The following is a 56,542-nucleotide window of genomic DNA, read 5'->3' as shown; positions in this document are numbered from 1 at the left end:
AGAGTGCATCGTAGAGCGGCAGGATTGCACCGCCCGGAATTCCGGCGATGGTACGCACGCCCTGACGTTCGAGCAGACGCACGATCAACTCGGCGCCGGTCATCTGATTCATCTTTTTCTCCTTGAGATCGTGGTGCGGCGTCTCGACCGGCGGCACAAAAAAACAAACCCCCGCCGGCCTTGCGCGCCGGCGGGGGTTCTGGATTTGGTTCGTCTGTTCCTGACCCGCTACGGCGCGCGCTCACCTACGCTTACTACTACGCGTACGGCTACGACAGCGGCGGACAGGAAACGACGGTTCATGGTCAGGCCAAATGATTTACGATCGAGATGGAATCATGATTCTGGACCAAATACAAGACATTTCTTGCGCTGACCATCGTTCGACAGCGCGGCTCCGGGATCGGGCCACTGCGCGCGCATCGCGGTGAACGCGGTGCGCGCGCAGGGCCACCAATTTGCCACTAGCGGTCAGGAGGCTCCCGGCGCAGCCCCGTCACGCAGCATCCGGCGCAAAATCTTGCCGACATTGGTCTTCGGCAGCTCGTCCCGGAACTCGACCCGGTGCGGCACCTTGTAGCCGGTCAGATTTTCCCGGCAGAAGGCAATCAACTCCGCCTCCGTGAGTGAAGGGTCCTTGCGCACCACGAACACTTTGACCACCTCGCCGCTGTGCTCGCTCGGAACACCGACCGCCGCCACCTCCATCACGCCGGGATGGCTGGCAATCACATCCTCGACCTCGTTCGGATAGACATTGAAGCCGGACACAAGAATCATGTCCTTCTTGCGGTCGACGATACGTATGAACCCCTGCTCGTCCATCACCGCGATGTCGCCAGTGCGGAAAAAACCATCCGAAGTGAATGCGCGTGCGGTCTCCTCCGGGCGATTCCAGTAGCCACGAGTCACTTGCGGTCCGCGCACGCAAAGTTCGCCGCGTTGTCCCACCGCCAGTTCAACCCCGTCGTCATCGCGGATGCTGACCTCGGTCGACGAAACGGGCAGCCCGATCGCATGATTGAAATCGGGCAGGTCCAGCGGATTGATCGTCACCGCCGGCGAGGTCTCGGTCAGGCCATAGGCTTCGATCAACGGCAGACCGGTTACCTTTTTCCACTTTTCCGCGACCGCCTGTTGCACCGACATGCCGCCGCCCAGCGAGATTCTCAAAGCCGAAAAATCGAGCTTCGCAAAATCTGGGTTGTTCAACAAGGCGTTGAACAGCGTATTCACGCCGGTAATCGCAGTGAACCGGTACTTCGCCAGCTCCTTGACGAAACCGGGGATGTCGCGCGGATTGGTAATCAGCACGTTGGTCGCACCGATCTTCAGGAAGGTGAGGCAATTCGCCGTGAGCGAAAAGATGTGATAAAGCGGCAAGGCGGTAATGATGACCTCCTCGCCCTCATGCAGGAAAGGCTTGATCCACGCATGAGCCTGCTGGAGATTGGCCACGACGTTGCCGTGGGTGAGCACCGCCCCCTTGGCCACGCCGGTGGTGCCGCCGGTGTATTGCAGATAGGCAATATCATCGCGCCCGACCTCGACCGGCTTCAACGTGTGGCGCGCGCCCTGCCGGAGTACGGTGCCGAAATCGACGCTTCCGGGCAGATGCCAGGCCGGAACCATCTTCTTGACCCGGCGCACGACGAAATTGACGATCGCCGACTTCGGAAAACCGAGCATCTCACCCAGGCTGGTCACCACCACATGCTTGAGCGGCAAGTGCTGCATGACCTGCTGCAACGTATGCGCGAAGTTCTCGAGTATGACGATGACCTCGGCACCGGCATCCCGCAACTGATGCTCCAGCTCGCGGGCGGTGTACAGCGGATTGACATTCACCACCGTATAGCCGGCGCGCAGGGCCCCGAACATGGCCACCGGGTACTGCAGCAGATTGGGCATCATCAGCGCAACCCGCGTACCCCGCGGCAGGCCGAGCTCGGCCTGCAGATAGGCGGCAAACTGTGCCGACAACCGGTCCAGTTCTGCATAGGTCAGGCCCTTACCCATGCAGACATAGGCCGTCCTTCCGCCGAATTTGCGCACGCTCTGCTCGAACAGGTCGCCGAGCGAGCTGAACTCGTGCACATTCACTTCGGCCGGTACGCCCGCCGGATAACTCTTCAGCCAGATTTTTTCCACGTTGTCTCCTCGTGTTGTTGGAAAAAGCTTCAGCGCGACAATGTCGCGCGAACCCGCCCTCCCGAGGCGCCGGGCAGCTGGTGCCACCCGTTTCCAACCTTGGCTCGCCCGTCTTTCAGCGGGCGTCGCCATTCATCACGTAGACCGCGGCTCCGACGGACCGCACACACTCCGGAATCGTATCAGCGCTCTGCTTCTTCAGCCGGCCAGTTGCGAATATAGTTCTTGAGCATCCGGTTCTCGAAGCTCTGCTCTTCGAGCACGGCCTTGGCCACATCGTGAAAACTGACCACCCCGAGCAAGGTGGTGCCGTCCATCACCGGCAGATAGCGCTGGTGATGGTCGACCATCAGCCGCCGCAATTCATCCATTTCCATGTTCGGCGCCGCAAGCATCGGCCCCGCAAGCATCGCCTGCTCCACGGCGAGGTCGCCCCATCCGGCACCGCCCTTGTGGACGGCCTGAAGCACCTCACGGAAGGTCAGCATGCCGGCGACCCGTCCCTTGTCGAAAACAACCAGCGATCCGACATCCTGCTCGGTCATGATCGTCACTGCTTCGGCCAGACTCCTGTTCGGTGCAATGGTGTACAGCACCTTGCCCTTGATCGCCAGAATCTCGCTCACCAACATGATATTTCCCCGGATATTTGATGTGGTTTGAGGCCGTGCGCCATCTTAGTGCATTGTAGGACACGCTGAAAGCACACCCGCCCCCCGACGGGGGTCAGCGCTGCAGTTGGTCGAGCTTGTCCTTGATCTTGGCCCATTCGTCCGCGTCGGGCAAAGCGGCCTTGCTCTCGACGATCGGCTTCCACTGTTGCGACAATTCGGCGTTCAGCGCGATGAACGACTCCTGCCCGGCGGGGACGTCGTCCTCGGCAAAGATCGCCTCGACGGGACATTCGGCTACACACAGCGTACAGTCGATGCATTCGTCGGGATCGATAACGAGGAAGTTCGGGCCCTCACGAAAACAATCGACCGGACACACATCGACACAATCAGTATATTTGCAACGCACGCAGGCTTCGGTCACAACATAGGTCATTGCTTCAGTCTCACGGAAAAGGGTTCTGCCCCGCAACGGGGGCGCTGGTGTCAACAGCCCGCAATATAGTCCAGCAATTTGCTTTTTTGCCACGTTAACCCGGAATTTTGCCGGCAGCACCGAGATAACATGTTGACGTGGCCGACTGCATCGCATAAGTTTCAGGCAGATTTCCTCCGGACGCGTCTCCAGCGTCCGGCAGAACGGGTCCAGCCGACCGTTCTTCTCTCAAGCAGTACGCAAGACCTCTCCCCCCTGATGCGAGGAATCATGAGCGAGCATATTCATTACGTGACCGATGGCAACTTCGAGTCCGAAGTGCTGCAGTCCCAGACGCCGGTACTCGTCGACTACTGGGCTGAATGGTGCGGTCCCTGCAAGATGATCGCGCCGATCCTGGATGAAGTCGCCAAGGACTACGCCGGAAAACTCAAGGTGGCGAAGCTCAACATCGACGAAAACCAGGAAACACCGGCCAAGTACGGTATTCGTGGCATTCCCACCCTGATGCTGTTCAAGGGTGGCAATATCGAGGCGACCAAAGTCGGCGCCCTTTCAAAATCTCAACTGACCGCCTTCATTGACAGCAACATCTAAGCCGGAAACCGCTCCGGCCCGTTCTCGCGGTGCAACGCGCGCCCGCCGCCGGGGCCCCCGGCATCGCGACGGTAATCCTCCCAATGCCACTCCGCCCGACGACGACCTGTTCGAAACAGAATCGTCCGACGAGGCGGGTTCGTCCACCACGTCGACCGTACCGGCGCTCCACCTGTCCGAGCTCAAGGCGCTGCACGTCAGTGAGTTGCTCGAGATGGCGGTCGCAAACGACATCGACGGCGCCAACCGCTTGCGCAAGCAGGAACTGGTCTTTGCGCTGCTGAAGAACCGCGCCCGCAAGGGTGAGCCGATCTGCGGCGACGGCGCACTCGAAGTCCTGCCCGACGGCTTTGGCTTCCTGCGCTCGCCGGACACCTCTTACCTTGCAGGCACCGACGACATCTACGTTTCGCCGTCGCAGATCCGGCGCTTCAACCTGCGCACCGGGGACACCATCGAGGGCGAGATCCGCACCCCGAAGGACGGTGAGCGCTACTTCGCGCTGGTCAAGTTCGACAAGATCAACGGCCGCCCGCCGGAAGAGTGCAAGAGCAAGATCCTGTTCGAGAACCTGACCCCGCTGCATCCGCAGGAGGTGTTCAAGCTCGAGCGCGAGATTCGCGGCGAGGAGAACATCACCAGCCGGATCATCGACATGATCGCGCCGATCGGCAAGGGTCAGCGCGGCCTGCTGGTGGCCCCGCCCAAGACCGGCAAGACGGTAATGCTGCAGCACATCGCGCATGCCATCACGACCAACCACCCCGACGTGGAACTGATCGTGCTGCTGATCGACGAGCGCCCGGAGGAAGTCACCGAAATGCAGCGCTCGGTGAAGGGTGAAGTGGTCGCCTCCACCTTTGACGAGCCGGCCTCCCGTCACGTCCAGGTCGCCGAGATGGTGATCGAGAAAGCCAAACGCCTGACCGAGCACAAAAAGGATGTGGTCATCCTGCTCGACTCGCTGACCCGCCTCGCACGCGCCTACAACACCGTGGTACCCGCCTCGGGCAAGGTGCTCACCGGCGGGGTGGATGCCAACGCCTTGCAGAAGCCCAAACGCTTCTTCGGCGCCGCGCGCAACATCGAGGAAGGCGGTTCGCTGACGATCATTGCCACCGCGCTGATCGACACCGGCAGCCGGATGGACGACGTCATCTATGAGGAGTTCAAGGGCACCGGCAACATGGAACTGCACCTTGACCGCCGCATGGCGGAAAAACGGGTGTATCCGGCGATCAACGTGAACCGCTCCGGTACCCGGCGTGAAGAACTCCTGATGAAACCGGAAATCCTGCAGAAGGTATGGGTCCTGCGCAAGCTGCTATACGGCATGGACGATATCGACGCAATGGAATTTCTGCTCGACAAAGTCAAGGCGACGAAGAGCAACGCGGAATTTTTCGACGCGATGCGGTCGAACCGCTGACGCCAGCGCCCGGACCTACACAGAAAAGCCACCCTTGCAGGTGGCTTTTCTTTTTCCGGCTACTCACTCACTTATCGTAGTCGAAGAACCCCTTGCCGGTCTTGCGCCCGAGGTATCCCGCCTCGACCATTTCCACCAGCAACGGCGCCGGACGATACTTGGGATCCTTGAAGCCCTCGAACAACACCTGCATCACGGCCAACTCCACATCCAGGCCGATCATGTCGCACAGCGCCAGCGGCCCGATTGGATGGTTGCAACCGAGCCTCATTGCCTCATCGATCTCGGCCGCCGTCGCCAGCCCCTCGCCGAGGGCAAACACCGCTTCGTTGATCATGGGACAGAGCAAGCGGTTGACCACGAAACCCGGGCTGTTGCGTACCTGGACGGGCGTCTTGCCGATCGCCCGCGCCACGGCCTCGACCGCACCGTAGGTCTCGTCGGACGTCTGCAGGCCGCGTATCAGCTCCACCAGCGCCATCAGCGGCACCGGATTGAAGAAGTGCATGCCGATCATGCGGTCCGCGCGGGACGTGGACGCTGCCAGCCTGGTGATCGAAATCGAGGACGTATTGCTCGCCAATAGCGCGGCGGGCTTAGCCACCGCATCGATCTGGGCAAAGATCTTCAGCTTGAGTTCGAGACTCTCGGTCGCCGCCTCGATGATCAGGTCACAATCGGACAGGGCCGCAAGATCGGTTGCCACCGAGATTCTTGCCATCGCCTCGCTCTTCTGCCCGGGGGAGAGTTTATCCTTCTTGATCAAACGGTCCAGGCTCGCGGACACCGTTCCCAACCCGCGCTGCAGTGCGGCCTCGGCAACGTCCGTCATCACCACGGTAAAACCCGAAACCGCGAACGCCTGAACAATGCCATTTCCCATCGTGCCAGCGCCGACGACGCCGATCTTGCTGATACTCATGTGTCACTATCTCCTTTGATTTACGACTACGCCTCGCCGGAACGATTCCATACTTATGCGTATGGACGGAATGTAGCGTATCGAGCCGCGCGGCGCCAGTCGGCGCAGGACAAACGATGAAAAGCAAAAAGGGAACCCGAAGGTTCCCTTTCTACTCTTGCTGTTGGCGGAGTGGACGGGGCTCGAACCCGCGACCCCCGGCGTGACAGGCCGGTATTCTAACCAACTGAACTACCACTCCGCGCTGAACTGTGCCGGCACGACTTCTGCCGACCCAGGTTGATCGCGCTGATCAACCTGCCTTGTCCTGGCGTCCCCACGGGGATTCGAACCCCGGTACTTACCGTGAAAGGGTAATGTCCTAGGCCTCTAGACGATGGGGACATCGGTACTGCAAAAATTCCATTTGGTGGAGGTAAGCGGGATCGAACCGCTGACCTCTTGCATGCCATGCAAGCGCTCTCCCAGCTGAGCTATACCCCCACAACAAGCCGGCGATTATAGCGTCTGAACAAGCTCACCGCAATCATTCCTGAACTTCTGGAATCCGCAGGGGACGTACCCTGCAGCAAAACTGGCGGAGTGGACGGGGCTCGAACCCGCGACCCCCGGCGTGACAGGCCGGTATTCTAACCAACTGAACTACCACTCCGCAAACCCGTCCGGCATTACTGCCGACTATCTACTGCCAGCCCACACAGGCTGAAATTCTTGGCGTCCCCACGGGGATTCGAACCCCGGTACTTACCGTGAAAGGGTAATGTCCTAGGCCTCTAGACGATGGGGACCCTGATACTGCCTCTGCAACTTTCGATGGTGGAGGTAAGCGGGATCGAACCGCTGACCTCTTGCATGCCATGCAAGCGCTCTCCCAGCTGAGCTATACCCCCGTCGAAAGAGCGCGCATTATAGGGGGCGTTCCGGCCCTTGTAAAGCACCCGTATCCAATCTCCTGCCCGCCTCCACACAATCGCGATATCGCCCCGGTCGCAGGTGACACACCCTCACCTCAGATCACTTTGCCCGGATTCATCAAACCGGCAGGATCGAGCGTGCGCTTGATTGCAAGCATCAGATCGAGCTCGAGCGGACTCTTGTAGCGACGGATCTCCTCACGCTTGAGCTGCCCCAGCCCGTGTTCGGCAGAAATCGACCCCTCGAGCTCATCGACCAGATCATGGACGATCAGGTTGACCGCTGCGGTGCTCGCAATGAACGGCCCGTTATCCTCGGTCTGCGGCTTCGACAGGTTGTAGTGGAGATTGCCGTCACCGATATGCCCGAAGGCAACAATCCTGACGTCGGGCCACACCGCCTTCAACCGTTGACCCGCGAGATCAAGAAACGCCGGAATCCGGCTGACCGGCACCGCGATGTCGTGTTTGATGCTGAGTCCTTCGATGCGCTGCGCCTCCGAAATATTCTCGCGCAGCGCCCAGAGTGCGGCGGTTTGCGCCAGATTTCCGGCCACTGCCGCATCCAGCACCAGTCCGTCGTCCATCGCTGCCTCGAGTTCGCGCTGCAGCATCTCGTCCAGCGGGGCATCCTTGAGGGTATCCGACAGCTCCGCCAGCACGCACCAGGGAGCCCGCGCGGATAACGGATCGCGTGCCCCCTCGATGTGTTCGAGCACCAGTTCGAGCGCGGAACGGCCGACGATCTCGAATGCTGTGATGCGGTCGCCACACGCGGCCCGCATGCGGGCAAGGAGGCTCACCGCCGCCAGCGGATCCGGTACGGCGATCCACGCGGTGGAACGCGCGCGTGGCGCGGGGAACAGCTTGAGCACCGCCGCGGTGATGATGCCCAGGGTTCCCTCCGCCCCCACGAAGAGGTGCTTGAGATCGTAACCGGTGTTGTCCTTGCGCAGACCTCTCAGACCGTTCCAGATCTGCCCGTCGGGAAGCACCACCTCGAGCCCGAGCACCAGATCGCGCATATTGCCGTAGCGCAGCACTTGCACACCACCCGCATTGGTCGACAGATTGCCGCCGATTTCGCAGCTGCCTTCGGATGCGAGTGACAGCGGAAAGAGTCGATCCGCAGCCTGTGCGGCGTCCTGCACTGCCGCCAGCGTGCAGCCGGCTTCGACGCATAGCGTGTTGTTGTCGACATCAAGGCCACGGACGCGCCGGAGACGAGACAGGCTGAGCACCACGGCCAGGCCATCGACGAGCGGCGTGGCACCCCCACACAGACCGGTATTGCCGCCCTGCGGCACCATCGGCACGCCTGCCCGGCAACACGCCGCCACGATTGCGGCCACTTGCTCGGTATCCGCGGGCCGGACGACCGCCCGCGCAGCGCCGTGGTAGCGGCCACGCCAGTCGTTCAGGTAGGGCGCCATATCGGCCGCATCGGTGAGCAGGTGGTCACACCCGACGATATCGGCGAGTCTGTCGAGGAATGCTTCCATTGATGGCTCCTTCAGGCGCCGGAGTCGTCCGCACGCCCCAGTGCATAGTTCAACAAAGGTCGAATGCGGGCGACGGCGGCCTCGCCTTCGGCTATCGCCTCGGCCGCGCGATGGTAGTCCATCAGCCCGAGCTGACCGACCCGTGGAGAGATGAGTACATCCGCGGGTTCCCCGGCAAGCCGACTGCGGGCGATGCGAACCTGCATGATGTTGATGCTGGAGCTGAGCACGCTCACCAGCGAAGGCAGAGCCTCTCCGGGCGCAAGTTCCGCGGATCCGCTTCCGCCGATCCCCAGGCGCGCCAACAAGCGGTCACTCCAGTTCGCTTCGGTCTCTTCTGCCGGCACGGGTATGGCGGCAGTGTGCTTCCATGCCCGCCCGACCATGTCCGACCCCAGATCCACCGCAATCACGATATCCGCGCCCATGGCCCGGCACAACGAGACCGGCACCGGATTCACCAGACCGCCATCGACCAGCAAGCGACCGTCCCGCACCACCGGCGTCATCAATCCGGGTAGCGCAATCGATGCGCGCACCGCCGCAGAAACGCTGCCCGTATGCAGCCAGACCTCGCGCCCGGATGACAGTTCAGTGGCCACGCAGGCAAAACGGACGGGAAGTTCGGTGAAGTCGCGGTCGGTAAAGCTGCGGGTAAAGAACTGGATGAGCTTTTCACCCTTGATCAACCCGCTGCGCAGGCTGACATCGAGCAGCGAAACCACATCCTGCCATTTGAGTGCTTCGGCCCAGTTGCAGAGCTTGTCGAGATCGCCTCCCGCCGCCGCGGCGCCGACAAAGGCGCCGATGGAACAGCCGCAAATAATGTCGGGCACCACGCCGTCGGCGGCAAGCGCGCGCAGCACGCCAAGATGCGCCCACCCACGCGCGGCGCCGCTCCCCAGCACCAACCCGATCACAGGCTGCTGCGAAGCCGGGCGGGATGCAAGGGCGATATCGAGCATGCCTACACCTTCAGGATTGACCGGAGACGGTCACTTCGCTGCACTCAGTCCGGGATGCGCTCGGCGTAGAGGTCATGAACGTCGCAATCGGTGATTCTTACCCGGACAAGATCGCCGGGGGCCAGATCATCGCCGTCGGGGATCACGACCAGCCCGTCGATCTCCGGGGCATCCCCTGCCGAGCGTGCCAAAGCGCCCTCCTCGTCGATCTCGTCCACCAGGACGGTCATCTCGCGACCGATCTTGGCCTCCAGACGCTGGGTGGATATATCTTCCTGGAAGTCCATCAGCCGCGCACGTCGCTCCTCGCGCACCTCGTCCGGCACCGGATCGGCGAGTGCATTGGCGGTCGCCCCCTCCACCGGCGAATAGGCAAACGCCCCGACACGATCGAGCTGAGCCTCTTCCAGGAAATGCAGCAACTGCTCGAAGTCCTCGTCGGTCTCGCCGGGGAAACCGGTGATGAACGTTGAGCGGATGGTCAGATCGGGGCAGATGCTGCGCCATTTCCGCACGCGCTCGAGCACATTCTCGGCGTTGGCAGGGCGCTTCATCGCCTTCAGGATCTTCGGGCTCGCGTGCTGGAAGGGCACATCCAGATAAGGCAGGATCTTGCCCTCGGCCATCAGCGGGATCAGGTCATCCACACTCGGATACGGATACACGTAGTGCATCCGTATCCAGATGCCGAGCTCACCAAGGGCACTGGCAAGATCGTAAAGCCGCGTCTTGACCGGCTTTCCGCCCCAGAAACCGGTGCGGTACTTGACGTCCACCCCATAGGCCGAGGTGTCCTGCGAGATCACCAGGATTTCCTTGACCCCGGACTCGGCCAGCGCCTCGGCCTCGCGCATGACCTCATGGATCGGCCGGCTGACCAGATCGCCGCGCATCGACGGAATGATGCAGAAAGTGCAGCGGTGGTTGCAGCCCTCGGAAATCTTCAGATAGGCGTAGTGCTGCGGGGTCAGACGAATCCCCTGCGGCGGAACCAGGTCGATGAAGGGGTCGTGCGGCTTGGGCAGATGTTCATGCACTGCATGCATCACCTCTTCCGTCGCATGCGGCCCGGTCACTGCCAGCACCTGCGGATGTGCCGCCAGCACCACATTGCCCTTGGCGCCAAGACAGCCGGTGACAATCACCTTGCCGTTCTCGGCTAGCGCCTCGCCGATCGCGTCGAGCGACTCCTCGACTGCGGCGTCGATGAAGCCACAGGTGTTGACCACCACCAGGTCGGCGTCTTCGTAGCTGCCGGAGATCTGGTAACCCTCGGCCCGCAGACGGGTAAGGATATGTTCGGAGTCGACCGTCGCTTTCGGGCAGCCGAGACTGACGAAGCCGACGCGCGGCACGTCCTGGATTTTTGGGGAGGTCATGCTCGGTGCGGCCTGTGGGGTAAGACGCCTCCAACAGGAGGCGTGGGACCTTATTTTACGGTGCGGGTCTTGGCGGCAGGCGCAGCGGTTTCCGCCTTCTCGTCCGTGCTCGTCGGCTGGGTGTACGCGGGAAACTGGAATCCGGTGAACATGTTGCGCGTCTGGCTCTCGACCTGCTCCTGCATCTGCTGGAACATCTTCTTCGACTGCTCGACGTAGGTGCCCATCATGCTCTGCAACGCCGGCCCCTGGAAGTTCAGGAACTGGGCCCACAGATCCTGGCTCACCGGACTGTTTTCGCCGTAGAGGCCACGAGCCTGCTCCTGGAGCTTGCCCTGCATGTCGGTAAAGGCCTTGATGTTGCTTTCGAGGTACTTACCCATCATGCCCTGCATCGCATTGCCGTAGAAACGAATCATGTGCGACAGCAGGTCGCTGGTGAACATCGGTGCGCCGCCGGCCTCTTCCTCGAGGATGATCTGCAGCAGGATGCTGCGTGTCAGATCCTCGCCGCTCTTGGCATCCACCACCTGAAAGTCTTCGCTGGCCAGCACCAGTTCCTTGACATCTGCCAGGGTGATGTACGAACTGGTACGAGTGTCGTATAGACGACGGTTCGGGTACTTCTTGATCAGGCGCGATTGATCGGCCATGGTGACGTTCCTCCTCGGCGGCGGTGGATCCGCTCTCGCTTGTGCACAAATTATACCGCGCTGCGAAAAGAAAAACCCCGCCATGAGACGGGGTTACGCAAATCCGCAGCTTTCACGGATACTGCATCAGCACATATGCAGGCCGCCGTTGATGTTGATCGTGGCACCGGTGATGTAGCCGGCCAGATCGGACGCCAGATAGGCGCACAGACCGCCGATTTCTTCCGGCTTGCCCAAGCGCTTCATCGGCACGGTGTCGATGATGCCCTGCCGGATGTCGTCGCGGATCGCCATCACCATGTCGGTGCCGATGTAGCCCGGTGCGATCGCGTTGACGGTCACGCCCTTGGTCGCCAGTTCGGCAGCCAGCGCCTTGGTGAAACCGAGCACGCCCGCCTTGGCGGTCGAATAGTTCGCCTGGCCAGCCTGACCCTTGACCCCATTGACCGAGGAGATGTTGATGATGCGCCCCCAGCCACGCTCCGCCATCTTCGGGGAAATGTGGTGAGTGACGTTGAACAGGCTGTTGAGGTTGGTGTTGATGACCGCATCCCACTGCCCCTTCTCCATCTTGGGGAAGAACTTGTCGCGGGTGATGCCGGCATTATTGATCAGCACGTCGATCGGACCGACTTCGGCCTCGATCTTGGCAACCATTGCCTTGCAGGATTCGTAATCGGACACATCGCCTTCGGCTGCAACAAAGTCGAAGTCCAGAGCCTTCTGCTGCGCCAGCCACTCATCCTTTTGCGGGAATGCGGGCAGACAGTTAGCAACGACCTTGTAGCCATCCTTGGCGAGGGACTGGCAGATTGCAGTGCCAAGGCCGCCCATGGCGCCGGTAACGAGTGCGACTTTCTTAGACATCGTTGAATCCTTCTGCAGCGAGTTATCGTTTTCGGACAGCGCAGCCGGGAGCCGCCTTTGTCCATACCTGTCTTGCGGCAGCGCATCAGCCACGTAACGGCTGCATTATAAACGTAGTTCGAGGCATGTGCTGCATTGCAATAAGTCAACGAAAAAGCGGCTTGCCTCTCGCGAGACAAGCCGCCTGCGTTGCGCCGCAGCTGAATCAGAACATGTGCTGGCCACCGTTGATGGAAATGTTGGCCCCGGTCACGAAGGCCGCCTCCTCGGAAGAAAGATAGGCCACCAGCCCGGCGATCTCTTCCGGCTTGCCCAGACGCGCAACCGGAATCTGCGGCAGGATCTTGGAGTCCAGGATCTCCTGCGGAATCGCCATGACCATCTTGGTGCCGATATAGCCCGGCGAAATGGTATTGACGGTCACGCCACTACGCGCGACTTCCAGCGCCAACGCCTTGGTGAAGCCATGCATGCCGGCTTTGGCCGCCGAGTAGTTGGTCTGTCCGAACGCACCCTTCTGGCCGTTGACCGACGACACGTTGATCACCCGCCCCCACTTGCGCTCGAGCATGCCGTCCATGACCTGCTTGGTCATGTTGAACACCGAGTCGAGGTTGGTGCTGATCACCGCATCCCAATCGGCCTTGGTCATCTTCTTGAAGGTCATGTCACGGGTGATGCCGGCGTTGTTGACGAGCACATCCACCGGACCGACATCCTTGGTGACCTGCTCGACGCAAGCCTTGCACGACTCGAAATCGGACACGTCGCAAGGGTAGCCCTTGAAGCCGTAGCCCATGTTGTTCATCGACTGCAGCCACTCGGCCGCCTTCGCATTGCCCGGCGAGTGGGTCGTCACCACCTTGTAGCCCAATGCTGCGAGCTTGATGCAGATCGCTTCGCCAAGGCCGCCCATGCCCCCGGTAACCAGTGCAACTCTAGACATAGTGTTCCTCCTCTCCCAATCGGGTGGATCCGGGGGGGCTTCGGTTATTGCTGTCGACGGCCCCGCCCGCCCCGCCGACAGCCTTTGATTCAAACAATGCCCGGATCAGGCCTTGTCCTTTACGTAACGTCCGGGGGCGGGCTCGATCGGCGCGTACTTGGCGCTGCCGAGTCGGCCACGTGCGGCCACCTCCTTGCCGCCGTATGCCTTGAGCCATTCGGCCCAATGCACCCACCAGCTACCCTTCTGTTCCACCGCGTGCTCCAGCCACTCGTCGGGGTCAGCTGCCTTCGAAGTGCTGGTCCAGTAGCTGCGACGGTTCTTGGATGCGGGATTGATCGCTCCGGCAATGTGGCCGCTGGCGCCCAGTACGAAAGTCGTCTCGCCGCCCAGCAGGTTGCGCGCCAGATAGGCACTTGCCCATGGAACGATGTGATCCTCGCGCGCGGCCAGCAGGTAGGCCGGAACGTCCACCTTGCCGAGGTCGACCTTCTGCCCGAGCATCTTCAGTTTGCCCGGCACGCGCAGATTGTTCTCGAGATACATGTTGCGCAGATACCAGGTCAGGAACGGCCCCGGCAGATTGGTCGAATCCGAATTCCAGTACAGCAGGTCGAACGCCTGCGGCTTCTTGCCCTTGAGGTAGTTGCCGACCACGTACTGCCACACCAGGTCGTTGGCGCGCAAGAACGAAAATACGTTGGCAAGCTCCTGGCCCTTCAACAGCCCGCCCTTGCCAATCGCCGCTTCGCGAGCGGTCACGCTCGCCTCGTCCACCAGACAGCCGAGCTCGCCGGCATCGGCAAAATCGAGCAGCGTGGTCATCAGGGTAAGACTGGAAACCGGGTCCTCGCCGCGCGCCTTCGCCACTGCAAGCGCAGAACTCAGGATCGTTCCGCCCACGCAGAACCCGAGCACATTGGGTTTCTTGACCCGGGTAACCGAGCGCACCACCTCGAGCGCGATGAGCGGCCCCTTTTCGAGGTAGTCGTCCCAGCCGAACTTCGCCTCGTTCGGGCCGGCGTTCTTCCACGACAGCAGAAACACGGTGATCCCCTGCTCCACGGCAAAGCGCACCAGGGAGTTTTCCGGCTGGAGATCAAGGATGTAGAACTTGTTGATGCACGGCGGCACGATCAGCAACGGTACCTGCGCCACCTTGTCGGTGAGCGGCGAGTACTGGATCAGCTGCATCAATTCGTTCTCGAATATCACCGCCCCGGGCGAAACACCCAGATTGCGGCCGACCTCGAAGGCGGAATCGTCGGTCATCGAGATCCGTCCCTTGTCGAGGTCGGACATCAGATTGCGGATACCCTGGGCGATGCTCTCACCCTTCGTTTCGACCGCGGTCTTGATGAATTCGGGATTGGTTGCGGCAAAGTTGGTCGGCGCCAGCGCATCGACGTACTGCCTGGTCAGGAACTGGATGCGTGACTTGGCGCGTCCGTCGGCAATCGGCATCTCGTCGGCGACCTGCTTCAGGAAGCCGGCGTTGAGCAGGTAGGCCTGGCGAACGTAGTCGAACACCGGGCTCTCCTCCCACTCTGGCGAATTGAAGCGGCGATCGCCCGCTTCGGGCTGTACCACCCGCTCGGCGGGCTCGCCGGCTTTGCGCCCCAGCATCGCCGACCACAGCGTCACATGCTTGGCAGCGAAATCCTGCTGCATCTGCTCGAACGCTTCGGCCTCGGGCAGGGGCAGGCTCGGCGCGGCCACCCCGGAAGAGTCCAGCATCGCCGCGTGCTGCTTTGCCACCATGTCAAAAAAATTCTTCGCCATGTTCTGCCCGGTGAGCAGCATTGCCTGCACGGCAGCGGGTGGCAGTGTGTCATTCGAATCGGACATCAGCCCCTCCTAAGGCTTTGGCGGGCGCTGCCGGCAGCAGCCCCACCGATCAAATCCAGGACTGGCGCAGTCTGCCCTGCGGCAAAGGTAGAATCTCGCCATGTACCTGATCGCAATTGCCTGGCTCTACGTTGCACTGCTCGCGGCGGTGTCGGATGACACCGTTGTCGGAGGTGTGCTCACCTTCATATTCTACGGACTTGCTCCAATGGCCCTGTTCTTGTGGCTGTTCGGCACATCCGCCCGGCGACGTCGCCAACGGGCCCGCGAGGCGGCTGAGGGCCTCAACGATAGAGCCGATTCGGGCGCCGATCAATAGCGAATGGCGCCGGAGACGACCGCATGCGCCGACTCATCGACTCGGCATACGCCAAGCCATTGACGCAAAACGCCCTGTGATCCCGTCACGACGATAGGAATAGAAGCGCTTGTCGTCGCCCACGGTACACACGCCTCCGCCATAGATCCGCGCCACGCCCGCCCGCACCAGCCGGCGGCGCGCCAGCATGAACAGGTCGGCAAGCCATTTGTCGGGATGCTGGTTACCGACAAAGGCCACGGCAGCACCCGGGTCGGCGGCAATGAAGGCGTCCCGCACCTCGGCGCCGACCTCGAAAGCCGTCGGCCCGATCGCCGGACCCAGCCATGCGAGCACGCACTCCGGCGGCACGGCCATCGTCGCCACGGTGGCCTCCAGCACCCCGGCGGCGAGCCCCCGCCAGCCTGCATGTGCAGCCGCGACCACGGTGCCGGAGTCGTCGCAGAACAATACCGGGAGACAGTCTGCCGTCATCACCGAACACACTACGCCCGCCCTGCGCGCGACCGACGCATCGGCCTGATCGACGCCGACTGCGCGATCCGCATCGAGCACTGCCGTACCATGCACCTGGTCGAGCCACACCGGCTCGGCCGGCAGCATGCGGCGGAGTCGTTCGCGGTTGCGGGCCACGGCCTCGGGCACATCGCCCACGTGCATGCCGAGGTTGAAGCTGTCGTACGGGCCCGTGCTGACGCCTCCGCGTCGCGTGGTCACCAGCGCGCGCACATTCGAGGGCGCCGGCCAGTCGGGCACAATCATGTTGGGCATGGTCTGAAGCTCCCGCCAAGGGATTGCAGAAGTGCGCAAAAGTCATCCGGCAAGGGCGCAAACCACTCCATCGGCTGGCCACTCACCGGATGCACCAGACCGAGGCGAAAGGCATGCAGGGCCTGGCGGGGAAAGGCATCGACCGCGGGTGAAACCGGCCGCCGGCCACCGTAGACCGGGTCGCCCACCAGCGGATGCCCGGCGTGTGCCATATGCACCCGGATCTGGTGGGTACGACCGGTCTCCAGCCGGCACTCCACCAGTGTGACCTTGCCCAGCTGTTCGCGCACCACATACCGGGTCAGTGCCGGCCGACCACCGCCAACCACGGCCATCTTCGTACGCTGCGCCGGATGGCGCGCAATCGGTGCATCCACCTCACCCGGCCGCAGCACCTCACCGTGCACCAGCGCGAGATAGTGGCGCTTGACCGTACGTGCCTGCAGCTGGCGGATCAGGTCGGTCTGCGCCGCCAGCGTCTTTGCCACCACCAGCAGGCCACTGGTGTCCTTGTCCAGCCGATGCACGATACCGGCGCGGGGCACTCCGGCCAGCTCCGGCGCATGGTGCAGCAGCGCGTTGAGCAGCGTGCCACTCCAGTTGCCGCTTCCCGGATGCACCACCAGCCCGGCCGGTTTGTCGATGACCAGCAGCGTCGCGTCCTCGAACACGATCGTCAGCGGAATGTCTTCGGCCTGCTCGGCACGCTCCTGCGGCAGCGGCACGGTCTCGATCAGCAGCCGCTCGCCCCCCCAGATCTTGTGCTTGGCATCGGGCGAGCGCCCATCCACCAGAATCAATCCGTCGCGCAACCAGCCCTGGAGGCGGCTGCGCGAGTGCTCCGGAAACAAGCGGGCGAGCGCCTGATCGATGCGCAGGCCGGCGAGTTCCCGCGGAATCGTCAATTCGCTACGCGAGTCCGTGGCTTCCGCTGGGCTATAATCCGTCAGTTCATTCACGCGAGTCTTATCGATGTCCAGGTTCACCTTCGGAAGTTTAGCGGGAAATATCGCCCTGCTCGGCGCCCTTCTGCTTGGCGGCTGCGGCTTGCTGCCCGAACAGATCGACGAAACCGCGGGCTGGAATGCCCAGAAACTCTATTCCGAGGCCAAGGCCTCGATGAGCGAGGGCGGCTACGATCAGGCGATCAAGATGTTCGAGAAGCTCGAGGCGCGCTACCCTTACGGCCGCTTCGCCCAGCAGGCTCAGATCGAAGTCGCCTACGCCTACTACAAGTCGAACGAGCCCGCCCTGGCAATCGCCGCTGCCGATCGCTTCATCAAGCTCCACCCCAACCACCCGCATGTCGACTATGCCTACTATCTGAAGGGTCTGGTCAATTTCAACGAGGATCTCGGCCTGCTCGCCGGCCTGTCCAACCAGGATCTGTCCGAGCGCGACCCGCGTGGCGCGCGTGAAGCCTTCGACACCTTCCGCGAACTGGTCACCCGTTTCCCCGAGAGCCGCTACGCCAACGACGCCAGCCAGCGCATGCAATACCTGGTGAACTCGCTGGCCCAGCACGAGGTCCACGTCGCCCGTTACTACTATCGCCGCGGGGCCTATATTGCCGCCGCCAACCGGGCGCAAACCGCCATCACCACCTATCCGCGCACACCGGCCAACGAAGAGGCACTGTTCCTGCTGGTCAAGAGCTACGATGCCCTCGGCATGACCGATCTGCGCGACGACGCCGACCGCGTGTTGCGCAAGAACTTTCCCGACAGCGTGTATTTTGCCGGCGGACCGAAGGACAGCCGGCCGTGGTGGCAGTTGTGGTGAGCCTCATCGGCTGATCGACGAACAGAGGGCGCCGCTGACCGGGCGCCCTTTTTTCTTGATCGAGGTCGCGGCCCGGATGCTGGCGCCGACACGCCGATCGATGCCAGCGTCCTAGCCCGCCAGCGGATGCGTGCCTGGCACCAGGATGTCGCGCCCCACCTGGCGAATGTCGGTATGCCCGCAGAACGCCATGGTCAGATCCATCTCGCGGCCAATGATCTCGAGGCACTTGCTGACGCCCGCCTCGCCCATGGCACCCAGGCCATAGAGAAAGGGGCGACCGATCAGCGTTCCCTTCGCCCCCAGTGCGACCGCCTTGAGTACATCCTGGCCACTGCGGATACCGCCGTCCATCCACACTTCGATGCGCTCGCCCACCGCGTCGACAATCGCCGGCAAGGCATTGATCGACGACGGCGCCCCATCGAGCTGACGGCCGCCATGGTTGGACACGATCAGCGCATCGGCACCGCTGTCGGCGGCGAGTCGTGCATCCTCCGCGTCCATGATCCCTTTCAGGATCAGCTTGCCGCCCCACAGCCGCTTTACCCACTCCACGTCCGCCCAGCTCAGCGCCGGATCGAACTGCTCGGCGGTCCAGCTCGCCAGCGAGGACATGTCGCCAACGCCTTTCGCATGGCCGACGATGTTGCCGAAGCTGCGCCGCCTGGTGCCCAGCATGCCGAGGCACCAGCGCGGCTTGGTGGCGAGGTTGATCAGGTTGGCTATGGTCGGCCGCGGCGGCGCCGAAAGCCCGTTCTTGAGGTCCTTGTGGCGCTGGCCGAGGATCTGCAGGTCGAGGGTGAGCATCAGCGCCGAGCAGCGCGCGACACGGGCGCGCTCGATCAGGCGTTCGATGAAGCCGCGGTCGCGCATCATATACACCTGAAACCAGAACGGCGCGCCGGTGTGCGCGGCGACGTCCTCGATCGAGCAGATGCTCATCGTCGACAGCGTGAACGGAATGCCGAATTTCTCGGCGGCGCGCGCGGCGAGGATCTCGCCGTCGGCATGCTGCATGCCGGTGAGGCCGGTCGGTGCGATCGCCACCGGCATCGTCACGGCCTGCCCCGCCATTGTGGTGCGCAGGCTGCGCCCTTCCATATTCACCGCCACCCGCTGACGCAGCTTGATCGCATTGAAGTCGCTTTCATTGGCGCGGTAAGTGGTTTCGGTCCACGAGCCGGAATCGGCGTAGTCGTAGAACATCCGCGGTACGCGCTTCTCGGCCAGCTGGCGCAGGTCCTCGATGCAGGTGATGACGCCCATTGCTTGTCTCCGTGTCTTTTCCGGGGGTATCGGGCCTTTGCAGGCAGGCTTCGATAGTCAGCGAAAAGCGGCCGCCCCAGGCGGAGGAATTTTCAACTCCGACCCGAAAGAAGCTCCGCCGCCTCGCGCTCGGCGGCGCGGCTCGTCGCCCGCAGCCAGTCGGCGAAGATCGCGGCCGGCCCTTGCGGCGTGGCGGTGGCAATGTAGTACTGGGTGCGCGCCGGCGCACTGATGCCGAACAGCGGCACGAGCGTACCGGCCTGCAACCACGCACGGGCCAGCGACGGCCGCCCGGGAACCACTCCTTGCCCGCTCGCGGCGGCCTCGAGCAGCAGGCCGAGGTCGACCAGCCGCGGCCCGCTCGCCGGTTCGTCCCGGCGATCGAGCCCGGCAGCCTCGAACAGCGGCAGCCACGACTCGAGCGGAGTGCGCAGCAGCGGCAGCCGGTCGAGATCGGCGCTCCCCTGGAGCGGCCCGAAGGCAGCGAGCAGACCGGGGGCGGCCATCGGCACCACACGGTCGTTCATCAGCACGTCGCCACCGTGCGCGGCGGCATCGCCGTGACGGACTTCGAGCTGGGCGTCGCCGCTGCCCTGATCGAGGTAGGGTACGCTGAGCACAATCTCGAGCTCGATCTGCGGCTGCGCGCGCGTGAACGAGGCAAGCGCGGGGACCAGGATCTGGCGGGCGAAGGTCGGTGGCGCACACACCCGCAGCCGCTCCACCCGTTGCGCCGCCCGCCGGTGCAGCGGCACCGCCGCGAGCAGGGCGAGCGCGGCTCGGACCTGCTCGAGGTACTCCTTGCCCACCGCAGTCAGCCCGAGCGTCTTGCCACCACGGCTCAGCAGGCTGGCGCCGAGCAATTCCTCGACCGTTGCCAGCCGCTTGCCGACGGCGCTCGCAGTGACATTGAGCTCGTCTGCCGCGCGCTCGAAGCTGCCCAGCCGCGCCGCCGCCTCGAAGGCGCGCAGACCGTCGATCGAAGGAAAGCGGATGTCGGAGTTCAAAGGCATGTCGGTATCCGTTTCGGGCCGTCGAATGGCGGAAAGGCTAACACGGGGCAGGTGGCGTCGCGCCTGGCCCGACCCGAGCTCATGGCACAAAAAAGCCGGCCCCGTGGGGCCGGCGTCGGGGCCGGGGCCGGGCTGCCGATGGTCAGCGTTTGCTCTTGAACACCTGACGGTAGTGGTGCAACAGCGGCTCGGTATAACCGCTGGGCTGGACGCAGCCTTCGAAGATCAGGTCGCGCGCGGCACGGAAGGCGGTAGACCCGCCGACGTTCGGCGCCATCGGCCGGTAGGCCGGATCCCCGGCGTTCTGGCCATCCACGACCGCGGCCATGCGGCGCAGGGTTTCCTCGACCTGCTCCGGCGTGACCACGCCGTGACGCAGCCAGTTGGCGATGTGCTGGCTGGAAATGCGCAGCGTGGCGCGGTCTTCCATCAGGCCGACGTTGTTGATGTCGGGCACCTTGGAGCAGCCCACACCCTGCTCGACCCAGCGCACCACGTAACCGAGGATGCCCTGGCAGTTGTTGTCCAGCTCCTGTTGGCGTTCCTCGGCGCTCCACTTGGCCTCGGCCACCACCGGCACGGTGAGCAGGCCGGTGAGCAGCGCGTCGTATTCGGTATCGAGATCGATCTTTTCCAGCTCCTGCTGCACGGCAGTAACGCTTACCTGGTGGTAGTGCAGCGCATGCAGCACCGCGGCGGTGGGCGACGGCACCCAGGCGGTGTTGGCACCGGCCTTCGGGTGGCCGATCTTCTGCTCCAGCATGGCCGCCATCAGGTCGGGCATCGCCCACATGCCCTTGCCGATCTGGGCCTTGCCGCGCAGCCCGCAGGCCAGCCCGACCAGCACGTTGCTGCGCTCGTAGGCCTGGATCCAGGCGCTCGTCTTCATGTCGCCCTTGCGCATCATCGGGCCGGCTTCCATCGCGGTGTGCATCTCGTCGCCAGTGCGGTCGAGGAAGCCGGTGTTGATGAAGGCCACCCGGTTCTTCGCCGCGGCGATGCAGGCCTTGAGGTTGACGCTGGTGCGGCGCTCCTCGTCCATGATCCCCATCTTCATCGTGTAGCGCGGCAGGCCGAGCAGTTCCTCGACACGCCCGAACAGCTCGTCGGCAAAGGCGACCTCGGCCGGACCGTGCATCTTGGGCTTGACGATGTACATGCTGCCGGTGCGCGAATTGCCGCGGCGCGTGCGGTCGTGCAGCGAGATCAGGGTGGTGACCACGGCGTCGAGGATGCCTTCGGGGATCTCGTTGCCCTCGCCGTCGATGATCGCCGGGTTGGTCATCAGGTGGCCGACGTTGCGGATGAACAACAGGGCACGACCGTGGAGACGCAGCGCCGAACCGTCCGCCGCGGTGTATTCGCGGTCGGCATTGAGGCGACGGGTGATCGTCTTGTCGCCCTTGGCCACTTCTTCGGTCAGCGTGCCCTGCATCAGGCCGAGCCAGTTGCGGTACACCACCACCTTGTCTTCGGCGTCGACCGCGGCGATCGAATCCTCGCAGTCCATGATGGTCGACAGCGCCGCTTCCATCAGCAGGTCATTGACGCCGGCGGCGTCGGACTTGCCGATCAGCCCGTTGCGGTCGATCTGGATCTCGATGTGGAGGCCGTTGTTCCGGAGCAGCACCGCGCTCGGCGCCGCGGCATCGCCCTGGTAACCGGCGAGCTTGTCGGCCTGCTGCAGGCCGACCGTGGTGCCGTTCTTCAGCGTCACTGCAAGCGCGCCGCCGACCACCGCGTAGGCGGCGGCATCGACGTGCGAGCCGCCGGCAAGCGGTGCGGCCTGGTCGAGCACCTGACGGGCGAAGGCGATGACCTTCGCCCCGCGTACCGGGTTGTAGCCCTTGGTGATCTCGGCGCCGTCGGCCTGCGGGATGGCGTCGGTGCCGTAGAGCGCGTCGTACAGCGAGCCCCAGCGCGCATTGGCGGCATTCAACGCATAGCGCGCATTCATCACCGGCACCACCAGCTGCGGGCCGGCCTGCGAGGTGATCTCGCTATCGACGTCGGTAGTGTCTACGCTGACTTCGGCCGGCTGCGGCTGCAGGTAACCGATCGACTGCAGGAAGGCACGATAGCCGCCCATGTTGGTAATCGGACCGGGGTGAGCACGGTGCCAGCCGTCGAGCTCGGTCTGCAGCCGGTCGCGCTCGGCCAGCAGATCCCGGTTCTTCGGTGCAAGCTCGTGCACCAGGGTGTCGAAGCCCGCCCAGAAGGCGCCAACATCGACTCCGGTACCCGGCAGCGCTTCGGTTTCAATGAATTGCTTGAGCTCGCTTGCCACCTGCAGGCGCCCACAGTGCACTCGTTCGGTCATGTCTCGGGTTCTCTCGTTGTCGTTGATCTACAGGCTCGCACTACCCGCCCGTGGCCTCGCCGTCGGCACTGCCGGCTGCGATCGCCGCACCAACCCGCAAGGATAAACGCTCGCCGGCCCGGAGGGTAGATCAACGGGACACCACGACCGGAATCGCCTGCAGCGCGTCGCGCCCGCGTGCCGCTTCCATCAGGCGCAAAACCGTGGGTCCTGCGATGAAATCGATTCCCGCGGCATGGGCCAGGGCGCGCTCACGAAGCTTCACGTCGCGCAGATTCGCCAGCTTCACGTGACCGAAGCCCCGGATTCCTTCGGCCAGCGCGGCAAGCTCGATCGCCTGGTCCAGGCTTTCGGCCGCCAGCCGCGGCAGCAGCGCCCGGATCATCTGCGCATAATCCTGCGCCAGCTCACGCTCCATGCGGCGCTCGTCGGTGCGCCCGAAGATGTCCAGCACCGAACCGCGCAAGACCTTGCCGCGCGCCAGCAGCCGCAGCAAGGGCAGCAGCCGCGGCCCGAACTCCATCTTGCGCGGGCGCCCATCGGGGCCGGGACGGGCGAGCAGCGGCGGCGCCATGTGGAAGCGCAGGCTGAAATTCCCCTCGAACTGGCGCTGCAGGTCGGTTTCGAACTGGCCGTCGGTGTACAGCCGGGCCACCTCGTACTCGTCCTTGATCGCCAGCAGGCGGCCATACACCCGCGCGACGGTCGCAGTCAGGCGCAAGGGTGTGCCCGCGCCCACGAGGCGACGCTCGGTGGCCTCGGTCTGATCCACCAGCGCCCGGTAGCGCGCGGCATAGGCGGCGTTCTGGTAGGCCGTGAGGTGGCGGACATGGCGCTCGACCACGGCAGCGAGGTCCTCTTCCTGGTGCTCGAACCCGGTCTCGACCGCAGTACCCGCCAGCGCATCGAGCGCCTGCGGATCGGCCGCGGCCAGCCGCCCCAGACTGAACGCGGTCAGGTTGTTCGCCACCGCCACGCCATTGAGTTCGATCGCACGCGCCAGCGCCTCCAGCGACACCGGCACCAGCCCGAGTTGCCAGGCAAACCCGAGCAGCAGGATGTTGGCGCCGATGGTGTCGCCGAGCAGGCGCGTCGACAGGGCCTGGGCATCGCAGGTCTGCAGCTGGCCGTCGCCGGCGGCGAAGCGGATCTTGTCGAGCAGCGCATCGACGTGGAGATTGGCGCCGGGGTCGAGCACGAACTTCGCGGTCTGGATCTCGTGCAGGTTGGCGACCACCCGGGTGCGACCGTGCTTGATCGTCTGCAGCGCATCGTTGCTCGCCCCAACCACCAGATCGCAGGCGATCAGCGCATCGGCCTGCTGGGTGTCGATCCGCACCTGATTGAGCGCCGCCGGAGTGCTCGCCAGGCGGACGAAGGACAAGACCTGGCCGCCCTTCTGCGCAAAGCCCATGAAGTCGAGCACCGAGGCCGACTTGCCTTCCAGGTGCGCGGCCATCGTCACCAGCGCGCCCACCGTGACCACGCCGGTACCGCCCACGCCGGTCACCAGCAGGTCGTAGGGCCCGGCCCAGTCGTGCATCGCCGGCTGCGGCAATGCGGCCACGCAGGCAGCGAGCCGGGCCTCGTCGAAGGCCGCGCCCACCGCCTTGCGCACCTTGCCGCCGATCACCGACACGAAGCTCGGGCAGAAGCCGCCGACGCAGGAGTAGTCCTTGTTGCACGAGGACTGGTCGATCATCCGCTTGCGCCCGAACGGGGTGTCGAGCGGGATGATGGACAGGCAGTTCGACTGCTTGCCACAATCACCGCAGCCCTCGCACACCGCGGCGTTGATGAACACCCGGCGATCCGGGTCGGGGTAGGCCTTCTTCTTCCTCCGCCGGCGCTTTTCGGCGGCGCAGGTCTGGTCGTAGATCAGCACGGTGACGCCTTTGACCTCGCGCAGCTCGCGCTGCACCGCGTCGAGTTCGCTGCGGTGGTGGAAGCTCGTACCGCGCGGGAACAGGCCCTCGTGGCCGTCGTATTTTTCCGGCTCGTCGCTGACCACCACCACCCGACGCGCGCCCTCGGCCTCGACCTGGCGCGCGATCCCGTCCACGGTCACAGTGCCGTCCACCGGCTGGCCGCCGGTCATCGCCACCGCGTCGTTGTACAGGATCTTGTAGGTCACGTTGGTGGCGGCGGCGATCGCCTGGCGGATGGCGAGGAAGCCGGAGTGGAAGTAGGTGCCGTCGCCGAGGTTCTGGAACACGTGCGGGGTGCGGGTAAAGCCCGAATGCGCCACCCAGTCCACGCCCTCGCCGCCCATCTGGATCAGGCCGGTGGTTTCGCGGTCGGGCATCCACGAGGCCATGAAGTGACAGCCGATCCCGGCCTGCGCATGCGAACCCTCGGGCACGCGGGTCGAGGTGTTGTGCGGACAGCCGGAGCAGAAATACGGCACCCGGCGCACCCCGTCGGCCACGTTCGACAGCAGTTGCGGCGCGGTGAAATCGATCACGTGCTCGCGCCGGTCGAGCGGCGGGCGATGCGCGGCCAGCCACTCGGCGATCACCGGCATCACTCGCGATGGGCGCAATTCGCCCAGCGCCGACAGCAGCGGCGCGCCACACCGTCCGGTCTTGCCGATCACCGCCGGGCGTGCGCCGGCGTCCAGGTTGTAGAACAGGTTCTTGATCTGCTGCTCGACCACCGGGCCCTTCTCCTCGACCACCAGGATCTCCTTCAGGTCACTGGCGAAGTCGTGCATCCGCCCGGTCTCGAGCGGGAAGCTCAGCCCCACCTTGTACAGGCGGATGCCGTTGGCCTCGAGGTCGGCCACTCCGAGGCCGAGCCGGCGCAGGGCCTCGAGCAGGTCGAGGTGGGCCTTGCCGCAGGTGACGATGCCGATGTCCGCCTGCGCCGCCGGACAGACCAGGCGGTCGATCGAATTCGCCCGGGCGAAGGCGCGCACCGCATCGAGCTTGGCCGCGAGGCGCTGCTCGATGACCAGGCTGGGGAGGTCCGGCCAGCGGTAGTGCAGGCCGCCCGGCGGCGGAGTGAACTCGACCGACGCGTCGAATCGCACCCGGATCGCATCGAGATCGACGGTCGAGCCGCTCTCCACGGTCTCCGAAATCGCCTTGAGTCCGACCCAGCACCCCGAGAAGCGCGACAGCGCCCAGCCGTACAGACCGAACTCGATCATCTCGGCCACGTTGGCCGGGTTGAGCACCGGCAGACCCCAGGCCTGCAGGGTGAAATCGCTCTGGTGCGGCATCGACGATGACACGCAGCCGTGGTCGTCGCCGATCACCGCGAGCACACCGCCATGCTTTGATGCCCCGTAGGCATTGCCGTGGCGCAGCGCATCGCCGGCGCGGTCCACCCCCGGCCCCTTGCCGTACCAGATCGCGAACACACCATCGACGGTGCGTTCTGCATCGCCCTCGACCTGTTGCGAACCGAGCACCGCGGTAGCGCCGAGTTCCTCATTGACCGCGGGCAGGAAGCGGATCCGATGGGCGTCGAGCTGCGCCTTGGCCTTCCACAGTTGCTGGTCATACGCCCCCAGCGGCGAACCGCGATAGCCGCTGATGAAGCCGCCGGTGTTCAGCCCCGCGGCCTGGTCCAGCATCGCCTGCATCAGCGGCAGGCGGACCAGCGCCTGGGTCCCGGTCAGGAACACCTGTCCACGCCCCGCTTCGAGATTGTCGGCGAGGCGATAGTCGCTGCGGATGGCGGGCGACCGCAGCACATCACGCATTTCACTCGTCTGGATGAGCGAGTTCATTGGTTTGTCTCCTGTTGTGGCCCGGCCCGCTGTCACGGCGGCCGAGATGGCTTTTTAAGTGCTTCGATCCGTCCGCAGGAGATTGGCTCCCGGCGGTCCGATCGGCAGGAAGATCGTAGGCCGATCCGCGCCCACGATGCGTGCGTTGTTCACACGGATTTGATGTTCTGACGCACAATTCGCGCATCAAATTGCCCAAACATGCACGAGACCATGACCGAACTGGACAAATTCGATCTTCAGCTACTTTCCGAGCTGCAGCACGATGGCCACGCCTCCAACGCCGTGCTGGCCGACCGCATACACCTGTCGGCCTCACAGGTCAGCCGCCGGGTGCAGCGACTGGAACAGGCGGGCTTCATCGAGCGCTACGTGGCCCTGCTCCGCCCGGCGGCGGTCGGCCTCGGCGTGACCGCCTTCGTCAACGTGTCGCTCGAGCGCCACGGCGAGGTGCTGACCGATTCGTTCGACGAGGCGGTGCGCGACATGGACGAAGTGCTCGACTGTTTTGCGGTCAGTGGCGAAGCGGACTACCTGCTGCGCGTGCTCACCCCCACCCTGCCGGCGCTCTCCGACTTCCTGCTCCACCGCCTGATGCGGATTGCGGGTGTGCGCAGCGTGAAGTCGAGCATCGCGCTGAACGAGGTCAAACGCACCACCCGCTTGCCGCTCGATCATCTGCGCGGCACGCCCCGTTAAAAAGTACTGAAGAATCCGCGCGCGACGCCGATATGATCTGCACCCGTGACCGCACCCCATAACGACTGCCGTCCAGAGCAGCGCGGTGACATCGAAAGGAGAGGAAGATGAACGAACACGCCCGCAACGGTGGAGCGCGCTGGCTGCTGCCGGCCGCCATCGTCCCGATCAATGGCGCCCTGATCTGGCAGGCTCTGGCGGCCCCGCTGTCGCCGCCGCTGGCCGCGGCACTTGCAGCGACCGGCGCCATGCTTGCCTTGATTCTGATGTTCACGACGCGCGCCACGTCCGGGGGCACATCGCAGCACCGGGAAAGCAGCCCCGCGCTCGACGGCGAGCGTCCCGACATCGGCAGCCAGACCGCGGATGGCAGCAATCCACTGGTCACCCGGGTCCGCCAGCTGGTCACCGAGTTGCGCGGAAGCGGAACGGGCATCGCGGTGAGCGCGGCCAGACTCAACCAGCGGGTCAAGCAGACCGCCGCGAGCGCCACCCGCCAGCGCGAGCTGGCGGCGACCATCTTCACTGCCAGCCAGACCGCCAGTGCGGCGGTCGACCGGGTCATGGTCAACGCCGATCAGGTCAAGGCGGCGACCACGGCGAACCTGGCCGCGGTCGGCGCCAGCCAGCAGGAACTGCTCGATGTCACCGCGCGCATCCGCAACGTCAGCGACAAGGTCGAGACCTTTGCCGCCACGGTTGCGGAGCTCAGCCAGAACTCGGCGCAGATCCGCGACATCGGCCTGCTGATCAACGACATCTCCGACCAGACCAACCTGCTCGCACTCAATGCCGCGATCGAAGCCGCACGTGCCGGCGAAGCCGGGCGCGGTTTCGCGGTGGTCGCCGACGAGGTGCGCAAGCTCGCCGAGAAGGTCAAGACCGCCACCGGCGTGATCACCCGCAATTCGGACAAGATGCTCGAACTGGTCGCCAGCACCGAGAGCGAAACCCGCCGCATCACCGAAGACTCGGGTCTGGCGCGCGAAGTCGTGCAGCGTTCGTCGACCAACTTCGCCGCCATGGTGGGCGATCTGCAGCAGATGAGCACGCAGTTGCTCGACATCACCGACGCCATCCATCACATCCACGACAGCAATGTGTCGGTACACGGAATGGTCACCGAGATCACCGCCCTGTCCGAACAGGTCTCGTCGCAGATGGGCGAGTCCGAACGCGTGGCGGAAGAGCTGCGCGACCACACCGAAGGCCTGCATGCCCTGTCGACCCGTTTCTCCATCGGCGAGTCGGCCTATGACCGGCTGTTGGGCTTTGCCGAGAAATATCGCAACGAGGTCGCGGCCTTCCTCGAGGCCAAGGCCGGGACGCTGGACATCTTCGACACCCGCTACCAGCCCATTCCCGGCACCGAGCCGCCCAAGTACAACACTCGGTACGACCGCGCGATCGAGAAGGACCTGCAGGACATCTACGAGCGCATGCTCGCCGAAGTGCCTGGCGTTGCGTTTTGCGCCAGCTGCGACATCAATTGCTACATGCCGGTGCATAACCGGCGTTTCTCCGCCGAGCCCAATGGCGATCCGCAACACGATCTCGCCTTCAGCCGCCAAAAGCGCATCTACGACGACCCGACCTGCCGCCGCGCAAACGCCAACAAGGGCCACGCCCTGCTGCAGACCTATACCCGCGACACCGGCGAGGTCCTGTGCGACCTGTCGATGCCGGTCAAGGTGCAGGGCCGTCAGTGGGGCGTGTTCCGGGTCGGCTTCGCGCCCGCGCTGCTGCAGGGCTGAGCGGCCGCCGGCCTTGCGCCGGCTCCGGATGCATGGTGTCGATAGGGGCTGCGCTGTAATGCCCTCCCGCCGGCGACAGGTTGACGTACCCGTAAACGCGAACAAGCATCGACAAAACAATGGGTCATGCTCTGAAAGACGGAGATCGCGGAAAGAAGTTACGACCCGTACATGGCGGTTCACAAGCCTTTACTTTCCCGGCGGCGTGCGCCCAAGTAGATGCCTTTGGAATGCATGGGCGGCGGCGATCTTCATGGCGTCACCGAGTGCACACGTTTGAGGCAGCGTAGCGCAAAGGTCGAACGGCTGTTGCGGATACCGGGAATCTTGTACAGCTTGCGTCGCAGGAAGCCTTCATATCCTTCGGTACCTGATACCGCCACCTTGATCAGGTAGTCGTACTCGCCGGTCACCAGGTAGGCCTCCATGACTTCCGGGAGTTGAGCCAGGGCATCTCCGAAGCGCTGGAAGATCTCGTCGTCGTGGCGGTCGAGGGTGACCTCGATGATCACGATGTCCGGCAAGCCCAGGGCACGCTGGTCGATAACGGCAACGTAGTCGGTGATGACGCCGGCGGCCTCCAGCGCTCTGACCCTGTTCCAGCACGGCGTAGGCGACAGACCGACGTGCTCGGCCAGTCTCTGGTTGCTCATGCGCCCGTCGCGGGCGAGCGCTCGCAGGATGTTGCGATCGATTTCGTCGAACTGGCCCTCTTTCATGAAGATGCTTCCTATGCTAATTCGAGAAACTAAGGAATAAGTATCTTCCGTTATCGATAATATTGAAAGATACTCCTTCTTAATGGGCTTTCTGAACGAGAATACGAAAGCACATTTTTCGGTGATGTGGGTAAGCTTTCCTGGTGCCCACGAAGCGCAAGACAGGCCTGGACGTGCCGCCTTCCCTTACGAGGGGAAGGCGGGCATGCCTCGGTCCCAGCACTCGTCAGAGGAGGATTCATGGGACTGAGACAGCGCCGCTACTTTGTCGCCATTGCCGACCTCGGCTCGATGTCGCGGGCATCGCAAGCGCTGTACATCGCCCTGCCGCCGCTGATCGCGTCGAGCAATCTCTCCGGGGGCCCGCGCCGTTACGGTTGACGTAAACGTTAACTCGAACAAGAATCGGCAACACGACGGGTCGCGGTCCGAAGGCCGGTGTGGCGCCAGCCATGATCGCTTCCGCCACCGTTTGCCCCGCGACCGTGCCCCATCGACAGAACGGAGCAGTCACACAGATGAACCTCGAACGCGAGACCGGACCCGACCCGTGCGCGCCGGAACCGCCCGAGATCGTTCTCGCCACACGAGACGCCCCAGCCATTCCTTTCAACAGGGCCAGCGAAAAATGACCGACCTCACGACCCCCGGCATCCTCAGTCATGACCATTGGGTGGAACATCCGCAGGGACGGATCTTCGCCCGTTCCTGGACGCCATCGGGCAAGGCGTGCACCGCCGTGCCGGACCGCCCGATCGTTTTCTTCCACGATTCCCTCGGCTGCGTCGAACTGTGGCGCGACTTTCCGGCGGAACTGAGCGCGGCCACCGGCCGGCGGGTCATCGCCTACGACCGGCTCGGGTTCGGGAGATCCGACCCGCGCGCCGAGCGGCCGGCACTGGACTTCGTCGCCGAAGAGGCGCAGGTCTACTTTCCGGTCGTACGCGCGCAGCTCGGTTTCGAGCGCTTCATCGCCTTCGGCCACAGCGTCGGCGGCGGCATGGGGATCCATTGCGCCGCCACCTTCGGCGTGGATTGCGAGGCGCTGGTCACTGTAGCGGCGCAGGTCTTTGCGGAGGACCGGACGTTGCGCGGCATCGCCGAGGCGAAAGAACAGTTCAAGGACGAGATGCAACTGAAGCGGCTCGAGAAGTATCACGGCGACAAGGCCCGCTGGGTGCTCGGAGCCTGGACCGAGAACTGGCTCGATCCGGCGTTTGCCGCGTGGTCGTTGACCACCGTGCTGCCCCGGGTGCGCTGCCCGGTGCTGGCCATCCACGGCATCCACGACGAGTATGGCTCGACGCGCCACCCCGAACTGATCGGGCAACTGTGCGCCGGCCCGTCGCGGATCGAGATTCTCGCGGACACCTATCACGTGCCGCACCGCGAGCGCCCCGGCGTCACGCTCGAGCTGCTCTCGGAGTTCGTCACCTCGATCCGGTAATCGAGCGCCCAGGCGCGCAGGGCATCGACCCGGTCGCGCCGCCGTCCGCGCTCACCGCTCGAGAAAACCGGCGTCGCGCAGCGCGCCGGCAATGCCGCGCATCGCTTCGGTTCCGGTCATCGGCAGCGACACTCCGCGATCGTCCGCGGTTCCGGCCTCGGCCGGGTTGATCCGGATCAGCGGCGAGCGCTGGCTCTCGCCGAACAACCGTACCGACGGGATCGTCGTGCCCGCGCCGATCTCGATCACCAGCACGCGATCGACCGTGCGCCGCCAGCCGTCGAGCCGCGCATGCTGCTTCCGGGTACGCTCGTCGATCCAGCCCCAGTCGCCGAACATCAGGATGTTCGGCCGCGCGAGACCGCGGCATCGGGGGCAGCGCGGCAGTGCGTTGCGGAGCGCGCAGGTATCGGTGTCCACCTCGGGCCGGAACGCATCGGCCGGCCAGATCGCGTTGTCGCATCCTGCCATGCACTGCAGGTGATGAATCGATCCATGGCATTCGACGACGCGCTCGGGATCGAATCCGCTTTTCTGGAACTGCCCATCCACGTTCGAGGTAAAGACGAACGCCCCCTCGGGCACGCGGCGCGCGATCTCCCCGAGTATGGCGAAGGCGGGACCCGGTTCGGTGCTGCGGTAGAGATCGAGACGATGCCCATAGAATCCCCAGGCGAGTCGCGGATGGCGCTCGAAGGCGTCGGGTGAGGCGATGTCCTGAAACCGCATCCGCGCGCGCCCCAGGGCCGGATATGCGCGCCACATTCCTTCGCTGCCACGAAAGTCCGGCAGACCCGAGTCGACGCCGAGCCCGGCCCCGGCCGTGATGAGCAGCCCGTCCGCCTGCATGATGAGACGGGCGCAGCGCTGAAGGCGATGGTGCGGATCCTGGCTCAAGGTCGACCTCATGGAGGAAACGTTGTTGACGGGCGATCACCCGACGTCATCCCTGGAGACGCCCACCGTCCGCGTAATATTATCCCGGCCCGCGAAGAGGCCGTTTCGCCGGCCCGCAAATTCGCGGCAGCCCGAGGGAAAACGCCCGCTCCGTGCACTCGGCGCACAGCGGGCGTTTTCCGTGGAGAAAGGCGTTCAGGCTTCCTTCAACAGTGCCGGCGGGTACTTCCGCACCCATTGACTGGCCTGTTCGTGGGCGTGGGCGATCTGCAGCACGGCAAGGTCGGCCGTCGCCGGGCCGACGATCTGCATCCCCATCGGCAGTCCGCCGGGGCTGAAGCCCACCGGCACGCTGATCGCCGGGCAGCCGCTCAGGGTGATCCCGGTCACTACTTCCATCCAGCGATGGTAGGTATCCATCGGCCGTCCGGCCACTTCCTTCGGCCAGTGGATGGACGCGTCGAAGGGAAAGACCTGCGCGGTGGGCAGAATGAGGAAGTCGTAGCGCTTGAACAGGCTGCGTAGCGCCTGGTACCACGCGCTGCGGTCTGCAGTCGCCTTCCACACGTCGGCGCCGGTCAGATTGAGCCCACCCTCGACCTCCCACAGGATCTCGGGCTTGAGCAGCGCGCGCTTGGCAGGGTCGGCATGGAACGATCCGGCAAGGTTGGCGATGGTCCAGTGGCGCAGCGTCAGCCAGGTCTTCCATACCTTGCCCATGTCGAACTCGGGTTTGGTCGCCTCGACCGTGCAGCCGACCGCCTCGAAGTGGCGGAACGAGGCCTTGCACAGGTCGAGGATGCCGGGCTCCATCGGCAGGTAGCCGTCGAAATCGCCGAGCCAGCCGATGCGCGCGCCCTTGAAGTCGCGCTGCAGCGATCCGGCGAACTGCTTCGGGTCCTGCGCGATCGACAGCGGGGTGCGGTCGTCGAAGCCGGCCTGGACCGACAGCAGAATCGCCAGGTCGCGCACCGTGCGGCCCATCGGTCCCTCGTAACCGAGTTGCTGGAAGAACACCTCGCCGGTCGGGCCGTAGGGTACCCGCCCTGCCGAAGGGCGGAAGCCATACACGTTGTTGAACGCCGCCGGGTTGCGCAGCGAACCGGCCATGTCGCTGCCGTCGGCCACCGGCAGCATGCGCAGGGCCAGCGCCACCGCCGCGCCACCGCTGGACCCGCCGGCGGTGCGGGTGGGGTCGTAGGCGTTGAGCGTGGTACCGAACACCGGGTTGTAGGTCTGCGAGCCCATGCCGAATTCGGGCGTGTTGGTCTTGCCGATGATGATCGCGCCGGCCTTCCTGACCCGCTCGACGATGATCGCATCGTGCTTGGGGATGTAGTCCTTGAGGATGGGCGAGCCGCTGGTGGTGGGAATGCCGGCGGTGGCGGCCAGATCCTTGATCGCTTGCGGCATGCCGTGCATCCAACCGAGGTATTCGCCGCGGGCGAGTTGGGCGTCGCGCTCGTCAGCCTGGGCGAGCAGGCCGTCGCGCGCCTGCAGGCTGACGATGGCATTGACCTTCGGGTTCAGGCGCTCGATCTGGTCGAGAAAGGCGACCATGACCTCGCGGCACGACACCTTGCGCGTACGGATCCATTCGGCCAGGTCGACGGCGTCAGCGGCCACCAGGTCGGCAGCCGACACGGGCGCCTGTGCCCACGCGGCGGACGGCAACCAGCCCAGGCCGGTGGCGCCGGCGGCCGCGGATACCGCACCGCTGCAGACCAGAAAGCGGCGTCGCGCCGGGTTCGCCGGTGCCGCGTCGGCGGCGGCTCCGGCGGACGCATCGGGCCAGGTTTGTGCGGGGTTCTTCATGATGCTCTCCTCATCAGGGCTATCGGGTGCAAACGTGCCGGCCTCGTCGGGCCGGTCAGCGCCGGTCTCGCACGGCGGGCGTGCCGCCGCGGATGACCTTGTACATGTCGTGCGACATAAAAAAAGAACGGCCGGGCCGCTCCGCCGCCCACACGCGGGCAAGGGAAGCGTCCGGCCGCAACACCATGATCAATCCATGCTTACAGGGCCATGATCACCGACTTGGATTCGGTATACATGTCGAGTACCGCACGCCCCATCTCGCGGCCGATGCCGGACTGCTTGTAGCCGCCAAAGGGCATCGCGTTGTCGAGGATGTTGTGGCAGTTCACCCACACCGTGCCGGCCTTGATCTTCGGGATCAGGCGATGGACGCGGGACAGGTCGTTGGACCAGATGCTCGCGGCGAGGCCGTAGGGAGTGTCGTTGGCACGGCGGGCGACCTCGTCGAGATCGTCGTAGGGCATCGCCACCACCACCGGGCCGAAGATCTCCTCGCGCACCACCTTCATGTCGTCGCGGGTGTCGACCAGCACCGTGGGGCGGACGAAATAACCCTCGCCCTCGCCAGCCGAACCGCCAACCGCCGCGCGGGCGCCCTCGGCGTAGCCGCTTTCGATGTAGCCGAGCACGCGGCGCTGCTGGATCGCCGACACCAACGGCCCGATCTGGGTCGCCGGATCGATACCCGGCCCGAGCTTCATGCCCGCGGCGATGCCGGCCAGGCCCTCGACCACCTCGTCGAACCGGCTCTTGTGAATGAACAGGCGCGAGCCGGCCGTACACACCTGGCCCTGGTTGAAGAAGATCGCCTGCGCCGCACCGGCCGCGGCCATCGCCGGATCGGCATCGTCGAGCACGATCACCGGGCTCTTGCCGCCGAGTTCCAGCGAAACCCGGGTCATGTTGTCGATCGCGGCCTTGCCGACCAGCTTGCCGATCTCGGTGGAGCCGGTGAAGGCGATCTTCTCGATGCCCTTGTGGCCCGCGAGCGCAGCGCCGGCGGTATGGCCATGGCCGGTGACGACGTTGAGCACGCCGGCCGGGTAACCCGCCGCCAGCGCCAGTTCGGCGAAGCGCAAGGCGGTCAGCGGCGTTTCCTCGGCGGGCTTGAGCACCATGGTGCAGCCGGTGGCCAGTGCCGGGGCGACCTTCCACGCCGCCATCAGCAACGGGAAATTCCACGGGATGATCGCACCGACCACCCCGACCGGCTCGCGCCGGGTGAAGCCGAACAGTTCGCGGTCGCGCATCAGCGGCACCGACACGTCCATCGTCGAGCCTTCGATCTTGGTCGCCCAGCCGGCCATGTAGCGCAGGAAGTCGACCACCAGCGCCACATCCACATGGCGCGCCATCACCACCGATTTGCCGTTGTCGAGCGCCTCGATCTCGGCCAGCTCCTGGGCGTTGGCCGCGACCAGGTCGGCGAATTTCAGCAGCAGGCGCTCGCGGTCCACCGGGCGCATCTTCGGCCATTCACCGCCCTCGAAGGCCTGCCGGGCCGCCGCGACGGCGCGGTCGATGTCGGCCGCGGCACCGGCCGGGACGCGGGTGAAGGCCCGTCCGCTGGCGGGGTCGATCACTTCCAGGGTCTCGCCGCTCGCGGCCTCGAGCCACTCGGCCCCGATCAGCATGCGCTTGGGACGGGCGAGAAACTGCCGGGTGGCCTCGCTGATGAACTGGCCTTGGTAACGTTCCATGTTGCTGTCTCCTCGTGTTGTAGGGATGTTGCGGGTGTAGCGGCGGCCTCAGCTGTCGTCGGCCGCGTTGCGGATCAGGCCGCCGCGCGCCGCCGCGGTGGCGCGGGCCTGCTCGATGGCGGCCTGGTCGAGATCGAGATGGCGCGCGATGCGGTTCAACAGGCGATGCTCCAGGCGCGCAAGCGCCCCATCGGCATAGGCCACCTCCCACAACAGGGTCAGGATCTCGACCCGCTCGGCGGCGTTGAAACCCACCCGCACCGCCTCGGCGAATTCCCAGTCGTCGAGCACCTCGGCGAAGCGCTCGTCGGCCACCTGCACCAGTTGCCGGGCGGTCGGTTCGGGCAGGCGGAAGTGGGCGCGCAGCAGGCGGGTGACCGCGGCGTGCTCCTCGTCGCTGGCGCGATGGTCGACATACATGGCCTCGAGCAGCAGCGCGGCCACGGCGATGTGGCGGCGCTCGAAGGGGCCGGTCTCGTTGGCTTCGGCAGCGAGTTCGCCGCTCAGCAGGGCGATCAGTCTGGTCAGCATGTTTCGATTTTCCTTGTTGTCGGAGGGACTCAGTTGCTGCCGCCCAGGCGTTCGACCCCGAGCTGCCCGGCGAGCACCACGGCACCATCCGGTGCGAGCTGCACCGCGGCCAGGTTCTGGCGGTCGGCGCGAATCTCGGCCGCAAGCTGCTCGCCGCGCAGGATCAGTCCGCCGGAGCCGACCACGATCAGGCTGCCGTCGGCGGCCAGCGCCGCGCCGGTCAGCGACTGGCCGCTGTCGTTCTCGCGCACCTGCCAGCTGTCACCGCCGTCGCGGCTGGTCAGCACGCGCCCGCTCATGCCGAGCAGCACTACTTCGCCGCCGGCGCCCTCGAGCCCACTCCACAGCGAGCCGGATACGCCGGTCTTGAGGGAGGTCCAGGTCTCGCCGCCATCGGTCGAGCGATATGCAAGCCCGGTTTCGGCGGCGGCAAACAGGGCGCCGTTGCGAGTCGCGAAGATGTGGTTCAGGTGCATGTCGGCATCCGGCCCGCTGCCGACCGCCATCGGTGCCCAGCTGCGGCCGCCGTCGCGGGTGCGCCAGGCGCTGCCGTAGGCCCCCACCGCATAGCCCTGGTCGGCGGAGACGAAGTGCACCGACAGCAGCACCGGCCTGTCGGCCAGCACCTGCTGCAGGGTCCAGTTCGCCCCGCCATCGGTGGTGGCCAGCACCACCCCACCGTGCCCGACCACCCAGCCGCGCTGCGCATCGGCGAAATGGATCGCGGTCAGCAGAGTGCTCACCGGCACCGCCGCCTGGGTCCAGGTCTTGCCGCTGTCGGTGGAGCGCACCACGGTGCCGTAGTCGCCGACCGCGACCAGGGCGTCGCCCGCCCGCACCAGGCCGGTGAGCGGCACCTTCGCCGCGAGCCGCGCCTTCATCGCCGGCACCGGGGCCGGATCGGCCGCGTTTGCCGGCAGCACGGCCATGCCCGCCGTCACACTTGCCGCGAGCAGTGCGCCGAGCAGGCGCAGGTATCTGAACTTGGTCGTCATTGCGCGTCTCCTCAGTGCGCCATCAGCGGTGCGCGCACCGGGCCGCGGCGCGGTATCAGCATGTCGATGGTCACCGCCAGCGCCGGCAGCAGCGTGATCGCCATGATCATGTTCATCATGAACATGAAGGTCAGCAGCATGCCCATGTCGGCCTGGAACTTGAGCGCCGAGAACGACCAGGTGGCGACCCCGATCGACAGCGTGACCGCGGTGAACACGGTGGCGACGCCGATCTCGCGCAGGGCCTGCTTGAACGCGGTGACGATGTCCTCGCCGTGGGCCATGTGCATCTGCAGCCGGTTGTAGATGTAGAACGCGTAATCGACGCCGATCCCGACCGCCAGCACCATCACCGGCAGGGTCGCCACGGTTAGGCCGATGTCGAGCTCCTTCATGAACCAGTAGCCGAGGAAGGTGGCCAGCGTCAGCGGCACGCAGCACGCCACCATCGCGCGCCAGTCGCGATACACCAGGAACACCAGCACCAGGATCGTGGCATAGACATAGAGCATCATCGGCAGCTCGGAATGCTCGACGATCTCGTTGGTCGCCGCCTGCACCCCGGCGTTGCCGCTCGCGAGGCGTACGGTGACGCCGTCGAAGGGCTGGGTGTCGCGGAAGTGCTTCACCGCGGCGACCACGCCCTCGAGGGTCGAGGCCTTGTGGTCGGTCAGGTAGAGGTTCACCGGCAGCAGCGTGCAGTCGGCGTTGAACAGGCGCAGGCCCTCGGGCACCTGGCGCACCGCCTCGCCCAGGGTCAGTTCGTCCTGCGGCAGCGCCCCCCATTTCGGACTGCCCTCGTTCACCCCCGAGGCGGCAAGCTTGGTCAGGGTCGGCAGCGACTGCGCCGACAGCACCCCGGGCACGTTGGCCAGATGCCAGGTCAGACGATCGACATGGCTCATGACGTCGTGGCGGTAGCAGCCGTCGGCCGGGGTCTCGACCACCACGGTCAGCAGATCGAGGCCGAGGCTGTAGTGATCGACCACCGCCTGCACGTCCTGGTTGTAGCGCGAGTCGTCGTGCAGTTCGGGCGCACCCGGCAGCACGTGGCCGACGTGGCGCCCCTGGCTCTGCCATACCGCGACGCCCATCAGCAGCGCGCAGGCGATGGTGCCGATCGCGGCATTGCGCGGGCTGGCGATATGCACGCCGAGGGTGGCCATCATCCGGTTGCGCAGGTGCTCGACCTTGCCCGCGCGCAGCACGAAGGCGTCGTCGAAGCGGAAGTAGCTCGCCAGCACCGGCAGCATGATCAGGTTGGTGACGATCTTGTAGGCGACGCCGACCGAGGCGGTGATGGCCAGTTCGCGGATCATCGGAATCGGCACCAGCACCAGGGTGGCGAAGCCGACGAAAGCGGTGATCAGGGCCAGCGTGCCCGGCACCAGTAGCCCGGTGAAGCTGCGGCTGGCGGCGGTGTAGCCATCGGCGCCGTTGATCACTTCCTTGGCGATGTAGTTCACCTGCTGGATGCCGTGGGACACCCCGATCGCGAACACCAGGAAGGGCACCAGGATGGCGAGCGGATCCAGCCCGAAACCGAGCAGCGTGATGGTGCCGAACTGCCACACCACCGACACCAGCGAGCACGACAGCGGCAGGAAGGTCAGCAGCCACGAGCGCGTGTACCAGTAGACCGCCGCGGTGGTGAGCACGAAGGCGAGCGCGAAGAACTCGATCACGCTGGTCGCGCCCTCGGAGATGTCGCCCATCTGCTTGGCAAACCCGATGATGCGGATGCGGATGTCGTCGTCGGAGTAGGCCGCGCGCAACTCCTTCTCCAGGCGCTGGCTGAATTCGAAGTAGTCGAGGCGCTCGCCGGTCTGCGGGTCGGGGTCGGCGAGTTCGGCGACCACCATCGCGGACGAGGAGTCGTTGGCCACCAGACTGCCGACGAAGCCGCCGATGATGGTGCGCTCGCGGATCGCGCCGATGTTGTCGGGAGTGAGCGCCTTCACCGTGACGTCGCCGCCGATCACGTCCTCGGCCTTCATGCCCTCTTCGGTGATCTGCACCGCGCGGGTGTTCGGCGTCCATAGCGAACTGACCGTGCGCCGGTCGACACCCTTCATGAAGAACAGCGCCTGGGTGACGTCGTGCAGTCTCGTAAGCGCCTTCTCGTTCCAGATATCGCCGTGCGTCGCCTCGACGGTGACAATGATGCGGTTGGCGCCGAACAGCACCTCGCGATACTGGTTGAAGGTCTGGATGTATTCGTGATCCTGCGGCAGCTGCTTGTCGAAGCCCGCGCTCATGTGCAGGCGGGCGGCGAAGGTCGCCATCACCGCGGTGAAGGCCAGCAGCGCGATCAGGATCGGCAGGCGAAACCTGAAGCAGAAGCGCTGGAGGGTCAGCACTGATTTCTCGATCATGTCGGGGTGTCCATTGGTCCGGGGCCGGACCGGATCGCATCCGGCCCCGGCGCAGTGCATCAGAACGAGTAGGAAATGCTCGCGGAGACGAAGTCGCGGTCGCGCATCAGGTTGTTGGCCCCGCCGCCGTGGAAGTTCACCCACTGGATCGCGCCCTTCCAGCTGTCACGGTAGTTGGCGAACAGCGACAGCGTGAGCGCCTTGCGCCCCTCGACGAAGGGGATCGCGTTCGGGCTGGTGCCGTTGACATCGTGGTACCAGTCGATCTGCGGGGTCAGGGTGACGCCGGTGCCGAAGGCGTTGGGATAGTTCAGGCCCATCTCGAACACATAGCCCCACGAGGTCCTGTCCGGCAGCGAGTAGTCGGGCAGGAAGTACGGCGTGCGCCCGCTGCGGTCCAGGCCCGGATAGTGGGTGACCGCCGCCTCGGTGAGGATGAAGCCGTCGCTCGCCCCGACCGACTTTGCCAGTCCACCCAGCGGGTCGTTGTGGGAGAAGGTGTAGAAGCCGGTCAGGTGCATCTGGTACTTCTCTTCCTCGACGAAGCCGGGATGGCTGCCGACGTCGTACACACTGTTGTCGTCGAACGCGCCACCGAAGATCGAACCGAAGGGCACGGTCGGGTCGATGCCGACGCTGTCGTGCGGGCGATACGAGAGTTCCGCGCCGACGGCGACGTTGAGCAGCTTGGTGTTGGCCGAGATCGCGTACAGATCCTTGTCCTCGCCGTAGGCCACGAAGTAGCCGGTGACCGCCCCGGCGCGGTTGCCGGTGAAGCCGAGGAAGGGCAGCTTGTCGTGGTAGCGCTGGTAGGTGAACGCGAACTCGGTGTCGATCTCCTCGGCGTTGTAGCGGAAGTTCACCCCGTACTGGCCGCTGTTTCGCGCCCGGTCGGTGCCGAGGTAGGGCACCGCGATCCCGGCCGCGACCGCATCGGCGTCGGACAGCCCGGAGTTATCGCCGCAACGCCCGTTGGGCAGACCCGCGCAGGCGCCCACCCCGGCAAAATCCTCGATGATGCTGGTCGGCACGTAGGCGACCCGGCGGCCCTTGCCGAGCACGTCCGCGGCCGAGAAGAAGGTGCCCGCAGGATCGAACTTGAAGCTGTTCCAGCCGAATTGGTAATAGGCTTCCATGCCCAGCTGCTCGGTGATCCCGAACGAGCCCGACAGCATCGGCGCCGGAATGAAGATCTCCTTCAGCTGGGTGCCGGGCACATGGAACTTCTGCAGGTCGATGGCGTTGATCTGGTTCACCCCGCCGAGGATGAAGATGTCCTCGCCCCAGGAGATGACCTGGTTGCCGAACTTGACCTTGCCGTATTGCTCGCCGATCGAGAAGCTCTTGGCCACCCAGGCGTCGAGCAGGGTCATTTCGCCGGCCGCCGCGCTATCCACATCGGTGCGCCGGGTGTCCCGCGCCTGCGAGTCGTTGAACCAGGTCACCCGCGCCAGCGCGCTCCAGCCGCCCGGGTATTTCAACGCGAGATCGTGGGTGCCCTTGAGCACCGCGGACACGATGTCGCCCTTCTTGTAGTTGAGGTTGCCGTCGTCGAAGTTGGTGTAGTTGAAGTCGGCGTTCGCATAGCCGGTGCCGTCGGTCAGGTTGTAGACCCGCGACAGCTCGTTGTTGGTGCCGTTGTTGCAGCCACCGCTGTCGTTGCCGATGGTCTTGCAGCCGGCGGACGAGGTCCGTGCCATCAGACCATAGGACACTGTGCTGTCGAAACTGCCCGACAGCCCCTCCTCGGAGCCGAAGCGGAAGGCATGGCTGCTCGGTGCCCACAGCGTGGCCGCCACCGCCAGGGCCACGGCGTTGAGGGTGAAGGTCGACGGGGCGAGGGCGAACGCCGCCCGACGATGCGCAATCGTCTGTGCTTTCATGGAGTACTCCTTGAACTGGGGGTCGGGGTTCAGCGTTCGCCGCTGCGCCGCATCTGGTCGGGGCTGAAGGTGGCCTGGTTGACACGGCCCTCCTTCGCGGCAGTCAGGTCGATGACCTCGCCCTCGGCGGTCCAGTTGTCAACCACGTAGCGGCGGGCAACGAGGTCGTACATCTGGGTTTCGTAGGTGATGCAGGCACCGACGTCGGGAGCGGCCCACAGGCTGCCTTCCTGCACCCGCCACAGGTTGCCCTTGGCGTCGTACATGTCGACCTGCAGCAGTGCCCACGAGTCTTCGTCGAAGTGGAACACGCGCTTGGCGAAGGAATGGCGCTTGTCCGCCTTCACCGTGGCCTCGACCACCCAGACCCGGTGCGGCTCGTAACGCATGAAGTCGCGATTGACGTACTCGGCGCCGAGCATGTCCTTGAACTTGTTGCTCTTGTCGATCAGCTTGTTGGAGTTGTAGGGAACGAACATCTCCTTCTTGCCGACCAGCTTGTAGTCATAGCGGTCGAGCGCGCCGGTAAACACGTTGATCTGGTCGACGAAGTAGAGGTTGTCGAAGCCGGCGATCGGGTTGTCGTAGGCGAAGGTCGGCGAGCGGCGCACGCGACGCTGGCCGGGGAAGTAGATCCAGGCGTCCTGCGGCTTGTCGAGATAGGCGTGGATGAGGTAGCCCTCACCCGCCCGCGAGGCCGGTGACAGCACCTCGTAGAGCAGCTTGGATTCCACCCCGCTGACATCGGCCGGCCCGGTGACCGCGGGATCGTTGAACGGATACAGCTCGGAGGCCCACTGCTTGTTCTCGGTGTAGCTGCCGCCCTTCTCCGGCATCAGCGCCGAGATCTGCGCCCGACGGCCGAGCCCGGTGTAGCGCAGCTTGTAGTTCCACATCGCCTCGGCGCCGTTTTTCGGCACCGGGAACGGAATGCCGCCACCGAGCACCTGCTCGAGCTGCCAGCCGTCGGCACCGAGCCGCGCGGTGGTGGCGTTCTTCTTCGTCTGCTGGGCCACCATGTCCGGCACCGGGCAGCTGCGCCGGCTCGGATAGACGTCCATGCGGTAGCCCTGGTAGGTCTTGATCAGCGCGACCTGGCCCGCGGACAGCTTGTCGGCGTACTTGTCGATGTTGCTCACATCGATCGAGAACAGCGGCTTGTCATCCTTGTAGGGGTCGACCCGGCCCGGCTTCCAACCGGCCGGAGCCTGGGTCATGCCGCCGCTCCACGCCGGGATGCTGCCATCGGCGTTCTTGCCCACCTCGGCGCCGATCGGGGTCAGTGCCTTGCCCAGACTGGCCGCTTCGGCGTCGGTCGCGACGGCATGGGCCAGCGAACTGCCCATCAGGGCTGCAATGGCCAGCGCCAGCAGCGCGGGGCGATACAACTTTGTTGTCGTTTTGTCCATTTTGCTCACGTCCTCACAAGGTGAAATACGAAAAATCGATAGCGCCCGCCGCAGTGCTCGCGCGCTCCAGCCGGCGCCGTCCTACTCGATCCGCACGCCGCGTGCGGCCAGCTTGCCGACGATCTCGCGCCGGGCCGCGCTGACATCGGCGAGCGGTGCGTTGCGCAGCCGGGTGACCTCGGCCTCGGTATAGGGCTCGAGTCCCGGCGGCAGGGTCGCGGCGGAGAAGGCCTGCAGCATCCAGTTGAGCAACCGGGCGATGTCGGCATCCGTGAGTGGCGAGTTCGACGTACCCGGCACCTTGACCAGGAAGGCGCGCCCCTCCGGAATGCTGACGAAGTGGCCGAGCTGGCCGCGCATGGTCGGTACACCACCGGACTTCGCCCCGCTGCCGTCGGCCTGGTGGCAGCCGGCACAGTTGAGGATGTACTGGTAGCGCGCCTTGCCGCCCTCGACCGCCTGTGCCGGACCCGCGAACCCGAGCCCGGTCACCATCGCGACGAGGATCAGCCCGCGCACCCCGCCCGGAACACGCTGCGTGTTCATCGCCCGCCTCAGCTCTTGGTTTCCGCCAGGCCGACCACGGTCGCCAGCGTGCAGTGGAACATCGTCGAGTCGTTGGCCATGCACCAGTTGATGTCGTTGTGCAGGCCCATGCGGTAACCCGGCATCTCGCGCTCGTTGGTGTTGCAGAAACAGCGCCCGCAGGCGGTCTTGCCGCAGCAGTCGTTGTAGCTGATCAGGTAATCCTTGCCGTCCTCGGGGTTGTGGCAGGTACCGATCCACGACACCTTGGAGGCCTCGGTACCGGGCGGGCAGCTCGATGCGGTGCCGCCGCAGCAGTTGCACAGATAGCCGTCCTGCGCGCAGTAGCGCCAGTACTCGCAGTCCTCGTCGGTCGGCGCGGCGCCAGCCGCCTTCTTGGACGCAGCGGCACCGGCGGCCTGGGCGGTACGGTCGAAGGGCAGCACCGGCAGCACGAAGGCGGCGCCCACCAGCAGGCGGCCGATGCCGATCAGTGCGCTGCGCCGGGAGGCGCTCTGCGCCACCTTGCGTGTCTTGCGCTCGAAGAATTCATCCAGCCATTTCATGTGTGTTCTCCTTGTCGGTCGGAATCAGGCGCGGCCGGGCTGGTCGAGGTAGGCCTGGACCGAGGCCACGCCCAGCTCCTTGGCGGTGAACAGGCTCTCGAGCTGTTCGCGCGAGTTGACCAGGCCCTTGGCCGCGATCCGGCCCTGCTCGTTGATCAGCACCGCATAGGGCAGCTTGGCCACGCGGTAGGCGATGCCCAGCTCGCGCGACAGCACGTAGGGAAAGTCCGCGAGGCCGGCCTTGTCGTAGAACGCCAGGTGCTCGGGCTGCTCGCCGTCCGAGGTCAGCACCACGCGCATCCAGCCGCGCTCGGACTGGTTGGCCGAACGCAGGATGGGCAGCAGCTTCTTGCACACCGGGCAGGTCGGCGACAGGAAGAACAGCAGCGTGCTCTTGTCGGCTGGCAGACCGAGCGAGACCCGCTCGCGGCTGCTCACCAGGTGCGGCAGGTCGAACACCGGCGCGGCCTCGCCGACCTGCGGACCGGTGTCGAGCATCAGCGCGCCCATCGGCGCGACCCGCTCATAGAGCACGCCGATCTGGCGCGCCAACGCAAACAGTCCGACCAGCGCGGCGAGCACCGCGATCCACAACAGCACATTCGAAATCATCAGGGCTTCGTTCATGATCCGCTCCTCATTTGGGCGAGATGGGGGTGGTTGGCGAGCAGCTGGTTGGCTGCGGCATACAGCGTGAGCAGCATCAGCGTGCCGCCGGCGACGGAGAGGTAGTCGATCCAGACCAGGCTGCGGTCGGTACCGAGCTGGGCGCCGACCACGAGAAGGGCGAACAGCACCGCGTTGCGCACGACCAGTGCCCACGACAGCCGGGTGTGCCCTTCGGCGCCGCCGCAGCCGCAGTCGATCGCGGTATGGCCGCGGGCGACGTTGAGCGCGACACCGGCGGTGGCCGAACCCAGCACCAGCAGGCCGAGCACCAGGCCGAGCGGGCGCGAGGCGTCGAACAGCAGCGCCACGCCCGCCACGGCTTCGAGCACCGGGAACAGCCGTGCGAACAAGGGCACCAAGGCTTCAGGCAGCAGGCGGTAGAGTTCGACCGAGGCCTCGAACACCGCCATGTCGCGCAGCTTCTGCCACGCTCCCACGATCAGGATGACCGCCAGTGCGGCGCCGCAGGCACGTGCCAGCACCGGGTCGATGGCGAGGGCATCCATCAGTGCAGCTCCATCAGCGAGGGGGTCTCGCCGACGCCGTCCATGCGCTTGACCAGCTTCAGCGCGGCGCTGGCATCGTAGGCGGCGATTCCGCCCTTGACGCCGTCGTAGGCGAACAGGCGCGGCTTGTCGCCCTGGCTCACCGCGAGCGCGATCGCGTTGCTGCCGGGGGCGCGGGTGATCCGCTTCTGCGTCTTGAGGTCGAAGCCCCAGATCTCCTTGGCCGGGAACTTGTGGCTGCCGACCCTGGCACCGTCGTGCATGGCGACGAACACGCGCCCGCTTGCGTTGTGCTGGGCCAGCAACTGGTAGCCGCCCGGACGCCAGCCGGCCTTACGCTCCTTGTCGCTCAGCAGCGACCACTTCGGCTCGAAGCTCGCCACCGCCGCGCCGAGGTGGGCGGTGTAGAGGTCGCCGCCGTAGGAGACGAAACGGTAGGTGTCGCCGTCCTGTTCGCCGTGGATGAAGATCGGATCGACGTCCGGATCGAAGAACTTCGCGCTGCGCTGCTGATCGACCGCCTGGCCCTTGTCGTCCAGGGTCACGGTCAGCATGGTGCCGTCGCCGCACACGGTGGAGAAGCGGTTGGACACCGACTGCGCCGGCAGCAGGATCCAGCACCCGGGCAGATCGACCTGCGACATGACCTGCTTCGCCTGCAGGTCGATCACCGTGACCGAGATCGCCGGGGTGGCGTTGAGCACGTACAGCCAGCGACCATCGGCCGAGGTGCGGATGGTGCCCTTGTAGTGCAGTGCCTGGGCATGGATCGGCGGGATCACGATCTCGCCGGTCTTGGTCAGGGTCTGCGCATCATGGATATCGACGGTGTCGGTGCGCTCACCCGACGACAGACGCGAGTAGTAGGTGGTGGCGACGTAGATCTCCTTGCGGTCGGGAGACAGGATGGCCTGGCCGGCATAGCCGGTGGCGATCACGCCGAGATACTTCATGTTGTCGCCGTCGAGCACATGCAGGCGCCCATCGACGATGTGACCGATGGCAACGTCGGACAGGTAGATGCGATAGGGATCGGGTGGAGCAAGCTTCTCCACGGTGACGATCTCGACTGGCAGCTCGGCGTGTGCCGTTGCCCCGCCCAGGGCAATCAGCAACGCAGCCACGCAGGTTTTCAGGGCGCGATGTCGAACCACGACTGACCTCCTTGTAACCCGGGTATGCCAGGGGCCTTCACGCGGCCCTGACCCGTCCCGGGGTTTCCCGTGTATTGCCCGTCAGGCACCAAGCCTGGCGAACGCTCATCTCGCCGCCGCCGGAATTGATCCAGATCAAATCGACGGGGTGAGCGGATTCTGGGACGAAGCCCGGCGGGAGCGGTATCCCAGATCGGCAACCCGCGATCGTGGGCAAACCGCGTCAAGGACACCACCAAAGTGATACTGCGGCGCACCATTGCGGCGCATGACGACGACGGCCGGAGGGCATCGAAAAAAATCTTGGCGCCGATCGGGATTTGGTATTACGCTGAAAAAAAAGGGGTAACCCAAAACTACAAACAACCGACATCCGATCGGGAGACAGACGGAAAATGAAGACTCATGCGCGCATTGCCGCAGGCTGCGGCAATGCTGCTGCGGGCGAAATCGCACCGCCTGCATCCGACCCGGCCGCCCCCATGCCGCCGGGTCTGCTTCGACCCGAAGCCCGGGAACGCCCGGACAGCCGTCCGACCCCGACCTTGCAGTCCCGGCCCGGTCACCCGATACGGCGGCTGGCGGGGTGCGTTACGCGCTGGCACGTACGCTGCTTCGGTAGCGGAAATCCCTTCCGGACCGGAGTCCCGCAGCCATGAGCACCTTCACCTCCACGGGCGACGACCAGGCCTTCAGCGCGCACTGGCGCACAACGCACGATGCGGACGATCACGCATCCTGCCTGCAGCACTGGAAGCAGCGTTACGATCAGCTCACCGCCGGTCTCTTTTCCGGCAATTTTGAGGAGTTCTGGTTCGACAACCTGCAGGTGTTCCGCGAGCGGACCAACCAGTCGATCCACGAGGCCGGCCAGTCGTGGGAGGGGTCGCGCACCTTCGGCGTACCAGTTGAGGTCGACGGCAAGGGCTGGTACTGCGGCCAGGTCTTCGACCGCAACTCCATCATCACCCTCAAGGGCGGCGAGGAGCTCGACTTCCGTACCCCCAAAGTGCAGGAAATCCTGGCCGTCACCGCCGATGCGCACGCGCTCAACGACTACGCCCTGCAGGTCGAGCACCGCGACATCGAGGCCGAGCTCGACGGCAAGCGCGTGCTGCCCTCGTCGCCAGAGCAGGCCGCCGCCCTGCGCGACTTTCTCGGCACGGTGCTGGCCAGCCTGCGCGCCACCCCCGAAATGCTGCGCCACGCGGCCATGCGCAAGGCGCTGGAGCAGGCGATCTATGGCAGCCTGATCGCCTCGATCAGCGCGGATCACGAGTACCGCCCCGCCCCGTCCGGCCAGGCGCGCCAGCTCGTAGTCGAGCGCGCACGCGAGTACATGAACGCCCATATCGAAGAGCCGATCACGGTGGCCGATCTGTGCGCCGAGCTGCGGGTATCGCGCCGCACACTGCAGTACAGCTTCCAGGACGTGCTCAACCTCAACCCGGTGAGCTTTCTCCGCGCGTTGCGCCTCAATGGCGTGCGCCGTGCGCTCAAGCAGACCCAGCCGGGCACCGGCTCGGTCGCCGACATCGCGGCGCGCTGGGGCTTCTGGCACCTGTCGCACTTCGCCTCCGACTACAAGTCGATGTTCGGCGAACTGCCGTCCGAGACCCTGCGCAACACCGGCCCTCGGGCCAATTGAAGCTCATCGGGGGTCGGCTACGATGCCCCATGCCGGTTCATGTGCCGCCGCATTCGCCCCACGATGGGGCGCACCGACCGGCGCGCGCCGCGTGTGCCGAGCCCCCGTCCCGCCATTTCCCTGTGTTCTAGCCCAAATCGGCAAACCGACATTGATGGCACGACTCCTGCTAACGGTGGACTGACTGGTCTGACCAGTCAGATCGCGGCCATCAGGAAGCACATATGCCCAGTATTGCCAACATTGCTGCCCAAGCCCTTCAGCGCCGGATAATCGACGGCGAGTTCGTGCTCGGCGCGGCGCTGCCCTCGCAGCGCGAGCTGTCGGCTCAGTTGTCGATCAGTCGCGCCTCGCTGCGCGAGGCAATCTCGACTCTGGAAGCGCTTGGCCTCGTGCGTGCGCAACCGGGCAAGGGGGTGTTCGTGACAGCCGGAAGCAAGCCCGACCTCGACCAGCTTCCGCGCGGGACGGCGATGATGACGCCGCAGGCCCTGATCGAATTGCGAGCCGTGCTCGAACCGGCATGGACCGGCCTTGCCGCGCTGCGCATCGACGCCACCGGTCTGGCCCGACTCGAAACCGTCCAGCGCGGGATGGAGGATGCAATCAAGCTGTGCGACCTGGTCATGGCCGCCGACTGGGACCTGCAGTTCCACCTCGCCCTCGCCGAACTCTCCGGCAACCCGGGGCTGATCGAGATCTCGCGCCAGTTCCGCGAGCAGATCGGCCACAGCCTGCGCCTGCCCTTCTCCAATCGGGCAGAAATCTGGGCGCCGGCCGACGAGCACCGCCGGATCATCGCCGCCATTGCCGCACGTGACGCCGCGCGCGCCAGTGCGCTGATGCGCGAACACCTTGCGGCCGCCGCGACCCGCGTCGGCCTCGTTTTCCCTCCCCTCTGACCCACCGCAACCAGGAGCTCTCCCGATGCAATCCACCCGTCGCCCCTTCCTTCGCAGCCTCTTTGCCGTCGTCGCCGGCGTCGCCGTTGCCGGCGCGCTCGGCACCACCGATGCGCACGCCGACGTGCTCGCCAACATCCAGAAGGCCGGCACCCTGCGCGTCGCCGTGCCGCAGGACTTTCCGCCCTTCGGCAGCGTCGGCACCGACCTCAAGCCGCGCGGCTACGATATCGACATGGCCAACCTGATCGGCAAGGAACTCGGGGTCAAGGTCGAACTGATCCCGGTGACCAGCACCAACCGCATTCCCTATCTGACCACCGGCAAGGCCGACCTGGTGATCTCCAGCCTGGGCAAGAACCCGGATCGCGAGAAGGTGATCGACTTCTCCGACGCCTACGCGCCCTTCTTCAACGGCGTGTTCGGGCCGGAAGACGTGGCCGTGTCGAAGGTCGAGGAGCTCGACGGCAAGACCGTGGGCGTGACCCGCGGCTCGGTGGAAGACCTGGAGCTGACCAAGATCGCCTCGCCCAAGGTCACGATCAAGCGCTTCGAGGACAACAACGCCACCATCTCGGCCTACCTCACCGGCCAGGTCCAGTTCGTCGCCACCGGCAACGTGGTCGCGGCCGCGGTCAACGACATGACCAAGCTGCGCCGCCTCGGGGCCAAGTTCCTGATCAAGAACTCGCCGTGCTATGTCGCCACCGCGAAGGGCGAGAGCGCGCTGATGGCAAAGGTGAACGCGATCATCGCCAAGGCCAAGACCGACGGTGCGCTCAACGAGATCGCCCAGCGCTGGCTGAACGCGCCGCTGCCGAAGGATCTGTAAGCGCGCGGCACGCCACTGCAAATGCCGGCACCGGCGCCGGGAGCGGGCGTGAAGCGCCGCCCCGGCTGCCCGCCAGAACCGGCACGGCCTGGCGCCGCCCCAACGGCTGCGCCCCCCGACTGACCCGCGACAAACGGAATCCGCGATGGCCTACCAATTCGAATTCGCCCCGGTGTTCGAGCATGTCGACCTGCTGCTGGCGGGCGCCGGCTTCACCCTGGCACTCACTGCCGTCGGCGCCGTGCTCGGCATCGGTCTCGGCATCGTCGGCGCGATCTGCCGCGCCTGGAAGCTCAGCCCCTTCGACCGTCTGTTCGGGGTCTATGTGGAGGTGATTCGCAACACGCCCTTCCTGGTCCAGCTGTTCTTCATCTTCTTCGGCCTGCCTTCGCTCGGCATCAAGATGACCGAGTGGCACGCCGCCGTGCTGGCGATGGTGATCAACCTCGGTGCCTACTCCACCGAAATCATCCGCGCCGGCATCCAGGCCACTCCGCGCGGCCAGATCGAGGCGGCGCAGTCGCTCGCGCTGAGCCGGCCGCAGATTTTCCGCCACGTGGTGCTGCGCCCGGCGCTGGCCAAGGTGTGGCCGGCGCTCACCAGCCAGGTGATCATCGTCATGCTCGGCTCGGCGGTGTGCTCGCAGATCGCCACCGAGGAGCTGACCTTTGCCGCCAACTTCATCCAGTCGCGCAACTTCCGCGCCTTCGAAACCTATTTCGTCACCACCGCGATGTACTTCCTGATGGCACTGCTGATCCGCCAGCTGCTGATCCAGATCGGCCAGCGCTTCGTGACCGGGAGGGCCCGCTGATGTTCGTCCAGTTCTCCACCTGGGACATCGTCCGCAACCTGCTCGAGGGCGGCAAATGGACGCTGCTGCTGTCGCTGATCGCCTTCGCCCTCGGCGGCGCCGTCGGTCTTGCGATCCTGTTCGCCCGCATCGCCAGGAACCGGCTGCTGCAGGCCTTCGCCAAGGGCTATATCGAGGTCTTCCAGGGCACGCCGTTGCTGATGCAGCTCTTCATCGTGTTCTTCGGCTTGTCGCTGGCCGGGGTCGACGTGTCGCCGTGGCTCGCCGCCGCACTCGGCCTGACCCTGTTTACCAGCGCCTACCTCGCCGAGATCTGGCGCGGCTGCGTCGAGTCGGTTCCCAAGGGGCAGTGGGAGGCCTCGTCCAGCCTGGCCCTGTCCTACCTGCAGCAGATGCGCCACGTCATCCTGCCGCAGGCCTTGCGCATCGCCATCGCGCCCACCGTCGGCTTCTCGGTGCAGGTGGTCAAGGGCACCGCGGTGACCTCGATCATCGGCTTCGCCGAACTGACCAAGACCGGCTCGATGCTGGCCAACGCGACCTTCGCCCCCTTCCTGGTGTTCGGCCTGGTCGCGGCGGGCTACTTCGCCCTGTGTTATCCCCTGTCGCTTTACGCGAAAAGCCTGGAGAGGAAATTCCATGTCGCTCGTTAGCATCGCCGGTCTGCACAAGCACTTCGGCACCAATCATGTATTGAAGGGCATCGATCTGGAGGTCGCCCAGGGCGACGTGGTGGCGCTGATCGGCCGCAGCGGTTCGGGCAAGAGCACGCTGTTGCGCACGATCAACGGGCTCGAGACCATCGACAAGGGCGAGCTGGTGGTCGACGGCACCGCGCTGCACGACGGCAAGGGCGACCTGCGCGCGCTGCGCCAGAAGGTCGGCATGGTGTTCCAGCAGTTCAACCTGTTCCCCCATCTGAGCGCAGGGCAGAACGTGATGCTGGCGCCCACCGTGGTCAAGGGCACGCCGAAGAAGGAGGCCGAGGACATCGCCAAGGAGATGCTGCTCAAGGTCGGCCTCGCCGACAAGTTCGACAGTTTCCCCGACCAGCTCTCCGGCGGCCAGCAGCAGCGGGTGGCGATCGCCCGCGCGCTGGCGATGCAGCCCAAAGTCATGCTGTGCGACGAGATCACCTCGGCGCTCGACCCGGAACTGGTCAGCGAGGTGCTGGCGGTAGTGCGCCAGCTTGCCACCGAAGGCATGACCCTGATCATGGTCACCCACGAGATGCGCTTTGCGCGCGACGTCGGCAACAAGCTGATCTTCATGCATCATGGACGCATCCACGAGAGCGGCGACCCCAGGACCGTGTTTGCCGCCCCGCAGACCCCGGAGCTGGCCAACTTCGTCGGCGCGGTACAGACCGCGTAGGATCCGCCACCTGTCACCGAAATTCCCGTCGGCTGCGGTTACAATGCGCCGACGGAGGATTCCATGACTATCGAATGGTGGCACTGGACGATCGGCGGCATCGCGCTAGTCCTGCTCGAGCTGGCGGTACCGGCGTTCTACGTGATCTGGTTCGGCTTCGGCGCGCTGCTGCTGAGCGTGGTCCTGTTGGCCGCACCCTCGCTTTCGCTGTCGACCCAGATCCTGCTGTGGATGGCGGCCTCGACCGGGATGACGGTGCTGTGGTTCCGGGTGTTCAAGCGCTCGGCGCACAAGACTTTGATCGGCACCGCCGATGGCGACGTGATCGGCGAAGCCGGGCTGCTGGTCCACGCGGTGGCGCCGTTCCAGCACGGCAAGGTGCGCTTCCAGCGCCCGATCCTGGGCGCGGAGGAATGGCCATGCATGGCCGATACCGAGATCGCCGTTGGCGAGCGGGTCCGGGTCGTGTCCATCGAAGGCAGTTTCGTCAAGGTGACGAAGGCCTGATTCGTCTGCCGCTGCATTCACACGCTTTCGTTTCGCCTCCCCAGAACGATTCATAACCGGAGAAACACCCGATGAGCGCAGGCCTGGCCGTAGCAATTGCAATACTCCTCTTTGTCGTCGTCACCATCGCCAAGGGCGTGCGCCTGGTCCCCCAGGGCGAGGAATGGATCGTCGAACGCCTGGGCAAGTACCACGGCACCCTGCGCCCCGGTCTCAACATCCTGATCCCCTACCTCGACAACGTCGCCTACAAGCTGGTGACCAAGGACATCATCCTCGACGTCCAGGAGCAGGAGGTGATCACCCGCGACAACGCGGTGATCGTCACCAACGCCATCGCCTTCATCAAGGTCACCGATCCGGTCAAGGCGGTGTACGGCATCACCGACTTCTCCGAGGCGATCCGCAACCTGATCATGACCACGCTGCGTTCGATCGTCGGCGAGATGGAGCTCGACGAGGCGCTGTCCTCGCGCGACCGGATCAAGACCCGGCTGCGCGAGAGCATCGCCGACGAGGCGGTGGACTGGGGCCTGACGGTGAAGTCGGTGGAGATCCAGGACATCAAGCCGTCGCTGTCCATGCAGGGCGCGATGGAGTTGCAGGCCGCGGCCGAGCGCGAGCGCAAGGCCGCCGTAACCAAGGCCGAAGGCGCCAAGCAGGCCGCCATTCTGGAGGCCGAGGCGCGGCTCGAATCGGCCAGGCGCGACGCCGATGCACAGGTGATGCTGGCCGAAGCGTCGGCCGAGTCGATCCGCCGGGTGAGCGCCTCGATCGGCGAACAGACCACGCCGATGCTCTACCTGCTCGGCGAGAAATACATCGCGGCGATGGAAAAGCTGGGCGAGTCGGCCAATGCCAAGGTGGTGGTGCTGCCGGCCGATCTGCAGGAAACCCTGCGCGGGTTGGTGGGCAAGGTCGGCATGCGCGGCTGAGGAAGCCGCGCCGGGGGCAATGCGAGGCCGGCGCCCCGCTGTCCCCCGAATTTTCCGGAATGGCAGGCGGCGCACCGCCGACTCGTCAGACCTGGAAGCGCTCCACCCGGTGTTCGAGCTCGGCGGCGAGCGACTGCAGGGTGGACGCGGTCCGTGCGGTATCCCGCACCGCTGCGCTGTTCTCCTCGGTCATCTGCGCGATCCGTTCGACATTGCGCGCGATCTCGGCACTGGCACTGCTCTGCTCGCGCAGCGCGAGCGAGATGTCGCTGACCGCCCGCAGAACTTCGCGCGAACCGCTGTTGATCTCGTCCATCGACTTGCCCGCCCGGGTGGTCAGTGCGGCACCGTCGCGCACGCGGGCGACACCGTCCTGCATCGAATCGACCGCACGCTCGGTACCCTGCCGGATCGAGCTCGCCATGTCGGTGATCTCCTCGGTGGCACCCGCGGTCCGCTCTGCCAGCTTGCGCACCTCGTCCGCCACCACGGCGAAGCCGCGACCGCTTTCGCCCGCACGTGCAGCCTCGATCGCCGCATTCAGCGCCAGCAGATTGGTCTGATTGGCGATCTGCCTGATGACGTCGACCATCGAATTGATATGTCGCGCCTTGTCCCCGAGCTCGCCGACCGCCGCGGCCGACGAATTGACCGCTTCCGCGATCCGTTCCATCTCGACCACAGTCTGCTGCATGACCTTGCCGCCTTCACTGGACAGACGATCAGACTTCTCCGCGAGCTCCTGCGCTGTGGTCGCATGGCGGGAAATCTCGTCGATTCCGACCGTCATCTCCTCGACCGCAGCGGCCATCCCGGCCGCGGCTTCGCTCTGCGTGCCGGACCCCTCGGCCACCTGATGGGCCGCCGCAGAGACGTCGGCCGAAGCACGGCCGACGTGCTCGGCACCCTTCTGGATCTGCGCGATCAACTCGGCGACCTCGTGCGCCATTCCGTTGAAGCGGTCGGCCACGCGCTTCAGTTCGTCGCGCGCGGAAAACGCCACCCGCGCACGATAATTGCCGCTGGCGAACTGCTCGGCACCACGGCTCAATTCGCGGACCGAACGCACGATGGAGAAGTAGATGCCACCGAAGAGATAGGCCGCGATCATCAGCGCGACTGTAGACAGGAGTACGTTGCGCGCCATGTTGTGCTCCAGCGCCTCGATCCGGGCATCGAGCAGGCGCCGTGCCGAAGTGCGCAGCGAGTCGCGGGAGTGCTTGAGCACGACATCGATGGCGGAGGTTCCGATCTCGAAGAACGCGGCCGGCTCGATTGCAAAGCCCTGCTCCAGCACCTCCTTGCGCGCGGTATCGCGGAGCCGCCCCACGCTGGCCTCGATCTCGGTCAATGCCGTGCCGAGCGGGCCACGCAGCGTATCGTTGTCGCGCATCGCGCGTCCGAGCCGATCCTTGAGCTGGGCCTCGGTCATGGCCAACTCCGCCAGTTGCGCGACGATCGCGTGTTCGTCGGCGGTGGACAGCGTGGCGCGGGCGATGATGCCGGTTGCCCGGCCCCGCAGCCGGCCCAGCCGCTCGGTGAGGTCCGGAATCGAACGCAGCATCGGTTCGATCAGGTTGTAGCTTGCGCTTTCGGGATCGAGGGCGAGATTGGAGACATCGCCGATGTCGCCGATCCAGCTCAGCGTGGCTTCGATCGCCCGGGTGTGGGCGCGGAAGTTGTCTGCGGCAGGCATCTTGAGACCATCGGCGGCCAGCGTGAGGAGGGCCTGGCGGATCTCACCCCAGGGCTTGCGCAGCGGCGCCCAGTCCGCAGTGCTTTCGAGTTCGGCATCAACCGCGCTCATTGCATCGCGGAGCGCGGCCGCGCGCTCTGCGACGCGCGACCGCAGATCCTCGCTCCCGCCCAGCAGTCCGGACGACAACCCGCGGTGCTGCTGACTCAGGACCAGCACCGCAAAGCCCTTGTCGAGCAGGCCCAGGCCTGCGACCTCGCGCTCCGCGAACGTGATGTCCTTGGTCAGGCCGACATAGATCTGCGCCATGAGTGCTGCCGAACCGAGCACGCACACCAGGCCGATGAACGCAAACTTCCACGGATAGTGAAATCGATCCAGCAGGGCCATGACCGGACGAAACAGGGTATCCACAGCTTGACTCCATCAAATTAACAGGCTGCACGCGCGCGCCCAGCGGACGCATTATTCGCAGATCATGGCGCAACAATAGCAGCCCCGAGCCGCCGGTCATATGCCAAATGAAGCGGAGAAAAACCGCGGTGTTCCCGACTTGGGCCCCGGACCGCCGGACCGGCAGGCCGGCGAACAGACTGTGCCCGCCCGCACCCACGGGATCCGGCGCGGCGACGCACCGGACACGGACCCCCGGGTCGCCGGGCGCGCAGACCAAAAAGCGGTGCCATCGGGCAGCTGAGCTAGAATGCGCCGTCCAGCCCTCGCCGGGGCACCCGATGGCAAGCCCGGAACATGACGACCTACGCCGAACTCAACGCCCCTTATGACCCGCTGGTACGAAGGATCGAAGCTGAAGCGACGATCATCGGTGACCAGATCCTGAAGATCGATCACTTTCTCAATCATCGCATCGAACCCGCGTTCATCACCGAACTGGGGCGCGAACTCGCACGCCGCCTGTCCGCTTACCAGCCGTCGATCATCCTGACCGCCGAGGCCAGCGGGATCGCCCCCGGCCTGGTCGTGGCGCAGGCGCTCAGCATCCCGCTGGTCTATGCGAAAAAATACGCCCCGGAGGTCGAATCGCCCTTCATCTCGCGCGTGATCCCCTCACCCACCAAGGGCGGCGAAACCAAACTGGTGCTGTCGCAACGCTACATCCCGCCGGGCGCCCATATCGTCATCATCGACGACTTTCTGTCCAATGGCCGCACTGCCGTGGCTCTGGTGGAGATGGCGCGCGAGGCCGGCGCCGAAGTGCTGGGTGCCGGCTTCGTGGTGGAGAAGCGCTTCAAGCTCGGACACCAGGCCATGGAAGCATTGCAGGTACCGGTCGCCACGCTGGCTCAGGTCGAACGACTCGAGAACGGCAAGGCGATTCTGCGTCAGCCTTCGGCCTGAGCGCGGTTCTGGCGGCGCGGACAAACCGCCCGTGAGCATCGAATTTCGTGCCGACCCTCGCTCAGCCAAGTCGGGCAGGCTAAACTGCAGCCATCTATTCCGGGACGGGTAACGAGATGCATGACTTTGACGCGCAGACCCAGGCATTTTCAGAGCAGATCGAGTCCGAACTCGAAGATGGACGACTGAACTTCCCGACCTCGCTCGACGTATCGCTCCGGATCAAGCGGCTGGCCGACGACCCCGACTCCTCGCTCGACGAAATCGCAGCCGTGGTGCGGGCAGAACCCGTGCTCAGTGCCAAGGTCGTGCGCATGGCCAACGCCGTGCTGCTCAACCCCTATGGGGCGCAGATCGCGGACGTGAACTCGGCGGTCAAACGCATCGGTCTGGCG

51 protein-coding genes and 6 tRNA genes (2 of these 57 running past the window's edge) are annotated in these 56,542 nt (G+C 65.2%); 18 read left to right on the top strand and 39 right to left on the bottom strand.

Going from position 1 to position 56,542, the window contains the following annotated elements; translation table 11 throughout:
* From ilvB to fdxA, 4 genes are all read right to left on the bottom strand, one after another.
* Positions 1-112 carry the 5' portion of an acetolactate synthase large subunit gene (gene ilvB / locus AC3A35_RS03805; RefSeq protein WP_487434554.1) on the bottom strand. The gene continues 1,556 nt to the left of window position 1, outside the view, so the window shows 112 of its 1,668 coding nt (coding positions 1-112); it begins with the start codon at positions 110-112; the stop codon falls past the left edge of the window.
* Between the two features lie 359 nt (positions 113-471).
* Positions 472-2,151 carry a long-chain-fatty-acid--CoA ligase FadD gene (gene fadD, locus AC3A35_RS03800; protein ID WP_487434553.1) on the bottom strand — a complete coding sequence of 560 codons (1,680 nt, stop codon included), beginning with the start codon at positions 2,149-2,151 and terminating at the stop codon, positions 472-474.
* A 182-nt stretch (positions 2,152-2,333) separates the two neighbouring features.
* Positions 2,334-2,783: a CBS domain-containing protein gene (locus tag AC3A35_RS03795; protein ID WP_487434552.1), complete on the bottom strand. Its 450-nt coding sequence runs from the start codon at positions 2,781-2,783 to the stop codon at positions 2,334-2,336.
* A gap of 94 nt (positions 2,784-2,877) precedes the next feature.
* Entirely contained in the window at positions 2,878-3,201 is a 324-nt protein-coding gene (fdxA, locus tag AC3A35_RS03790) for a ferredoxin FdxA (RefSeq protein ID WP_487434551.1), read from the bottom strand.
* Between the two features lie 270 nt (positions 3,202-3,471).
* Here fdxA and trxA point away from each other — a divergent pair, with 270 nt between their 5' ends.
* Both trxA and rho read left to right on the top strand, forming a co-directional pair.
* Positions 3,472-3,798, top strand: coding sequence for a thioredoxin TrxA (gene trxA / locus AC3A35_RS03785; protein ID WP_110524435.1), 327 nt, complete (start codon positions 3,472-3,474; stop codon positions 3,796-3,798).
* 106 nt (positions 3,799-3,904) lie between these two features.
* On the top strand, positions 3,905-5,227 hold the full coding sequence (gene rho / locus AC3A35_RS03780) for a transcription termination factor Rho (protein ID WP_487434721.1): 1,323 nt from the start codon (positions 3,905-3,907) through the stop codon (positions 5,225-5,227).
* A 67-nt stretch (positions 5,228-5,294) separates the two neighbouring features.
* Here the strand turns inward: rho and AC3A35_RS03775 are convergent, their stop codons facing one another.
* The 14 genes from AC3A35_RS03775 to AC3A35_RS03710 form a co-directional block, all read right to left on the bottom strand.
* Positions 5,295-6,149 carry a 3-hydroxybutyryl-CoA dehydrogenase gene (locus AC3A35_RS03775; protein WP_487434550.1) on the bottom strand — a complete coding sequence of 285 codons (855 nt, stop codon included), beginning with the start codon at positions 6,147-6,149 and terminating at the stop codon, positions 5,295-5,297.
* 164 nt (positions 6,150-6,313) lie between these two features.
* Positions 6,314-6,390 (bottom strand) — tRNA-Asp (locus tag AC3A35_RS03770).
* Between the two features lie 67 nt (positions 6,391-6,457).
* A tRNA-Glu gene (locus tag AC3A35_RS03765) sits at positions 6,458-6,533 on the bottom strand.
* A 23-nt stretch (positions 6,534-6,556) separates the two neighbouring features.
* Positions 6,557-6,632 (bottom strand) — tRNA-Ala (locus tag AC3A35_RS03760).
* Between the two features lie 92 nt (positions 6,633-6,724).
* A tRNA-Asp gene (locus AC3A35_RS03755) sits at positions 6,725-6,801 on the bottom strand.
* A gap of 60 nt (positions 6,802-6,861) precedes the next feature.
* Positions 6,862-6,937: transfer RNA gene (locus AC3A35_RS03750), tRNA-Glu, on the bottom strand.
* A gap of 26 nt (positions 6,938-6,963) precedes the next feature.
* A tRNA-Ala gene (locus AC3A35_RS03745) sits at positions 6,964-7,039 on the bottom strand.
* Positions 7,040-7,158: 119 nt separating this feature from the next.
* On the bottom strand, positions 7,159-8,565 hold the full coding sequence (locus AC3A35_RS03740) for an FAD-binding oxidoreductase (protein WP_487434549.1): 1,407 nt from the start codon (positions 8,563-8,565) through the stop codon (positions 7,159-7,161).
* 11 nt (positions 8,566-8,576) lie between these two features.
* A complete protein-coding gene (gene rssA / locus AC3A35_RS03735; RefSeq protein WP_487434548.1) occupies positions 8,577-9,530 on the bottom strand; it encodes a patatin-like phospholipase RssA in 954 nt (317 codons plus the stop codon).
* A gap of 44 nt (positions 9,531-9,574) precedes the next feature.
* Complete coding sequence (rimO, locus tag AC3A35_RS03730; protein WP_487434547.1) at positions 9,575-10,909, bottom strand: 30S ribosomal protein S12 methylthiotransferase RimO; 1,335 nt, start codon at positions 10,907-10,909, stop codon at positions 9,575-9,577.
* Positions 10,910-10,959: 50 nt separating this feature from the next.
* The gene (phaR, locus tag AC3A35_RS03725) at positions 10,960-11,562 is read right to left on the bottom strand and encodes a polyhydroxyalkanoate synthesis repressor PhaR (RefSeq protein ID WP_487434546.1); all 603 of its coding nucleotides are present in this window, start codon (positions 11,560-11,562) and stop codon (positions 10,960-10,962) included.
* 126 nt (positions 11,563-11,688) lie between these two features.
* Positions 11,689-12,429, bottom strand: a complete 741-nt coding sequence (gene phbB / locus AC3A35_RS03720) for an acetoacetyl-CoA reductase (protein WP_487434545.1) — start codon at positions 12,427-12,429, stop codon at positions 11,689-11,691.
* A gap of 205 nt (positions 12,430-12,634) precedes the next feature.
* Complete coding sequence (gene phbB / locus AC3A35_RS03715) at positions 12,635-13,375, bottom strand: acetoacetyl-CoA reductase (RefSeq protein WP_487434544.1); 741 nt, start codon at positions 13,373-13,375, stop codon at positions 12,635-12,637.
* Positions 13,376-13,480: 105 nt separating this feature from the next.
* The gene (locus tag AC3A35_RS03710; RefSeq protein ID WP_487434543.1) at positions 13,481-15,223 is read right to left on the bottom strand and encodes a PHA/PHB synthase family protein; all 1,743 of its coding nucleotides are present in this window, start codon (positions 15,221-15,223) and stop codon (positions 13,481-13,483) included.
* 100 nt (positions 15,224-15,323) lie between these two features.
* On the opposite strand from AC3A35_RS03710, the gene AC3A35_RS03705 reads away from it, so the two are divergent.
* Positions 15,324-15,542, top strand: a complete 219-nt coding sequence (locus tag AC3A35_RS03705; protein ID WP_487434542.1) for a hypothetical protein — start codon at positions 15,324-15,326, stop codon at positions 15,540-15,542.
* 33 nt (positions 15,543-15,575) lie between these two features.
* On the opposite strand, the gene pgeF is transcribed toward AC3A35_RS03705, so the two are convergent.
* Both pgeF and rluD read right to left on the bottom strand, forming a co-directional pair.
* Positions 15,576-16,313, bottom strand: coding sequence for a peptidoglycan editing factor PgeF (gene pgeF / locus AC3A35_RS03700; RefSeq protein ID WP_487434541.1), 738 nt, complete (start codon positions 16,311-16,313; stop codon positions 15,576-15,578).
* The gene (rluD, locus tag AC3A35_RS03695) at positions 16,301-17,272 is read right to left on the bottom strand and encodes a 23S rRNA pseudouridine(1911/1915/1917) synthase RluD (RefSeq protein WP_487434540.1); all 972 of its coding nucleotides are present in this window, start codon (positions 17,270-17,272) and stop codon (positions 16,301-16,303) included. Before rluD ends, pgeF begins: the two co-directional genes overlap by 13 nt.
* A 13-nt stretch (positions 17,273-17,285) precedes the next feature.
* Between rluD and AC3A35_RS03690 the strand changes: the two genes are divergently transcribed.
* Positions 17,286-18,095, top strand: a complete 810-nt coding sequence (locus tag AC3A35_RS03690; RefSeq protein ID WP_487434539.1) for an outer membrane protein assembly factor BamD — start codon at positions 17,286-17,288, stop codon at positions 18,093-18,095.
* A gap of 111 nt (positions 18,096-18,206) precedes the next feature.
* Here the strand turns inward: AC3A35_RS03690 and AC3A35_RS03685 are convergent, their stop codons facing one another.
* The 4 genes from AC3A35_RS03685 to AC3A35_RS03670 form a co-directional block, all read right to left on the bottom strand.
* On the bottom strand, positions 18,207-19,364 hold the full coding sequence (locus AC3A35_RS03685; RefSeq protein WP_487434538.1) for an alpha-hydroxy acid oxidase: 1,158 nt from the start codon (positions 19,362-19,364) through the stop codon (positions 18,207-18,209).
* Between the two features lie 92 nt (positions 19,365-19,456).
* Positions 19,457-20,377: a LysR substrate-binding domain-containing protein gene (locus tag AC3A35_RS03680; RefSeq protein WP_487434537.1), complete on the bottom strand. Its 921-nt coding sequence runs from the start codon at positions 20,375-20,377 to the stop codon at positions 19,457-19,459.
* Between the two features lie 142 nt (positions 20,378-20,519).
* Positions 20,520-22,697: a malate synthase G gene (locus AC3A35_RS03675; RefSeq protein WP_487434536.1), complete on the bottom strand. Its 2,178-nt coding sequence runs from the start codon at positions 22,695-22,697 to the stop codon at positions 20,520-20,522.
* Positions 22,698-22,827: 130 nt separating this feature from the next.
* The gene (locus AC3A35_RS03670; RefSeq protein ID WP_487434535.1) at positions 22,828-26,433 is read right to left on the bottom strand and encodes an indolepyruvate ferredoxin oxidoreductase family protein; all 3,606 of its coding nucleotides are present in this window, start codon (positions 26,431-26,433) and stop codon (positions 22,828-22,830) included.
* A 213-nt stretch (positions 26,434-26,646) separates the two neighbouring features.
* Here AC3A35_RS03670 and AC3A35_RS03665 point away from each other — a divergent pair, with 213 nt between their 5' ends.
* Positions 26,647-27,132 (top strand): Lrp/AsnC family transcriptional regulator, encoded by a 486-nt coding sequence (locus AC3A35_RS03665; protein WP_487434534.1) that lies wholly within the window; start codon positions 26,647-26,649, stop codon positions 27,130-27,132.
* 107 nt (positions 27,133-27,239) lie between these two features.
* Positions 27,240-28,886 carry a methyl-accepting chemotaxis protein gene (locus AC3A35_RS03660; protein ID WP_487434533.1) on the top strand — a complete coding sequence of 549 codons (1,647 nt, stop codon included), beginning with the start codon at positions 27,240-27,242 and terminating at the stop codon, positions 28,884-28,886.
* Between the two features lie 251 nt (positions 28,887-29,137).
* Here the strand turns inward: AC3A35_RS03660 and AC3A35_RS03655 are convergent, their stop codons facing one another.
* Positions 29,138-29,605 (bottom strand): Lrp/AsnC family transcriptional regulator, encoded by a 468-nt coding sequence (locus tag AC3A35_RS03655; protein ID WP_487434532.1) that lies wholly within the window; start codon positions 29,603-29,605, stop codon positions 29,138-29,140.
* A 240-nt stretch (positions 29,606-29,845) separates the two neighbouring features.
* Here AC3A35_RS03655 and AC3A35_RS03650 point away from each other — a divergent pair, with 240 nt between their 5' ends.
* Together AC3A35_RS03650 and AC3A35_RS03645 are read left to right on the top strand one after the other, a co-directional pair.
* Positions 29,846-29,986 carry a hypothetical protein gene (locus AC3A35_RS03650; RefSeq protein ID WP_487434531.1) on the top strand — a complete coding sequence of 47 codons (141 nt, stop codon included), beginning with the start codon at positions 29,846-29,848 and terminating at the stop codon, positions 29,984-29,986.
* A 247-nt stretch (positions 29,987-30,233) separates the two neighbouring features.
* On the top strand, positions 30,234-31,052 hold the full coding sequence (locus tag AC3A35_RS03645) for an alpha/beta fold hydrolase (RefSeq protein WP_487434530.1): 819 nt from the start codon (positions 30,234-30,236) through the stop codon (positions 31,050-31,052).
* Between the two features lie 51 nt (positions 31,053-31,103).
* On the opposite strand, the gene AC3A35_RS03640 is transcribed toward AC3A35_RS03645, so the two are convergent.
* The 13 genes from AC3A35_RS03640 to AC3A35_RS03580 all read right to left on the bottom strand — a co-directional run bounded on the left by AC3A35_RS03640 (position 31,104) and on the right by AC3A35_RS03580 (position 46,080).
* Positions 31,104-31,901 (bottom strand): SIR2 family NAD-dependent protein deacylase, encoded by a 798-nt coding sequence (locus tag AC3A35_RS03640; RefSeq protein WP_487434720.1) that lies wholly within the window; start codon positions 31,899-31,901, stop codon positions 31,104-31,106.
* Positions 31,902-32,144: 243 nt separating this feature from the next.
* Positions 32,145-33,764, bottom strand: coding sequence for an amidase (locus tag AC3A35_RS03635; protein ID WP_487434529.1), 1,620 nt, complete (start codon positions 33,762-33,764; stop codon positions 32,145-32,147).
* A 200-nt stretch (positions 33,765-33,964) separates the two neighbouring features.
* Positions 33,965-35,467, bottom strand: a complete 1,503-nt coding sequence (locus AC3A35_RS03630) for an aldehyde dehydrogenase family protein (protein WP_487434528.1) — start codon at positions 35,465-35,467, stop codon at positions 33,965-33,967.
* 48 nt (positions 35,468-35,515) lie between these two features.
* The gene (locus AC3A35_RS03625) at positions 35,516-35,998 is read right to left on the bottom strand and encodes a tellurite resistance TerB family protein (RefSeq protein WP_487434527.1); all 483 of its coding nucleotides are present in this window, start codon (positions 35,996-35,998) and stop codon (positions 35,516-35,518) included.
* A gap of 29 nt (positions 35,999-36,027) precedes the next feature.
* A complete protein-coding gene (locus AC3A35_RS03620) occupies positions 36,028-36,993 on the bottom strand; it encodes a WD40/YVTN/BNR-like repeat-containing protein (protein ID WP_487434526.1) in 966 nt (321 codons plus the stop codon).
* A gap of 11 nt (positions 36,994-37,004) precedes the next feature.
* The gene (locus tag AC3A35_RS03615) at positions 37,005-39,368 is read right to left on the bottom strand and encodes an efflux RND transporter permease subunit (RefSeq protein ID WP_487434525.1); all 2,364 of its coding nucleotides are present in this window, start codon (positions 39,366-39,368) and stop codon (positions 37,005-37,007) included.
* Between the two features lie 59 nt (positions 39,369-39,427).
* On the bottom strand, positions 39,428-41,251 hold the full coding sequence (locus AC3A35_RS03610) for a DUF1302 domain-containing protein (protein ID WP_487434524.1): 1,824 nt from the start codon (positions 41,249-41,251) through the stop codon (positions 39,428-39,430).
* Positions 41,252-41,280: 29 nt separating this feature from the next.
* Positions 41,281-42,660: a DUF1329 domain-containing protein gene (locus tag AC3A35_RS03605; RefSeq protein ID WP_487434523.1), complete on the bottom strand. Its 1,380-nt coding sequence runs from the start codon at positions 42,658-42,660 to the stop codon at positions 41,281-41,283.
* A gap of 81 nt (positions 42,661-42,741) precedes the next feature.
* Positions 42,742-43,206, bottom strand: a complete 465-nt coding sequence (locus tag AC3A35_RS03600; protein WP_487434522.1) for a c-type cytochrome — start codon at positions 43,204-43,206, stop codon at positions 42,742-42,744.
* An 8-nt stretch (positions 43,207-43,214) separates the two neighbouring features.
* Positions 43,215-43,751 carry a methylamine dehydrogenase light chain gene (locus AC3A35_RS03595; RefSeq protein ID WP_487434521.1) on the bottom strand — a complete coding sequence of 179 codons (537 nt, stop codon included), beginning with the start codon at positions 43,749-43,751 and terminating at the stop codon, positions 43,215-43,217.
* Positions 43,752-43,775: 24 nt separating this feature from the next.
* A complete protein-coding gene (mauD, locus tag AC3A35_RS03590) occupies positions 43,776-44,378 on the bottom strand; it encodes a methylamine dehydrogenase accessory protein MauD (RefSeq protein ID WP_487434520.1) in 603 nt (200 codons plus the stop codon).
* A complete protein-coding gene (locus AC3A35_RS03585; RefSeq protein WP_487434519.1) occupies positions 44,375-44,926 on the bottom strand; it encodes a MauE/DoxX family redox-associated membrane protein in 552 nt (183 codons plus the stop codon). The genes mauD and AC3A35_RS03585 overlap by 4 nt, the downstream gene beginning before the upstream one ends.
* Positions 44,926-46,080 (bottom strand): amine dehydrogenase large subunit, encoded by a 1,155-nt coding sequence (locus tag AC3A35_RS03580; RefSeq protein ID WP_487434518.1) that lies wholly within the window; start codon positions 46,078-46,080, stop codon positions 44,926-44,928. Before AC3A35_RS03580 ends, AC3A35_RS03585 begins: the two co-directional genes overlap by 1 nt.
* 655 nt (positions 46,081-46,735) lie before the next feature.
* Between AC3A35_RS03580 and AC3A35_RS03575 the strand changes: the two genes are divergently transcribed.
* From AC3A35_RS03575 to AC3A35_RS03540, 8 genes are all read left to right on the top strand, one after another.
* A complete protein-coding gene (locus tag AC3A35_RS03575; RefSeq protein WP_487434517.1) occupies positions 46,736-47,728 on the top strand; it encodes a helix-turn-helix domain-containing protein in 993 nt (330 codons plus the stop codon).
* A 224-nt stretch (positions 47,729-47,952) separates the two neighbouring features.
* Positions 47,953-48,630 (top strand): FadR/GntR family transcriptional regulator, encoded by a 678-nt coding sequence (locus AC3A35_RS03570; protein ID WP_487434516.1) that lies wholly within the window; start codon positions 47,953-47,955, stop codon positions 48,628-48,630.
* Between the two features lie 25 nt (positions 48,631-48,655).
* Positions 48,656-49,462, top strand: coding sequence for a transporter substrate-binding domain-containing protein (locus AC3A35_RS03565; RefSeq protein WP_487434515.1), 807 nt, complete (start codon positions 48,656-48,658; stop codon positions 49,460-49,462).
* Positions 49,463-49,607: 145 nt separating this feature from the next.
* Positions 49,608-50,276: an amino acid ABC transporter permease gene (locus AC3A35_RS03560; protein WP_487434514.1), complete on the top strand. Its 669-nt coding sequence runs from the start codon at positions 49,608-49,610 to the stop codon at positions 50,274-50,276.
* Entirely contained in the window at positions 50,276-50,929 is a 654-nt protein-coding gene (locus tag AC3A35_RS03555) for an amino acid ABC transporter permease (protein ID WP_487434513.1), read from the top strand. Before AC3A35_RS03560 ends, AC3A35_RS03555 begins: the two co-directional genes overlap by 1 nt.
* Positions 50,916-51,650, top strand: a complete 735-nt coding sequence (locus tag AC3A35_RS03550) for an amino acid ABC transporter ATP-binding protein (RefSeq protein ID WP_487434512.1) — start codon at positions 50,916-50,918, stop codon at positions 51,648-51,650. The genes AC3A35_RS03555 and AC3A35_RS03550 overlap by 14 nt, the downstream gene beginning before the upstream one ends.
* A gap of 63 nt (positions 51,651-51,713) precedes the next feature.
* Positions 51,714-52,157 (top strand): NfeD family protein, encoded by a 444-nt coding sequence (locus AC3A35_RS03545; protein WP_487434511.1) that lies wholly within the window; start codon positions 51,714-51,716, stop codon positions 52,155-52,157.
* A 71-nt stretch (positions 52,158-52,228) separates the two neighbouring features.
* The gene (locus tag AC3A35_RS03540; RefSeq protein WP_487434510.1) at positions 52,229-53,092 is read left to right on the top strand and encodes an SPFH domain-containing protein; all 864 of its coding nucleotides are present in this window, start codon (positions 52,229-52,231) and stop codon (positions 53,090-53,092) included.
* Between the two features lie 85 nt (positions 53,093-53,177).
* Here the strand turns inward: AC3A35_RS03540 and AC3A35_RS03535 are convergent, their stop codons facing one another.
* A complete protein-coding gene (locus AC3A35_RS03535; RefSeq protein WP_487434509.1) occupies positions 53,178-55,202 on the bottom strand; it encodes a methyl-accepting chemotaxis protein in 2,025 nt (674 codons plus the stop codon).
* A gap of 336 nt (positions 55,203-55,538) precedes the next feature.
* On the opposite strand from AC3A35_RS03535, the gene xpt reads away from it, so the two are divergent.
* Together xpt and AC3A35_RS03525 are read left to right on the top strand one after the other, a co-directional pair.
* Positions 55,539-56,147 carry a xanthine phosphoribosyltransferase gene (gene xpt, locus AC3A35_RS03530; RefSeq protein ID WP_487434508.1) on the top strand — a complete coding sequence of 203 codons (609 nt, stop codon included), beginning with the start codon at positions 55,539-55,541 and terminating at the stop codon, positions 56,145-56,147.
* A gap of 116 nt (positions 56,148-56,263) precedes the next feature.
* On the top strand, positions 56,264-56,542 hold the 5' end (the start) of the coding sequence (locus tag AC3A35_RS03525; RefSeq protein WP_487434507.1) for an HDOD domain-containing protein. Its footprint extends 582 nt past the window's final position; only the first 279 of its 861 coding nucleotides appear in the window; it begins with the start codon at positions 56,264-56,266; its stop codon lies off the right edge, out of view.

It is taken from the genome of Azoarcus sp. Soil_N_20, assembly GCF_057656155.1.
The sequence above is the reverse complement of the archived record's forward strand: the minus strand, read 5'-3'. Positions and strand labels throughout refer to the sequence as shown.

What these genes read in the sequence shown, in the direction of transcription:
- AC3A35_RS03675 (WP_487434536.1), bottom strand. Translation starts at nt 22,697, where the DNA reads ATGACCGAACGAGTGCACTGTGGGCGCCTGCAGGTGGCAAGCGAGCTC.
- AC3A35_RS03795 (WP_487434552.1), bottom strand. Translation starts at nt 2,783, where the DNA reads ATGTTGGTGAGCGAGATTCTGGCGATCAAGGGCAAGGTGCTGTACACC.
- rimO (WP_487434547.1), bottom strand. Translation starts at nt 10,909, where the DNA reads ATGACCTCCCCAAAAATCCAGGACGTGCCGCGCGTCGGCTTCGTCAGT.
- AC3A35_RS03595 (WP_487434521.1), bottom strand. Translation starts at nt 43,751, where the DNA reads ATGAAATGGCTGGATGAATTCTTCGAGCGCAAGACACGCAAGGTGGCG.
- xpt (WP_487434508.1), top strand. Translation starts at nt 55,539, where the DNA reads ATGACGACCTACGCCGAACTCAACGCCCCTTATGACCCGCTGGTACGA.
- AC3A35_RS03550 (WP_487434512.1), top strand. Translation starts at nt 50,916, where the DNA reads ATGTCGCTCGTTAGCATCGCCGGTCTGCACAAGCACTTCGGCACCAAT.
- AC3A35_RS03545 (WP_487434511.1), top strand. Translation starts at nt 51,714, where the DNA reads ATGACTATCGAATGGTGGCACTGGACGATCGGCGGCATCGCGCTAGTC.
- AC3A35_RS03575 (WP_487434517.1), top strand. Translation starts at nt 46,736, where the DNA reads ATGAGCACCTTCACCTCCACGGGCGACGACCAGGCCTTCAGCGCGCAC.
- AC3A35_RS03740 (WP_487434549.1), bottom strand. Translation starts at nt 8,565, where the DNA reads ATGGAAGCATTCCTCGACAGACTCGCCGATATCGTCGGGTGTGACCAC.
- AC3A35_RS03710 (WP_487434543.1), bottom strand. Translation starts at nt 15,223, where the DNA reads ATGTCCGATTCGAATGACACACTGCCACCCGCTGCCGTGCAGGCAATG.
- AC3A35_RS03620 (WP_487434526.1), bottom strand. Translation starts at nt 36,993, where the DNA reads ATGACGACCAAGTTCAGATACCTGCGCCTGCTCGGCGCACTGCTCGCG.
- AC3A35_RS03610 (WP_487434524.1), bottom strand. Translation starts at nt 41,251, where the DNA reads ATGAAAGCACAGACGATTGCGCATCGTCGGGCGGCGTTCGCCCTCGCC.
- AC3A35_RS03680 (WP_487434537.1), bottom strand. Translation starts at nt 20,377, where the DNA reads ATGCCTTTGAACTCCGACATCCGCTTTCCTTCGATCGACGGTCTGCGC.
- mauD (WP_487434520.1), bottom strand. Translation starts at nt 44,378, where the DNA reads ATGAACGAAGCCCTGATGATTTCGAATGTGCTGTTGTGGATCGCGGTG.
- phbB (WP_487434545.1), bottom strand. Translation starts at nt 12,429, where the DNA reads ATGTCTAAGAAAGTCGCACTCGTTACCGGCGCCATGGGCGGCCTTGGC.
- phaR (WP_487434546.1), bottom strand. Translation starts at nt 11,562, where the DNA reads ATGGCCGATCAATCGCGCCTGATCAAGAAGTACCCGAACCGTCGTCTA.
- AC3A35_RS03615 (WP_487434525.1), bottom strand. Translation starts at nt 39,368, where the DNA reads ATGATCGAGAAATCAGTGCTGACCCTCCAGCGCTTCTGCTTCAGGTTT.
- AC3A35_RS03645 (WP_487434530.1), top strand. Translation starts at nt 30,234, where the DNA reads ATGACCGACCTCACGACCCCCGGCATCCTCAGTCATGACCATTGGGTG.
- AC3A35_RS03630 (WP_487434528.1), bottom strand. Translation starts at nt 35,467, where the DNA reads ATGGAACGTTACCAAGGCCAGTTCATCAGCGAGGCCACCCGGCAGTTT.
- AC3A35_RS03605 (WP_487434523.1), bottom strand. Translation starts at nt 42,660, where the DNA reads ATGGACAAAACGACAACAAAGTTGTATCGCCCCGCGCTGCTGGCGCTG.
- AC3A35_RS03565 (WP_487434515.1), top strand. Translation starts at nt 48,656, where the DNA reads ATGCAATCCACCCGTCGCCCCTTCCTTCGCAGCCTCTTTGCCGTCGTC.
- AC3A35_RS03685 (WP_487434538.1), bottom strand. Translation starts at nt 19,364, where the DNA reads ATGGGCGTCATCACCTGCATCGAGGACCTGCGCCAGCTGGCCGAGAAG.
- AC3A35_RS03655 (WP_487434532.1), bottom strand. Translation starts at nt 29,605, where the DNA reads ATGAAAGAGGGCCAGTTCGACGAAATCGATCGCAACATCCTGCGAGCG.
- AC3A35_RS03570 (WP_487434516.1), top strand. Translation starts at nt 47,953, where the DNA reads ATGCCCAGTATTGCCAACATTGCTGCCCAAGCCCTTCAGCGCCGGATA.
- phbB (WP_487434544.1), bottom strand. Translation starts at nt 13,375, where the DNA reads ATGTCTAGAGTTGCACTGGTTACCGGGGGCATGGGCGGCCTTGGCGAA.
- AC3A35_RS03600 (WP_487434522.1), bottom strand. Translation starts at nt 43,206, where the DNA reads ATGAACACGCAGCGTGTTCCGGGCGGGGTGCGCGGGCTGATCCTCGTC.
- pgeF (WP_487434541.1), bottom strand. Translation starts at nt 16,313, where the DNA reads ATGCCCAACATGATTGTGCCCGACTGGCCGGCGCCCTCGAATGTGCGC.
- AC3A35_RS03640 (WP_487434720.1), bottom strand. Translation starts at nt 31,901, where the DNA reads ATGCAGGCGGACGGGCTGCTCATCACGGCCGGGGCCGGGCTCGGCGTC.
- rssA (WP_487434548.1), bottom strand. Translation starts at nt 9,530, where the DNA reads ATGCTCGATATCGCCCTTGCATCCCGCCCGGCTTCGCAGCAGCCTGTG.
- AC3A35_RS03670 (WP_487434535.1), bottom strand. Translation starts at nt 26,433, where the DNA reads ATGAACTCGCTCATCCAGACGAGTGAAATGCGTGATGTGCTGCGGTCG.
- AC3A35_RS03560 (WP_487434514.1), top strand. Translation starts at nt 49,608, where the DNA reads ATGGCCTACCAATTCGAATTCGCCCCGGTGTTCGAGCATGTCGACCTG.
- trxA (WP_110524435.1), top strand. Translation starts at nt 3,472, where the DNA reads ATGAGCGAGCATATTCATTACGTGACCGATGGCAACTTCGAGTCCGAA.
- AC3A35_RS03705 (WP_487434542.1), top strand. Translation starts at nt 15,324, where the DNA reads ATGTACCTGATCGCAATTGCCTGGCTCTACGTTGCACTGCTCGCGGCG.
- AC3A35_RS03540 (WP_487434510.1), top strand. Translation starts at nt 52,229, where the DNA reads ATGAGCGCAGGCCTGGCCGTAGCAATTGCAATACTCCTCTTTGTCGTC.
- AC3A35_RS03660 (WP_487434533.1), top strand. Translation starts at nt 27,240, where the DNA reads ATGAACGAACACGCCCGCAACGGTGGAGCGCGCTGGCTGCTGCCGGCC.
- AC3A35_RS03775 (WP_487434550.1), bottom strand. Translation starts at nt 6,149, where the DNA reads ATGAGTATCAGCAAGATCGGCGTCGTCGGCGCTGGCACGATGGGAAAT.
- AC3A35_RS03650 (WP_487434531.1), top strand. Translation starts at nt 29,846, where the DNA reads ATGGGACTGAGACAGCGCCGCTACTTTGTCGCCATTGCCGACCTCGGC.
- AC3A35_RS03635 (WP_487434529.1), bottom strand. Translation starts at nt 33,764, where the DNA reads ATGAAGAACCCCGCACAAACCTGGCCCGATGCGTCCGCCGGAGCCGCC.
- AC3A35_RS03665 (WP_487434534.1), top strand. Translation starts at nt 26,647, where the DNA reads ATGACCGAACTGGACAAATTCGATCTTCAGCTACTTTCCGAGCTGCAG.
- AC3A35_RS03690 (WP_487434539.1), top strand. Translation starts at nt 17,286, where the DNA reads ATGTCCAGGTTCACCTTCGGAAGTTTAGCGGGAAATATCGCCCTGCTC.
- AC3A35_RS03555 (WP_487434513.1), top strand. Translation starts at nt 50,276, where the DNA reads ATGTTCGTCCAGTTCTCCACCTGGGACATCGTCCGCAACCTGCTCGAG.
- fdxA (WP_487434551.1), bottom strand. Translation starts at nt 3,201, where the DNA reads ATGACCTATGTTGTGACCGAAGCCTGCGTGCGTTGCAAATATACTGAT.
- AC3A35_RS03625 (WP_487434527.1), bottom strand. Translation starts at nt 35,998, where the DNA reads ATGCTGACCAGACTGATCGCCCTGCTGAGCGGCGAACTCGCTGCCGAA.
- AC3A35_RS03585 (WP_487434519.1), bottom strand. Translation starts at nt 44,926, where the DNA reads ATGGATGCCCTCGCCATCGACCCGGTGCTGGCACGTGCCTGCGGCGCC.